The organism is Paenibacillus sp. FSL A5-0031 (assembly GCF_001956295.1).
In the GTDB taxonomy this organism is placed as follows: domain Bacteria; phylum Bacillota; class Bacilli; order Paenibacillales; family Paenibacillaceae; genus Pristimantibacillus.
Genome location: NZ_MRTD01000001.1, coordinates 1 through 57,671 on the forward strand (window position 1 = coordinate 1; position 57,671 = coordinate 57,671).

General features: G+C 42.4%; 44 protein-coding genes and 4 pseudogenes (1 of these 48 running past the window's edge). 40 read left to right on the forward strand and 8 right to left on the reverse strand.

Translation table 11 applies throughout. The features are described from left to right. The 6 genes and pseudogenes from BK120_RS35710 to BK120_RS00030 form a co-directional block, all read left to right on the forward strand. A pseudogene (locus BK120_RS35710) lies at nt 1-181 on the forward strand (hypothetical protein); the annotation flags it as partial. Nucleotides 182-419: 238 nt separating this feature from the next. Then, complete coding sequence (locus BK120_RS00010; RefSeq protein WP_144376658.1) at nt 420-965, forward strand: hypothetical protein; 546 nt, start codon at nt 420-422, stop codon at nt 963-965. A 109-nt stretch (nt 966-1,074) separates the two neighbouring features. After that, nucleotides 1,075-1,407, forward strand: a complete 333-nt coding sequence (locus BK120_RS00015; RefSeq protein ID WP_076265442.1) for a hypothetical protein — start codon at nt 1,075-1,077, stop codon at nt 1,405-1,407. A 293-nt stretch (nt 1,408-1,700) separates the two neighbouring features. Then, nucleotides 1,701-2,195, forward strand: coding sequence for an RNA polymerase sigma factor (locus BK120_RS00020; protein WP_076265443.1), 495 nt, complete (start codon nt 1,701-1,703; stop codon nt 2,193-2,195). Next, nucleotides 2,185-3,186 carry an anti sigma factor C-terminal domain-containing protein gene (locus BK120_RS00025; RefSeq protein ID WP_179089708.1) on the forward strand — a complete coding sequence of 334 codons (1,002 nt, stop codon included), beginning with the start codon at nt 2,185-2,187 and terminating at the stop codon, nt 3,184-3,186. Before BK120_RS00020 ends, BK120_RS00025 begins: the two co-directional genes overlap by 11 nt. Nucleotides 3,187-3,365: 179 nt before the next feature. Beyond that, nucleotides 3,366-3,872, forward strand: coding sequence for a P-loop NTPase family protein (locus BK120_RS00030; protein WP_083681435.1), 507 nt, complete (start codon nt 3,366-3,368; stop codon nt 3,870-3,872). 483 nt (nt 3,873-4,355) lie between these two features. On the opposite strand, the pseudogene BK120_RS36500 reads toward BK120_RS00030, so the two are convergent. Continuing rightward, nucleotides 4,356-5,593: pseudogene (locus BK120_RS36500) on the reverse strand (IS110 family RNA-guided transposase). A 388-nt stretch (nt 5,594-5,981) separates the two neighbouring features. On the opposite strand from BK120_RS36500, the gene BK120_RS00040 reads away from it, so the two are divergent. After that, a complete protein-coding gene (locus BK120_RS00040; protein WP_256710738.1) occupies nt 5,982-6,602 on the forward strand; it encodes a hypothetical protein in 621 nt (206 codons plus the stop codon). Nucleotides 6,603-6,624: 22 nt separating this feature from the next. On the opposite strand, the pseudogene BK120_RS00045 reads toward BK120_RS00040, so the two are convergent. Beyond that, nucleotides 6,625-7,539 (reverse strand): annotated as a pseudogene (locus tag BK120_RS00045) (helix-turn-helix transcriptional regulator). A 99-nt stretch (nt 7,540-7,638) separates the two neighbouring features. Here BK120_RS00045 and BK120_RS35800 point away from each other — a divergent pair. From BK120_RS35800 to BK120_RS00095, 11 genes are all read left to right on the forward strand, one after another. Beyond that, nucleotides 7,639-7,779, forward strand: coding sequence for an alpha/beta fold hydrolase (locus BK120_RS35800; RefSeq protein ID WP_256710739.1), 141 nt, complete (start codon nt 7,639-7,641; stop codon nt 7,777-7,779). A 9-nt stretch (nt 7,780-7,788) separates the two neighbouring features. Beyond that, nucleotides 7,789-8,580, forward strand: a complete 792-nt coding sequence (locus BK120_RS00050) for an alpha/beta fold hydrolase (RefSeq protein WP_256710740.1) — start codon at nt 7,789-7,791, stop codon at nt 8,578-8,580. Continuing rightward, entirely contained in the window at nt 8,556-9,143 is a 588-nt protein-coding gene (locus BK120_RS00055) for a YdeI/OmpD-associated family protein (protein ID WP_256710741.1), read from the forward strand. The genes BK120_RS00050 and BK120_RS00055 overlap by 25 nt, the downstream gene beginning before the upstream one ends. 1,551 nt (nt 9,144-10,694) lie before the next feature. Beyond that, nucleotides 10,695-12,464 (forward strand): sensor histidine kinase, encoded by a 1,770-nt coding sequence (locus tag BK120_RS00060; RefSeq protein WP_076265445.1) that lies wholly within the window; start codon nt 10,695-10,697, stop codon nt 12,462-12,464. Between the two features lie 4 nt (nt 12,465-12,468). Then, nucleotides 12,469-13,260, forward strand: coding sequence for a response regulator transcription factor (locus BK120_RS00065; protein ID WP_076265446.1), 792 nt, complete (start codon nt 12,469-12,471; stop codon nt 13,258-13,260). Nucleotides 13,261-13,368: 108 nt separating this feature from the next. Further along, the gene (locus tag BK120_RS00070) at nt 13,369-14,697 is read left to right on the forward strand and encodes an ABC transporter substrate-binding protein (protein ID WP_076265447.1); all 1,329 of its coding nucleotides are present in this window, start codon (nt 13,369-13,371) and stop codon (nt 14,695-14,697) included. A 65-nt stretch (nt 14,698-14,762) separates the two neighbouring features. Continuing rightward, on the forward strand, nt 14,763-15,650 hold the full coding sequence (locus BK120_RS00075) for a carbohydrate ABC transporter permease (protein WP_076265448.1): 888 nt from the start codon (nt 14,763-14,765) through the stop codon (nt 15,648-15,650). A 65-nt stretch (nt 15,651-15,715) separates the two neighbouring features. Continuing rightward, on the forward strand, nt 15,716-16,549 hold the full coding sequence (locus BK120_RS00080; RefSeq protein ID WP_076266067.1) for a carbohydrate ABC transporter permease: 834 nt from the start codon (nt 15,716-15,718) through the stop codon (nt 16,547-16,549). A gap of 46 nt (nt 16,550-16,595) precedes the next feature. Continuing rightward, on the forward strand, nt 16,596-18,893 hold the full coding sequence (locus tag BK120_RS00085; RefSeq protein ID WP_076265449.1) for a glycoside hydrolase family 95 protein: 2,298 nt from the start codon (nt 16,596-16,598) through the stop codon (nt 18,891-18,893). 284 nt (nt 18,894-19,177) lie between these two features. After that, nucleotides 19,178-22,714, forward strand: a complete 3,537-nt coding sequence (locus tag BK120_RS00090; RefSeq protein WP_076265450.1) for an S-layer homology domain-containing protein — start codon at nt 19,178-19,180, stop codon at nt 22,712-22,714. 103 nt (nt 22,715-22,817) lie between these two features. Beyond that, nucleotides 22,818-23,849, forward strand: coding sequence for a peptidylprolyl isomerase (locus tag BK120_RS00095; RefSeq protein WP_076265451.1), 1,032 nt, complete (start codon nt 22,818-22,820; stop codon nt 23,847-23,849). 442 nt (nt 23,850-24,291) lie between these two features. Here the strand turns inward: BK120_RS00095 and BK120_RS00100 are convergent, their stop codons facing one another. The 3 genes from BK120_RS00100 to BK120_RS00110 form a co-directional block, all read right to left on the reverse strand. Then, nucleotides 24,292-25,026 carry an IclR family transcriptional regulator gene (locus tag BK120_RS00100; RefSeq protein WP_076265452.1) on the reverse strand — a complete coding sequence of 245 codons (735 nt, stop codon included), beginning with the start codon at nt 25,024-25,026 and terminating at the stop codon, nt 24,292-24,294. Nucleotides 25,027-25,348: 322 nt separating this feature from the next. Beyond that, nucleotides 25,349-25,801, reverse strand: a complete 453-nt coding sequence (locus tag BK120_RS00105) for a heme-binding protein (RefSeq protein ID WP_179089709.1) — start codon at nt 25,799-25,801, stop codon at nt 25,349-25,351. 6 nt (nt 25,802-25,807) lie between these two features. After that, complete coding sequence (locus tag BK120_RS00110) at nt 25,808-27,001, reverse strand: MFS transporter (RefSeq protein WP_076265454.1); 1,194 nt, start codon at nt 26,999-27,001, stop codon at nt 25,808-25,810. Between the two features lie 920 nt (nt 27,002-27,921). Here BK120_RS00110 and BK120_RS00120 point away from each other — a divergent pair. From BK120_RS00120 to BK120_RS00135, 4 genes and pseudogenes are all read left to right on the forward strand, one after another. Continuing rightward, nucleotides 27,922-28,186 (forward strand): annotated as a pseudogene (locus BK120_RS00120) (alpha/beta hydrolase); the annotation flags it as partial. A 157-nt stretch (nt 28,187-28,343) separates the two neighbouring features. Continuing rightward, nucleotides 28,344-29,798 (forward strand): alpha/beta hydrolase family protein, encoded by a 1,455-nt coding sequence (locus BK120_RS00125; RefSeq protein WP_076265455.1) that lies wholly within the window; start codon nt 28,344-28,346, stop codon nt 29,796-29,798. Nucleotides 29,799-30,277: 479 nt separating this feature from the next. Beyond that, on the forward strand, nt 30,278-30,877 hold the full coding sequence (locus BK120_RS00130) for a chloramphenicol phosphotransferase CPT family protein (protein ID WP_076265456.1): 600 nt from the start codon (nt 30,278-30,280) through the stop codon (nt 30,875-30,877). A 46-nt stretch (nt 30,878-30,923) separates the two neighbouring features. Beyond that, entirely contained in the window at nt 30,924-31,544 is a 621-nt protein-coding gene (locus BK120_RS00135) for a chloramphenicol phosphotransferase CPT family protein (RefSeq protein WP_076265457.1), read from the forward strand. Between the two features lie 377 nt (nt 31,545-31,921). On the opposite strand, the gene BK120_RS35095 is transcribed toward BK120_RS00135, so the two are convergent. Beyond that, nucleotides 31,922-32,092, reverse strand: a complete 171-nt coding sequence (locus BK120_RS35095) for a hypothetical protein (RefSeq protein WP_179089710.1) — start codon at nt 32,090-32,092, stop codon at nt 31,922-31,924. 254 nt (nt 32,093-32,346) lie between these two features. Between BK120_RS35095 and BK120_RS00140 the strand changes: the two genes are divergently transcribed. From BK120_RS00140 to BK120_RS00190, 11 genes are all read left to right on the forward strand, one after another. Next, on the forward strand, nt 32,347-34,119 hold the full coding sequence (locus BK120_RS00140) for a cache domain-containing sensor histidine kinase (RefSeq protein ID WP_076265458.1): 1,773 nt from the start codon (nt 32,347-32,349) through the stop codon (nt 34,117-34,119). Further along, entirely contained in the window at nt 34,097-35,656 is a 1,560-nt protein-coding gene (locus tag BK120_RS00145; protein ID WP_076265459.1) for a response regulator transcription factor, read from the forward strand. Before BK120_RS00140 ends, BK120_RS00145 begins: the two co-directional genes overlap by 23 nt. Nucleotides 35,657-35,794: 138 nt before the next feature. Next, entirely contained in the window at nt 35,795-37,135 is a 1,341-nt protein-coding gene (locus BK120_RS00150; RefSeq protein WP_076265460.1) for an ABC transporter substrate-binding protein, read from the forward strand. 166 nt (nt 37,136-37,301) lie between these two features. Beyond that, complete coding sequence (locus tag BK120_RS00155) at nt 37,302-38,180, forward strand: carbohydrate ABC transporter permease (RefSeq protein ID WP_076266068.1); 879 nt, start codon at nt 37,302-37,304, stop codon at nt 38,178-38,180. A 24-nt stretch (nt 38,181-38,204) separates the two neighbouring features. Then, entirely contained in the window at nt 38,205-39,038 is an 834-nt protein-coding gene (locus BK120_RS00160) for a carbohydrate ABC transporter permease (RefSeq protein WP_076265461.1), read from the forward strand. A 329-nt stretch (nt 39,039-39,367) separates the two neighbouring features. Beyond that, nucleotides 39,368-40,276, forward strand: a complete 909-nt coding sequence (locus BK120_RS00165) for an AraC family transcriptional regulator (RefSeq protein ID WP_076265462.1) — start codon at nt 39,368-39,370, stop codon at nt 40,274-40,276. Nucleotides 40,277-40,369: 93 nt separating this feature from the next. Then, nucleotides 40,370-41,368, forward strand: coding sequence for a phytanoyl-CoA dioxygenase family protein (locus tag BK120_RS00170; RefSeq protein WP_076265463.1), 999 nt, complete (start codon nt 40,370-40,372; stop codon nt 41,366-41,368). Between the two features lie 449 nt (nt 41,369-41,817). Then, entirely contained in the window at nt 41,818-42,456 is a 639-nt protein-coding gene (locus tag BK120_RS00175) for an HD domain-containing protein (RefSeq protein ID WP_076265464.1), read from the forward strand. A gap of 173 nt (nt 42,457-42,629) precedes the next feature. Next, nucleotides 42,630-43,523: a LysR family transcriptional regulator gene (locus BK120_RS00180; protein WP_076265465.1), complete on the forward strand. Its 894-nt coding sequence runs from the start codon at nt 42,630-42,632 to the stop codon at nt 43,521-43,523. Between the two features lie 298 nt (nt 43,524-43,821). Further along, nucleotides 43,822-45,120: an MFS transporter gene (locus BK120_RS00185; RefSeq protein WP_256710742.1), complete on the forward strand. Its 1,299-nt coding sequence runs from the start codon at nt 43,822-43,824 to the stop codon at nt 45,118-45,120. Nucleotides 45,121-45,819: 699 nt separating this feature from the next. Further along, on the forward strand, nt 45,820-46,425 hold the full coding sequence (locus tag BK120_RS00190) for a DUF1349 domain-containing protein (RefSeq protein WP_076265467.1): 606 nt from the start codon (nt 45,820-45,822) through the stop codon (nt 46,423-46,425). Between the two features lie 220 nt (nt 46,426-46,645). Here the strand turns inward: BK120_RS00190 and BK120_RS00195 are convergent, their stop codons facing one another. Next, complete coding sequence (locus BK120_RS00195; protein ID WP_076265468.1) at nt 46,646-46,855, reverse strand: hypothetical protein; 210 nt, start codon at nt 46,853-46,855, stop codon at nt 46,646-46,648. A 108-nt stretch (nt 46,856-46,963) separates the two neighbouring features. Here BK120_RS00195 and BK120_RS00200 point away from each other — a divergent pair, with 108 nt between their 5' ends. The 5 genes from BK120_RS00200 (at nt 46,964) to BK120_RS00220 (ending at nt 53,968) form a co-directional block, all read left to right on the forward strand. After that, complete coding sequence (locus BK120_RS00200; protein WP_076265469.1) at nt 46,964-48,085, forward strand: GerAB/ArcD/ProY family transporter; 1,122 nt, start codon at nt 46,964-46,966, stop codon at nt 48,083-48,085. Continuing rightward, nucleotides 48,069-49,517, forward strand: coding sequence for a spore germination protein (locus BK120_RS00205; RefSeq protein ID WP_083681441.1), 1,449 nt, complete (start codon nt 48,069-48,071; stop codon nt 49,515-49,517). The genes BK120_RS00200 and BK120_RS00205 overlap by 17 nt, the downstream gene beginning before the upstream one ends. Continuing rightward, nucleotides 49,514-50,653, forward strand: coding sequence for a Ger(x)C family spore germination protein (locus tag BK120_RS00210; RefSeq protein WP_076265470.1), 1,140 nt, complete (start codon nt 49,514-49,516; stop codon nt 50,651-50,653). Before BK120_RS00205 ends, BK120_RS00210 begins: the two co-directional genes overlap by 4 nt. 826 nt (nt 50,654-51,479) lie before the next feature. Then, complete coding sequence (locus tag BK120_RS00215; protein ID WP_076265471.1) at nt 51,480-52,688, forward strand: substrate-binding domain-containing protein; 1,209 nt, start codon at nt 51,480-51,482, stop codon at nt 52,686-52,688. A gap of 71 nt (nt 52,689-52,759) precedes the next feature. Next, the gene (locus tag BK120_RS00220; RefSeq protein WP_076265472.1) at nt 52,760-53,968 is read left to right on the forward strand and encodes a levoglucosan dehydrogenase; all 1,209 of its coding nucleotides are present in this window, start codon (nt 52,760-52,762) and stop codon (nt 53,966-53,968) included. Nucleotides 53,969-54,066: 98 nt separating this feature from the next. Here the strand turns inward: BK120_RS00220 and BK120_RS00225 are convergent, their stop codons facing one another. After that, a complete protein-coding gene (locus BK120_RS00225; protein ID WP_076265473.1) occupies nt 54,067-55,884 on the reverse strand; it encodes a cache domain-containing sensor histidine kinase in 1,818 nt (605 codons plus the stop codon). Nucleotides 55,885-55,961: 77 nt separating this feature from the next. Here BK120_RS00225 and BK120_RS00230 point away from each other — a divergent pair, with 77 nt between their 5' ends. Both BK120_RS00230 and BK120_RS00235 read left to right on the forward strand, forming a co-directional pair. Continuing rightward, entirely contained in the window at nt 55,962-57,389 is a 1,428-nt protein-coding gene (locus BK120_RS00230; protein WP_076265474.1) for a response regulator, read from the forward strand. A 23-nt stretch (nt 57,390-57,412) separates the two neighbouring features. Next, on the forward strand, nt 57,413-57,671 hold the 5' portion of the coding sequence (locus BK120_RS00235) for an ABC transporter substrate-binding protein (RefSeq protein ID WP_076265475.1). The gene runs 1,163 nt beyond the window's last position; only the first 259 of its 1,422 coding nucleotides appear in the window; the start codon lies at nt 57,413-57,415; its stop codon lies off the right edge, out of view.

Below are 57,671 nucleotides of genomic sequence, written 5' to 3' on the forward strand. Positions count from 1 at the left end.
TGTTTATCATAGTAATGCGAATAGTAACTTTTCTATGGAATGGAAAGATGAGAATACTCTATATATTGTAAATGAAGAACCACAGTTCCCCAATTCAAATAGAAGTGTTAATTTGGAAGTTGAAAAAGAGACTTATTTCGATGGAGGATTGGTTTGGAGGATAATCAACAATCAACATTAACAGAGCCAAAGTGAAAAAGAGATATTGATGCGCTTCTTTTATGAGCCGAGTAAAGAAGTTTAGAGAGAAATCAGCTATCGATAAGGGTTGATTTCAGGAGGTGGTAAATCCAATTGCTTAACAAAAAAAGACTTTTTGGTTCCGTATTACTGTTATTAATACTGTTTTGTATAATCGTCTTACAACAAAAAAAATAAATTCGATGGGTGTGCAGTTAGTTAAAAAAAATAGTAAAATAATGGAAAAAGAACAAACAGCCAGCACATACAAAAATGAAATATTCATTAAAGAGAAGGATTTCTTAAAACTAAAAGCTGACTTTGAGTTGGAGAAGAATAAATTGAATGAAAATTTAGCTGATCTTCAATTGGAAAATACAAACCTTGTATCTGAACTAAAAAGAGTGAATTCATTTATGCTTGAAGCACTCTTGGATGGAAGTGGAAGAACACCTATTGTTGACAGTTCCATATCGCCCGATATTCTATCAACAATTTTTAAACTGTATGATGCAATGAATAGGAATGATATCAAAGATTTTCATAAAATTGATGTGAAAGGAGTTCTAACTGGTTTATACGAAAATCGAGATAATATTGAGAAAATACTATGGATTCGTCACGACCCGGATAATAGAGCAAAGGCCATCCAAAACGAATTCGGAGTAGAATCTAAAGTAGAACTATTGGTAGTGATTTTTTTAGATAAGGGCGGTTCAATATTTGACCCTAATTTCGCGATGGTAAAAGAGCATGATAAATGGATTATATTAAGAGAGGATTAATTAGTATCAATAACATGGATTATCCTAGGGAATGAGTCTGATGTTGTCATTGAACTATCTGGGAACGATAGTTCAATAATAATGCCCCTCATTGCGAAGGCCTTCGTATATGAATGGGAATAATATTGGGGGCGTGGAAGTGAGCGATGATCTAGTAAAAAACAGAGTAGTTCGGATCCTCAATGACATGCTTAATGGGAAAATAAATATTATATTTGGATGCCTTGAACTGGATGGGTTATGGTATCAAGGCCATACCTTTATTGGAATAGATTTTGGAGAGCATTATCACAATTTGGCTCATATACCCTTACCTGCGCAATATCATTTGTGGAATCAAGAAGCGTTAAAGGAACGCATAAAAGAACTAGATGCATACAAGCCAAATATCTTATATTCAGCGAGATTATTGTTAGACGAAATGAATATAGAACGTCGTTAAGCTAAAGGGAAACGACAGTAGATTGCAATTCGGAAATCCCTCATTTGTTTATTGCTGTAACAGGTATTTTTCATGCGGAACTTTTTTGGCGTTCACCTGAATTGAGAAAGCGAATCTGTTTAAGTAAGCTAACGAAACACAATAGAAATGCTGAAGGGCTGCCCCATGGCGGCCCTTCGCTATGCTTAAAAAGGGCAGTGTTGTTTAACAAATATGAAGTCCCAACATTTTTGAGGGGCAAGTGTATACATAAAGGAAGCTCATTCGTTATATAGCATGAAGGGAGGTTCAAGGTGGACAATGAGCTGATGTATCGACTTATAAATCTGAAAATGAAACAAATCCAGCGATATTTGATCCGTCTAGGAGCCGACCGAGACGTCGCTGAGGATATCGTTCAGGAAACCATTTACAAAGGGCTGTTATACATAGATTCCATTCATGAGGACAAATTTTCGGCATGGATGTTCAAAGTTGCCCTAAATCATTATTACGATCTGTGCCGAAAGAAAAAACGGATGGAAATTCCGATTGAGGATGTCGCAGCTGAAGGTAATGAAGCCCCGGAAGAACTTTTCCTCCAAAAGGAAAGACGGGAAGAGATCGAACGCGTATTGGAAGATCTAACCCCCATCTATAAGCAGTTACTGATCATGAAATATGAATTGGATTTGAGCTATCAAGAAATATCCGGTTTGCTAGGTATACGCATGGAAATGGTAAAAACATATTTGTATCGAGCTCGAAAACAATTTCAAAAAAAATATGGAGGCCTGCATGATGAATGATAAAGAATTTAACCCAGATGAAGATGGAGGATTATCAAAACTGATAAAAAAAGCGAAGCGAAGATCGATGTGGCGGATCGTGGGGGTATCTCTGGGTATTTCCCTACTCGTTCTAGCTTGTGCGTATCTTGTAAACCTGCAACTGCTATATAAAAAAGCGGACCATGCTCTGCGTGATATTTCGATGTTCAAAGAAATTAGTGGTCCAAATCAGTACGGAGCAGGCTACCGACAAAACTTCGGTTTTCTTGAGGGGGCTCTAGAATTTCAGACATATAAGCTAGTAGAGGGTATTCCCGTTGTTTGGAATAAAGAAACCTATGAGTTCAATGCAGTGGGTAACTTCTCCAGGTCTCTTGGAGACTATTCTTCTCTATCGCTACCTGACTTCTCCATGAGCAATGAAAAGTTTGACTATCTAAGACCTTACAATCCTTACAATGGTGAAAGAGAGATGTTGTTTTACCTTCCTGATGTCTCTTACCCGAAGGTTCTGAATGAAACTTCGCAGCTTGATGACATGGATAGCAGGAAATTGGTCGAGCTAGGAATCTCATTTAATACACACTATACCGTGGAGCAGATCAATGAGATGTTGCCGCCAAGTATACATCCCGTGTGGTATTGGGTGGACACCTATTCAAATAAAAAGCCATACCTAGCTAAGAAAATGCCTGACGGTACTATTGATAACCCGTCGCCCGACCCAGCACGAAGAGTGTATGGATTCGGAGTTCACCCCGATTACGAGGATGTAACCGAAAAAGATTTCCTATCAGCTGTACAGAACGGAATAAACGTCAAGGGAAAATACTATAGCGAATACAAACGCATCTTTGATTATTTGAGGCAAGAAAAAGAGAAACCGGCTCAAAGTGATGTCCGTATACTCGGCGTTGTCGTGACGGGAACAGTGGAACATTTAAAAGCACTAAAGGGGCAGAGATATGTGAAAGCAGCCGTATTGGGAGCAATTGTTGATAAATACTAAACATCAATACTTGTAGGAGACTTTTGAACTAACGGGGAACAATAGTTGAACAAACAAGGAGTAGCTTGCTACGGCAGCCGCTCCTTTTCTTTGTTAAGCTAACGGGCAGGATAGTTTAAACAATAGGACGAAATACTCTCAACATAGGTAGTTCCACGAATAGAATCTGGAAGAAAGAGGTGTTTGCAATCCGAATCCATATCATCGGCGGCTCAGGAAGCGGTAAATCCTATATCGCGGCGTTATTGAGCGATAAGCTCCGGATCCCGCATTATGATCTAGACGATATTTTCTGGGATCATCAATCCAACGAATATGGCGTAAAGGCACCGGAGGATGAGCGTGACCGCCGGCTCAGAGAAATCATCGGTCTCGATTCGTGGATCGCAGAAGGCGTATACAGGTTCTGGGTAGAGCCGAGTTTTGCCGCTGCAGATAAGATCGTCGTACTTATGACGCCGTTGTCCGTTCAGGAGGAACGAATCTGGAAGCGTTATGAAGAGCGCATTGCGGGTATCGTCCCAAGCAAGAAGCGTGAGACGCTCGAAGGCATCCACAACTTGTTGGCATGGAATAAAGACTACAATCTGACGAAGCTGCCTAACATGATCGACCATTGGGACTATAAGGACAAAATGATCCTCGTTCGCGATAATTTGGATCTTCTTGAACTTCAATTGATGTGACTTGGTTTTTCTTGTTAAGCTAATGGGACACGATAGTTGAATAATACACATGAATGAGCAGGCTCTGCGATGGTCTGCTCATTTTATTAAGCTCCCTCGAAATGATTCAGTTTCCTCACTCTGACTCATGAATTCGCAGGATTTCATCCTTTAGTTCGTATTAAGAATAGGATGAAGGTGGGGCCGGTAGCTGAGAGATGAGGAGATGGGCAGGCGGAAATAAGGGTGAATACTCATCACCCATATTGTTCCATATGTGCACGTCTCCACTCTACCCTAGCGATTCTCGCTCCCATGTCTCAACGGGTCATAGCCCTTTCATTCCTTCGTCACATCTAAACTAAGGGGTGGAGGTCGGTCTTTCTAACGGAACGGGTCCGAGCCCTTTTGCGTAACATCTCCCGATACTCCGTGCTTCTTGTCATCCTGCGAATGCTTGAGCTGGTGAGGCCTGACTGATCTTAGGCTGCTTGTGGGAAAACTCTAGTTGAATCGTAAGTTCCTTTTTGCCAGGCTGACCAGTAGCCGCGCTACTTTACTACATAGTTTCATGATGGATTTCATTTTCTTCAGGTTCTTTATTTCCACATTGTAACGGTGCAAAGCCCGAATTTCCGGGTTCGTCATGACCATACACATCGTCATGAGATAGAGAAAATGACGCAGACGTGGCCGACCTCGTTTGCTAAGCACCATCTTTCCTCTCCACTTCCCGGAACTGGCCTCAGCTAGATACAACCCAGCGTGCCGCAGTAGAGCATTTCCATGCGAATAGCCACTTAGATCACCTGCCTCACCGAGTATACCAGCTAGACTCGTAGCACTGACACCTCGTATTTCAAGCAGCTTCTGTGCGTATGGAATGCGTTCAAGAATGAGATGGAGCTCGCGCTCAATCTGTTCAAGTTGGCACTGGGCTAGGTCATATTCTTCAAGCAATTGCCCCAGATGAAGCTTGTAAGCCTTGAGTGCTTGGGTAGTACCAACACTTGATTTTGCTAGTGATATGAGGAGCTCAGCGCGTTTAACTCCAGCATGACGCTTTACATATTTCTTCCAACCGTCGAGGACCTGGTCCGTGCTTAACCGACTGAGTTCGCTTGGCAAAGGGAAGAGTCTGAGTGTTGCAATTGCACTGGTGCTGGTAAGGATTTTAAAGACCTGACGTAGCTCAGGAAAAACAATGTCTACCAGCGATGAATCTGATTGACCGCACTGTTGTGGCGCTTGGTAACCGTCTCTCGATTTGCCATGAGAATGCGTAGTTCCTCATATGCTTCCGGATGAAAACGAACAGGGGAGTAGTACCCGTTCTTGATCATATCTGCAATGACAAGGGCGTCCTTACGATCGCTTTTAGACGGTGAATTGTCCCGGTTTTCTTTGTTCTTTTTGACGAGATGAGGATTAACCAGAACAGCTTCAATGCCTTGAGTGGCAAGCCAACGTGCAAGGCTGAACTAGTAGTGGCCGATTGGTTCCATTCCAACAATGACGCTACTCAGCTTGTAGGATTTGAGCAGATCTTGAATCCTACGTTCAAATAGTTTGAACCCTTCACGATCGTTACCAAACTCAAGCGGAGTACCCAGAGCAATGCCGCGAAAGCTGACAGAGCGGGCCACATGAACTTCCTGGGCGATATCTACGCCGACGACTAGGTGAGAAACGGTAATGTTTTCAATGAGTTGATTTTGCTTGTCCTGTGATATAAACTTCATAGAAGAGCGACCTCCTGATGGGCTTTTTGAGGCTTTTGACCTCGTGCGTAACTCCATCGTACAGAGGCGCTCGTTTTTATTCAAACTCCAAATTATTCGTTTTACAGGAATTCTAACGGGTAACGATAGTTGAAGCACTGACAACCAGGCTGCCGATTACTTCGGTGGCCTTTTGTGCTTGTCATGAAAGCTTGGTCATAGCTTTTGAATCGGGTATAAAATGTTGGCAATTATGCACCGCGGCGCATTTTTCGCCGATAGCCCCGTTAAGCCGTGAAGTACCCTAAGTGACATTGAAGAGTTAGGATGTTGGGCACTGGTTCCAGTTTTTTATGTGATACAATAAGTAGAAAGGATAGAAATTGGCAATTAGGAACGGAGGGAAAGCTTGCTTAAGTGGAATAGCGATGTATGGGGAAAGCTAGATGGGCCGTACGGTTCTGCAGAGAACGTACCTGTGTTATTGCAGCAGCTAATGCGACAATATAATCAGGAGGTTTTTGACGAACTCTTTCAGGAGTATTTGTTCCATCAAAATACGATATATACGGCTACATACGCGGCGATGCCGTATTTGGCACAGCTAGCATGCTTCACATCGGATGCGGAAGTGCGTAAAGAACTGTTTCTCAATTGCGGTATCATCGAGACAAGCTCCGATGGGCGAGATGAGGCGCCATTCCCAGCATCTTGGGCTGAACTAGCTGAGGATGTAGGCAGCTCCGTTTGTACGGAATTGTATCGTGAATATGTAGAAGCAATTGGCAAGCTCAGGGCGCTTACAAAGGAAGTATTTTCCTATACAGCCCAACATTCCATAGATGGGATGGAGAAGCGTTACATTCTTGTTGCGGACGCTGCTTATCGGGGCTCATATATCACTGCCAACATGTTGTTGACGTTTAGTAACGGTGATGAGTATGTGGCCGTGTGTTCGGCCTGCGAGGAAGATGTGTTCATATGGCCTAAGCTGAACCTTACCATAAGTGACGGCGAAAAGTTGAGTTGAAGTTGAAGCTTTAATGCTAAATCTACCAGGAATAGTTCTCCATCATTTGATATAAATAATTTCGAAAGTCTTCAATATAGGTTTTGGGCTCTACAACTTTTAGATGAGTGCCGAAGCTTGCTAAAAGTTGAAATCCCATACGATTTTGTGGGACATAAATGGTTGCTAATAAAAATCCAGAACTATGGTCTTCAATACTTCTTCGACCATACCTTTCGATGATTTGATCTTTTATGCTAGGCGATATCCATGCCTTAATCGTGACGAATTCAGGTAGATAATTTGCTTCGTGTACTTGCTCTGACCAATCGTCTCTAGGATGAAACGCGCGTTCATCCATAGTAATATGATCGATCCGAGATAACTTGAAAGTTCGATTTCCCTGTCGATGTAAACAGAATCCTTTCAAATACCAACTCGATTCGCTAAAATGCAGCTCATAGGGCTCGACCATTCTATTCGTTACAGCCCCGTCCTTATCTGTATAATCAAACGAAACCAGCCTCTTTTTTGAAATGGATTCTTGACATGTCTTTAAGGTTTCAAGAATCTCGGATCGACCTTCCCAATCATAAAACGACAGTTGAATGGAACGATTTAGAGACAATGGACTAACCATTGCCTCTATTTTTTTTATCGTTCTTTCAACTTCTTCAGTACGGAGGATTTGTTCCAATCCACCGAGCGCAGTTAATATATTCTGTAAATCGGAGCTGCTTAAAAGGCGTTTATCAACCTTGTATTAATCCATTATGCCGTAGCCCCCTTTGACCCCATTGACAGAGTAGATCGGGATGTTCGATAAGCTCAATGTTTCCATATCGCGAAGGATCGTTCTTTTGGAGACATTGAATAGTTGTGAGAATTCCGTTGTAGAAACAACCTCTTTTTTCAGCAATATCATGATAATCGAAATGAGTCTCTCCACTTTGTCCATAATTGCCCTCTTTTTTTACATGATTTCAGAATGGTGACACCTTGATGTCACCTTTTATCCATTATACTACAAGTATCACAAGAAGGAGGTTTTAATTCAATGTTTAATCCAACCGATTTTCCCAAGCCCACCCTTATTTCAGCCAACGGTGTGGAACTCGAAGTGTTTGAAGCAGGCCGAGAAAACGCAGGAAAACCTATTGTACTCTGCCACGGCTGGCCAGAGCATGCCTTTTCTTAGCGCCATCAGATGGACGCACTTGCCGCAGCGGGCTACCATGTCATCGTCCCCAACCAGCGGGGTTACGGCAACTCATCCCGTCCGACCGAAGTAACAGACTATGACATTGAACACTTGTCGGGTGATCTCATCGCGCTTCTCGATCACTATGGATACGAGGACGCTACCTTTGTCGGTCATGACTGGGGTGCATTCGTCGTTTGGGGACTGACCTTGTTGCATCCAAACCGCGTCAATAAAGTGATAAATCTGAGCTTGCCTTACCAAGAGCGCGGAGAAAAACCCTGGATCGAGTTCATGGAAGAAATACTTGGCGGCGATTTCTATTTCGTCCACTTCAATCGACAGCCAGGCGTCGCGGACGCCGTATTTGAAGACAATACATACAGGTTCCTTCGCAACCTGTACCGAAAGAACGAGCCTCTCAGAGCACCTGAGCCAGGTATGGCGTTGATCAATCTCGCCAGAGCAGAAACACCGCTCGGTGAGCCCGTATTGAGCGAAAGCGAGCTGGCCGTTTACGTCTCCGCTTTTGAAACATCAGGGTTCACGGGCAGCATAAATTGGTACAGGAACCTTGACCGCAACTGGCGCTTATTGGCGAAAGTGAACCCAATCATCCAGCAGCCGACCCTCATGATCCACGGCGACCGGGATGTGGTTGCGAAGTCTGAAAACCTGACAAAGTTCGTGCCCAATGTGGAAGTGGTCAATCTGGATTGCGGTCATTGGATCCAGGAAGAAAAGCCGGAAGAAACAAACCAAGCGATTTTAAAATGGCTGGAACAATGGGAGATGTAGTTTTTTTCAACAACCAAGAAGAGTTTAACGATTGGTTAGAAGAACATCATGCTGAAGCTAGTGAAATTTGGGTGGGCTATTTTGGGATAAGTACAGGGCGTGCAAGTCTTACTTGGTCTGCATCAGTAGATGCCGCTCTTTGTTTTGGGTGGATTGACGGTATACGAAAAACCATTGATAAACAAAGCTATAAGATTCGCTTTACTCCGCGCAAAGTAAATAGTGTATGGAGTGCTGTGAACGTAAAGAAGGTAAAAGCACTAATACAGCTTGGAAAGATGAGACCAGAAGGAATGCACGTCTTTAACAACAGAACCGATTCACAAGGCTATTCCTCTGAACAAAGAAACGTGGAACTTGCCAAAGAATATGAAGAACAAATCAAGGCAAATCAAACAGCCTGGCTATTCTTCACTAATTTATCACCATCCTATAAAAGAGATTCTATCTGGTGGGTAATGAGCGCCAAGAAAGAAGAAACACGATTAAGAAGGCTTGGAATATTGATCGCTTCATCTGAAGAAGGGCTAAAATTTCAACATTTCAAAAATATTACAGAATAAGGAAATATAAATAACAAAAGAATCGTTAAAAGGATTTTTGGTACTGCATAAATCTGGGTCTATTGTTTCCCTGATCTTTAAGAGAGAGGAGCTACTGTATTTCTCAATCATTTAGGGTTTAATTCTCATTAAAAGTCAGAACGTTTTAAATGCGAGGCATTAATCAAATCGCTAAATGAAGAAGGGATGAAACAGCTCATCCAAAATCGCAACCCCCTTCATTTTTATGGTACAGCCGACTCTCATGATCTATGGTGATCGGGATACGGTCCAGAAGTCTGAAAACCTGACAAAGTTCGTGCCTAATGCGGAAGTGGTCAATCTGGATTGCGGTCATTGAATCCAGCAAGAAAAGCCGGAACTATTATGATGAAGAAATAGTGGTTTTGAATGCAGTTGAAAGCGGCACGGTTGGCATCAGGCACGGTATGAAAGTACGATACTCTAAAAGCTACAGGTTCAGGACAGAACTCTCCACTCCTATCTATACTTTTGTGCTCATATTGAGTGCGAGCCACCTTTCAAGGTGGCTATTTTTTATTGCTCATTAAGTGACCTATTTGCAAAATGCTAAAGTTTAAGGATCCATATTGCTGAACCATATTACGAATGGGCAGTTTATCGTAACAAGCCATTCTTTTGTTTTATTTGTCAAAGGGGTGTTTAATATCTCGGACACTTATAAAGTGATTATAGATGGGGTGTAAGAATGAGCGACTGGGCTTCATTAGAAGATAAAGAGTTAGTCATAGTGTAGGCAAGAATATATAAGGACTCTCATTTTAAACCCAGCACTAAAGTATTTCCTTCGTACAGTACGCCTAACCCGTACATTAAATACGAAGCCTCCATGAATAATCCCTAGCGATATCTGCATTAATCATGGTGACAGTCAGATTGATGCTGGCAGCCATCGTTGCTATTAAAGCTGACAGTCCTCCTCGAAGTCTCTAATTAGTTCTGCGACTGGACTACGAATTCCGATCATTTGTTGATCAACTGTTCAGCAGCATATCATTATAAAGACATTCATATTTGAATCATCTATCGTGACTATTATTTTTTGGAAGATGTTACGCTGAAAACCAAAGACAAATCATCCTAATCTGTAAGCTGTACCTAAAACAGTACTAACTATAAAGATCAAGTTAAAGCTTTTACCTCAAAAATTTTTGATGTAAAAGGCTACTGAAAAAATCGAAATCCCATGGTATAGATTCATATACGAATGGGATTTCTTTTTTTTTTTGCACATTTAAATATTTTTATATGGACGAAAGAAGAAGCTCGGCAGTACGGTAAGGTGAAAAGAAAATGCTAACATGGGAGTCTTTTATTGAGTTGAATCTGTTAAATATCTCCCAAAAAATATGCTACATTTGCCGTAAAATAATTATATACATTATAAACATAATACTTTATGGTTCAAAGGTGGGATGCGGCGAGAGCTCGAAATAAGATGCACATAGGACTTTTGTGTTGGCTATAGACTATTGTTGGCGTTGATAACTTGTTTCAATCTACTAAAAGGATAATTTAGGAGGGAATTCATTGGCTAGATATTCATTAAAGCAGGTATTAAAGAAAATAATCCCTTCATCATTAAAATACAAGCTTTTTGTTGCTTATTTGGTATTGCTTGTGATTCCTCTTTCATCCATAAACCTGTATAACTTCTATGCCGCAGAAGAAAAAATGTGGTTGAAAAACAGCGAACAAAGCCAGAATTCATTGGAATTGATGCGCCAAGAATTAGAAGATTATATGAGTATTGCAGCAAAATCGATGATTTTAATTGAACAAAATCCAACTGTAGAAGAAAAATTGAAGCATCCTGATCAATATAGTTTTCTTGAAAGGAGGAACGAAATCGAAGCCCTTCTAAATGGATTAACAGTTAGCTTATTTCTTTCGGCTCCTCCGGTATTTTACTCGATCTACAATTTAAAGGAGGATGTTTTTTTAACGTATAGTCCATTGAAGAACGATAATCAAGCAACAACAATGAAGATGATGTACTCGAAAATGCTATCCAATCATGAAACTCACAGATGGTTAAGAGAGACTGCTTATATGAGTCGGGATTATACGACAAGTTCTGATGTTTTGTCCCTATACGGCATTATTAAGGACGAATTATTAAAACCCTATGCTTTTGTACGAATCAGCATAGATTACTTGAAATGGATGGAAAAAACGAAGAAAAGGTCGTCAAAAAACGAAAATTATATGATTTTGGACAATAACGGGGAGATTATATCAACGACCGGAAGCACAGACAAAGTCAGTGGAGAACAGTTAATTAAACAAATAATCAGTAAAAGCTCTACAAGCATTTCGGATAATCATTTTGCTTATTATTACAGCTATGTTCCTACACTGGAATGGTATTTAGTTCGTATCGTACCACTCGATATATTGTTCGCTGAAACTAATCAATTAAAAAGCTCATTTTTCTGGACGTTCTCAATATTGACCGTATTGTTTAGTTTGGTTACTTTCATTATTTCATCCAATATAAGCCGGCCGCTGCGGGAATTACAGGCGAAGATGAGGGTGTTAACGAAAACGAATCTTAAAGCTCGTCTCGATGAAAGGCGATTTGACGGAGAGATACTAACCCTAGCGCGAACTTTTAACTCTATGGGAGCGGATATAGAAGGTTTGATTTCCAAACTGAAGACGGAGGAAAGGCAGAAGGAAGCAGTCCGATTCCAAGTACTTCTTTCACAGATGAATCCTCACTTCTTGTTAAACACTCTAAATACAATTAAAAGTATGTCTGTTATTCCTGAGGAGAGGCATAAGGTTCATGAGGTTTGCATCGCTTTGGGAAGAATTCTCGAGACAAGCCTGAATACCGATGTCGACATGATTCACTTAGAATTAGAAATGCATATGATTCGAGCATATCTTATGATTCATCAGCAACGATTTGAGAGCCGCATTGAAGTTAAGTATAAATTTGATTCCAATCTCAACCATACTCTTGTACCGAAATTTAGCATCCAACCGCTTGTGGAAAATGCAATAACTCATGCTTTTCATTCTGTTCCAAACCCAGTTATTATCATACAGGCCAGAAAACAGGACCATAATCTAGTAATAGAAGTAACCGATAACGGAATTGGCTTGAAGAAGGCCAAAACATTCCAATCATTAACGCGGCGTAAAGGGATTAGTCTCAACAATATAAAAGAACGATTGCAGCTTTTATTTAAGGAGCAAGCCAAATTATCTATATTATCTTCAGAGCAGGGCACGACCGTTCAATTGACAATTCCTTTTTTGTTATCAGAACCTTATCAAAAAGGAGACTAACGCCATGTGGAAAACACTACTTGTTGAAGATGAGAAACATTCTTTAAGTTATTTGAGAAACATTATTTCATGGGAAGAAGAGGGGTTTGTGATTGTCGGAGAATGCAAGAATGGATTAAGCGCATTAGAGTTTATAAAAGAGCATCAACCTGATTTAATTGTGTGCGATATTATGATGCCGGAAATGGATGGAATAACACTTTTGAAAACGGTCCGAAATGCGGGTTACGAAAGTCGATTTATCATGCTTACCTGCGTTAATGAATTCGAGTACGCGCAACAAGCAATTGAGCATGGGGCGTCGGGGTATATTTTGAAGTTATCACTAGAGCGTGAGAAGATGCAATCTATTTTAAAAAAAATGAATAAAGAGCTGCAGCAGATGAGGAAATTGACAATGATCGAGAAGCTGTTACCCGAAATCAAAAACAATAGTACCGATCATAATTATACCGATCACCCTGAAATCAATAAAATCATGAGCTATATATATAGAAATTATAAAGAGCAAATAACGCTAAAAGAAATGTCTGCCTACATTAATATGAATCAGAGTTATGTAAGTGAATTGTTTAGTAAAAAGACAGGACATTCACTTATTTCATTTGTCCAAAGGGTGAGAATAGAAAAGTCGATATCCTATTTAAGTGAAACCGATTTGCCTATTTCACATATATCGGAGGCATGCGGTTTTATAACTGTTAACTACTATATTCGTATTTTCAAAAGAATGATGGGTATAACCCCAAGCGAATTTCGCAAATCCACAATTATTCCTTTTAGATCAAATAATTAATTCACAAAATATGTGCAATAGTTAACGAAATCTGTTTCTATTAACCCAATTTCTCCGATGATATGCTTGAATTGTAAAAAGAATAAACGAAAAAACGGAGGGGTTTGTATGAAAAAAAAGAAATTTCAAATGGCAACAATCTTGTTGCTCGCTACCGCCCTAGTGCTATCTGCATGTGGGAAATCTGGAGATTCTAGTAATGGCAACAATGCTAGTGAAAGTACGCCAAAGACGTCGAATAGTACTGGCTCAAAGGAGCCGGTAAAGCTTACTATATGGGGTGCCATTCCTGAAGAGGCAGGCCCTCAAGAAGCAATAGAAGCCTGGAATGTAGAAAATCCGCTAATCCAAGTGGAGTATATGAGGTATGTAAATGACGATAGTGGAAATTTAAAACTGGATACTGCATTGGTAACGGGCCAAGGAGTAGATCTTTATGTGAATTATAACAAACAGTATCTGGAAAAACGTGTTGCGAGTAACGCGGCTCTTGACCTTAGTTCATTTACTGACTACAACATTATAGACGCTATTGGCCCAGATGCGAAATCATGGCAAATAGAAGATAAATTTTATGGCATTCCATCGAGTAAAGGTAAAAACTTTATTTTCCTTAATAAAAATGCGCTGGATGCGGCAAATCTGCCGATTCCCCCGCTAAATTGGTCTCAGAACGATTTGCGTAAATACGCAAAGACTTTAAAAAACAATTTTGAATATGGATATGCGCAATTTGATTGGTACTACTTTATGCAAATGGATGGCACACTTCAAAATGCAATAGCTGATAACAAAACTTCCAAATTTGATGCCCCAGAGATAAAGGAAAGTTTGCAAAGCTGGTATTCCATGATGCATGAGGATAAATCGATTCCTACTTATGGTGCTCAAACCGCTTCCAAGATGGCCGTTGATTCAATGTTCTTAACTGGAAAAACAGCTATGCTAGGTGCCGGCGGATGGATATTCAGATCGACAAATAATTTAAAGGATTTCCCACGGGATTTCAAAATTGCCTTTGCTAGTTTGCCAAGTGCGGTAGACAATCAATCGAATTTCATGATTGAAGGCGGTTTAGGCGATGTCGTATCCATTAATGCTAAATCACCAAATAAAGAAGAAGCATGGGCATTTCTGAAATGGTATTTGGATGTAGGTACTCAATATTTGGCAAAAGGCGGAAGAATTCCATCTTCCAAGCATGTGGATTTGGAACGTACTGTTCAGTTGATGACAGGGGACAATGCTGATCTATATGACATGGAATCGCTCAGAGCAGTTGTCTTAAACGATACGCCTACCTTTACAAACAGTATGGAACGCCAAGTGTCAGATATGCGAAAAGAAGAAGTAGAGCGTTATTTCTTAAAAGAAAAAAGCTTGGATGAAACGATCGGAAATATCGTTAAACGACATAATCAAATATTAGCCAAATAACGAAGGATAGATTTTTGGAGGAAGCGTTTTTGGAACCTTCCTCCTTTTAATTGGAGGGTATTTCTATGAAGCTGAACTATAATTCAAAACAGAAACTAGCAGGATACCTGTTTATAACCCCTAGCATGATAGGGGTCATCCTATTTTTTCTCTTGCCAGCATTGTTCTCTTTTTACCTTATGTTTACGGATTGGACATTCATGAGCGGGAAATCGCCAGTATTTATAGGTATAGATAATTTCAAACGATTGTTTAATGATGAGTCTTTCTATCGATCGATTAAAAATACGTTTGTGTTCGTTCTTAGCGTACCCCTATCAATGATAATTGCTTTCTTTATTGCTTTTTTTTTAAACGGGAAAGTCTATTTACAAAAAATGCTCAGATCTATGTACTTCTTGCCTTATGTCATGAATGGAGTGGCGATTGCCTTTGTGTGGATGTTATTATTTGAAGCGCAAAATGGGCCGATTAATGGTGCGCTGAGAGCCATTGGCTTGTCTAATCCACCTGGTTGGTTATCTACAACGAACACCTCAATCTATGCTGTATTGATCATTCAAGTCTGGATTATGATTGGATACAATATGATCATTTACCTCGCAGCATTACAGGAAGTGTCACCTGAGCTAATGGAAGCTGCAAAAATTGATGGCGCAAAATGGTTTCAAATTATTAGACATATCACCTTGCCTTTAATTAGTCCATCGTCTTTTCTACTGCTTGTCACCGGTTTTATAGGCGCAATTAAATCCTTTGGAATTATACAGGCGATTACGGGCGGAGGTCCCGGAGATAGCACAACAGTCTTGTCACTCTATATTTATAAATCAGCCTTTCGATATTATGAGATGGGTTTCGCCTCAGCGGCTTCATGGGTGCTCTTTGCCACGGTTCTCATCCTTATGCTTTTCAATTGGTATGGACAAAAAAAATGGGTGCATTACGGGTAATGGGAGGCTAGTCTATGAAAGCAACAGACACAAAACAAACTCAATGGAAAGAAGCATCGGTTAACATGCGAACAAGTCCAATAAAAGTTATAAAACTAATCTCTACTATTATTGCCCTATTTTTTGGCGTTCTTATGATTTTACCTCTATTATGGATGCTTAGTACATCTGTTAAAACACCAGTGGAAGTGTTTGAATATCCGATCAAATGGATTCCAGATCAATTTCAATGGAGTCATCATTACAAGGTTTGGTTTGGCGAGCAAAGCATTTCTCAATATTATATCAATTCATTAAAGATAGCCGTAGTTTCGATGGTTGGCGCAGTATTCATCTCATGTCTGGCAGCATATGGTTTTGCCAGAATAGAATTTAAGGGCAGAGATTCAATGTTTCTGCTGTACTTGTCCATGATGCTTATCCCTCCACAAATATTATTTGTGCCAAAGTTTATTATGTTTAACTGGATGGGGATTTTTAATACGTATTGGGCATTGATTCTACCAGGCTTTTTCACTATTTTTGGAGTGTTTCTGCTGCGACAATTTTTTATTGGTATTCCAAAGGAAATAACGGAAGCGGGATTAATAGATGGGGCTGGACATTTTCGGATATTTATTCAATTAATTGTGCCTCTAGCGAAACCTGCTATTGCAACACTTGCCATTCTGGACTTCTCTTGGCATTGGAATGATTATGAGAATGCATTGATATTCCTTATTGACAAAGACCTCTATACAATACCTCTTGGACTGCAAAATTTCATATTAGAAAATTCAATTGATTATAACGGTATGATGGCGGCTGCTTCAGCAGCGATTCTGCCTATGATTATAGTATTTGTCGTTTTTCAGAAGTACATTATTCAAGGTGTTGCTAATGCTGCGGTGAAAGGTTGATTGAAATACCTATCATTAAGTACTACTTACAGGCGGGGGTATCACAATGATTAAGGAAAAGTTTACTAATCATTCGAAACGAATCTGGTTTAACAAGCCTGCACAAGATTGGAATGAAGCTCTGCCAATCGGAAACGGCCGGATAGGAGGAATGGTTTTCGGTGGCATTCGTGAGGAAAGGATCGCACTAAATGAGGACAGCGTCTGGTCTGGTCAACCCCATGAGAACGAAAACTTGTTGACTCGTCGTTCATTAGAACAAGTTCGGAACTTGCTTTTCCAAAGAAAACACAAGGAGGCACACGAGCTAGCCCATGAAACGATGCGGATGCCCAATAATCCTAATTATGGAAATTATCAGCCGCTTGGCGATCTGTTGCTCAAATTCGAATTGCCAGAGGGAGAGCCGTATGATTATGAGCGGGAATTGAATTTGAATTCAGCTATTGCAACCACTTCGTATCAGCTCGGGAAAACACATTTTATTAATCGTGTGTTCTCCAGTTATCCTGATCAAGTGCTTGTCGTTAGGTTAGAGCAGAAAGGTGAGCAGCTAAGTGAATACGCTTGCACAGTTAGACTGGATCGGGGGCAGTCAATTAACGTAAGCTTCGATGATAACGATACGCTCAGAATGAGCGGCATGTGCGAGTACGGCGGGGTCACATTCGAAGCACAGCTTCGCGTTGTACTTGAAGGAGGCCGTATTTACCCAGTTGATAATGGCTTGCGACTCGAGGGCTTTCATACGGCAACTATTTTTGTTGCAGCTCAAACTTCTTATCGGGAGAGGCGCCCAGCAATTGCATGCAAGAAAGATTTACTTATGGCTGTAAATAAAGGCTACGAAGCGTTAAAAATCTCTCACGAATTGGATCATATGGCGTTTTTCGGAAGAGTTCAGCTGCATTTAGATGAAGGCGAAAAGGAAAACATGCCCACGGATGTTCGACTTGAAGCAGTTCGCCACGGAGCTAATGATCCCGGTTTGATAGCACTACATTTTCATTTTGGCCGATACTTGCTTATTGCCAGCTCAAGGCCGGGGACGCTTCCCGCCAATCTTCAAGGAATATGGAACGAGAGCTTTGCGCCACCATGGTTTTCTGACTATACGATTAATATTAACCTTCAAATGAACTATTGGCTTGCAGAAACTTGTAATTTAACTGAGCTGACAGATCCGCTATTCCGTTTTCTGGAGTCATTATGTACAGAAGGAAAACGAACGGCTAATGAGCGTTACGGCAGTAATGGAATCGCTCTCGGCACCCGTACAAATCCTTGGCACACGACCACGCTACGAAATTACGTGAATTTGCTGTGGCATGAAGGAGCAGCATGGCTGGTTTCGCATATGTGGGAGCATTATTTATTTGGTGGGGATCTCGATTTCCTGAGACAGAGGGCTTATCCGTTAATAAAAGAAGCGGCACTTTTTTATCTCGATTTTATGGTGGAGCATCCACATACAGGATATCTAGTGTCAGGACCGACAACTTCACCTGAGAACCTATATCTTGCACCTGACGGCTCCACCGGAAGCCTTGATATGAGTCCCGCAGCTACGATACAAATTATCGACGAGCTTTTTGAACAATGCTTAAAAGCTGGCTCTATAGTGGGAGAAAAAGAGGACTTTTTGAAAAAGGTTGAGAGCGCTAAGGCGCAGCTGCCTCCTTTGCGCATAGGTAAGAAAGGACAACTTATGGAGTGGTCTGAGGATTATGAGGAAATAGAACCAGGTCATCGCCATATGAGCCATCTCTATGGTCTCTATCCGGGAACAAGCATTCACGCATCAGGAAAAATAGATCTGCGCGAGGCCGCGAGACGTACCATTGAGCTGCGATTGGCAAATGGCGGCGGTCATACTGGCTGGAGCTGCGCTTGGCTGATTTGTCTATTCGCTCGATTAGAGGACGGAAATCAAGCGGAAGTTATGATTGAGACGCTGCTACGGCACTCTACACAATCCAATCTCTTTGATGTGTGTCCGCCATTTCAAATTGATGGTAATTTTGGCGCATCAGCGGGAGTAGCTGAAATGCTGCTCCAGAGTAATTACGATGAACTGTTCCTTCTGCCTGCGCTCCCCAATTCGTGGGCCGAAGGTTTCGTATCAGGTTTGCGCGCACGTGGCGGGTTCGAGGTTTCTATAAGCTGGGAAAATAGTTCGCTAGTTGAGGCGAAAATTGTTGCTTCCCGAGATAATGAATGTATTATTCGTTCTTCACAGCATTTTTCTAGTTATGGAAAACTTGCTTCTGTAAAACAACTTGCTCCGAATCGCGTTTATGCCAAAATGAATACCGGGGACAGCATTATCATCCGCGCTAATTAATCAAATAAGTAGAGCCCCTATATTATTCTAAACTGAAGATATAGTAGAAAGAACAATAAGATCACTTCACGCTTGTGATCTTTTTTGTTCTTTCAAAAGTGACTACCATTTAAAGGTGAAGTGATTATTTATTTTTGTTTTTTTGAAAGCGCTAACAAGAAAGCTGTGAATTTCACTTATTAAGGAGGTGAGAATAAGTTTCACATTAGAAAACTTGCATAGTTAAACTACGATGTATGTGTAAAATGCAGTAATTTAATGAATGGAAGGGAGTTTTAGCTATTATGTTGAAAAAAATAGTATTTCAACTAATGATGTGCACCGTTTTACTTTTTACATTTGCCATGGTTAGTTTCGCTGCAGAAATTGTGATTGATAACGGGGACCCGGGCTACTCTGAGACAGGAACATGGGTTAACAGCAACGTATCAGGATATAAAGGTACGCCTACAAGATATTCCAATGTTGGCGAGAGAACGGTAAAATGGACGCCAACGATAACAGAGGCCGGGGAATATGAAGTCTTTATATTTAAAATTGCTAACAGCACCGCCAGTGACAAAGATGTTGATATTGAAATCGTATACGAGGGAGGTACCATTTCTACAGAACAAGATTGGACGACGGGCTCATCAGGTTGGGTTAGTTTAGGCAAGTATCCGTTTGCTGCAGGGACATCGGGTTATGTCATGATTAATGGTGAACTAAGCGGGACAGCGACTTACACTCGTGCCGATGCGGTTAAATTCGTCTATGATACGCCTCCGATTTTAGAGCCTATAAATTACGCGCCTGTAGGTGTTTATTATGTCGATTCCATCGATGGAAATGATTCAAATAACGGAACGAATGAAAGCTCTGCTTGGAAAACGCTTGATAAAGTTAACTCTTTCACATATCAACCCGGTTCGAAGATCTTGCTGAAGTCGGGAAGCTATTGGATAGGGCAGCTTAAGCCAAAGGGATCCGGCAGTGATGGCAATCCGATTATAATTGATATCTATGGTTCGGGTAATAAACCGATTATTGATGGAAATGGAATAACAAATACAGGTGTCGTACACCTGTATAATCAGCAATATTGGGAAATTAACAATTTAGAAATTATGAATGATGCACTTGACGTTGCGACAAGATTTGGGATTTACATTGAGCTTTCAGATTACGGAACAGCGAATCATATTTATGTAAAAGATTGTTACGTTCATAATATAAAAGGCGACAATTCCCATCCACACAAAGGGGTCGGTATCTTTTACTTCGTTTCAAGTACAGACACCTCCAAATTCAACGATATTCTGATCGAAAATAATACCATAAAAACCGTTGATCGATCAGGCATTATTCTCAGAAACCCGAACGATACATTTAGTACGGGTGTAGTGATCAGGAATAATTTTGTCGAAGATATAGGTGGAGACGGAATCGTAGCCAAAACAAGTAAGGCACCATTGATGGAATACAACATCGCTAAGGACACCTCAGCTAGAGCTAATAGTGCAAACGCAGCGATTTGGACATGGTATACCGACGATGCTATCGTTCAATACAATGAATCCTATAACACGGTGCGTCTTCCGAATAACCTCGATGCAAACGGTTTTGACAGCGATTTCAATAACAATAGAAGCATCTTCCAATACAATTATAGTCATGATAATGGCGGTGGATTTATTCTGATAATTGATTCGGGGGCCGCTTCCTTTAATGATGGTACAATCATCAGATACAATATCAGTCAAAATGACAAAGAAAAAGTAATTAATTTATTGGGAGATATTACGAATACTCAATTTTACAATAACACCTTTTATTTGGACAGTACTTCGACTGCCAAAATGATTGAGGTAAGAAACTTCTTCGGTATTCCTAAGACAACAAGTTTTTATAATAACATCTTTTATAATTTAGGCAGCGGCGGATTCGACCTCCGAAAAGTAGAAAGCTTTTTGTTTGACACCAATATTTTTTACGGAGCGGCGGCGCCTGTTTCAACAGTGGACGCGGACGTTGCGGTTGTCCATTCGATTGCAGTTGATCCCAAGCTGGTTGCCCCGGGTTCCGGCGGAGCAAACATTGATTTCAATGCTCCTACCCGACTTAGCGGCTATATGCTGCAATCGGATTCGCCAGCTATTAACGCAGGCTTAGTTATTGAGAACAATGGCGGCAAAGATTTCTGGGGTAATCCATTGTATCAAGGGAAACCGGATATTGGCGCGTATGAAGCTACTATAGTACCTGTCCAAACGATCGATTTAATAGGGGCGTCGACGCTGATTGACACGAAAGGTGGTAGCCTGCAATTGCATGCTGAGGTGCTGCCTGCCAATGCGTCCAACAAAGACGTGACCTGGTCTGTATATGAAGTAGACGGCACGGCAACAGGAAAGGCGACAATCGATGTTAACGGTTTGTTGACAGCATTGAAGGATGGAAAGGTGAAGGTGGTCGCAACTGCAACGGACGGTTCTGCTGTTATGGGGACAAAAGCTTTTACAATAACCGGGCAAAATGAGACTGGTAATCCTGATCCGGGAACTAATCCTGGTGCAAATTCAGGAACTGTAGTGAACGATAAACCATCCCAATATGTACTAAATGAAAATGAAATACGTATTGATCCTGCACAAAATGGGCAAACAGCCGTAACTGTGGTCATAAACGAAAAACGACTGGTTCAGCAATTAGAGGATCTTCAGAAAACAGAACATAAGCCTATCCTTCAGATTGTGCTTCCGGGAAAACATTCGTTAAATGCCATCGAGCTGCCACTTTCAGCTTTGTACAATCGCAAGGAAGAAAATAAGGAAACCGTCTTGCGTATACAAAGCCACCTAGGCTCCTATGATCTTCCGTTGTCTATTCTGAGCCTTGATGGCATTGAAAGTGCAGCTAGGCTGGATGGCGTAAAATTGATTATTCGAATGAATAGAGGAACAACAAAGGATGGAGAGCAATTTGGTGAATTCATTACTGAGCGGGGCCTGAATCGAATAGGCGATCTGATCGACTACAAATTGATTATCAAAACGAAGGACAAAGAAGAAGAGCTTCGTAGCTTAGGTCGTATATTTGTTAAACGTGTAATGAATATTGATCATGTAATTCAAGACACTTCGTCTGCAACCGCGGTTGTGATTAACCCAAATACGGGAGTGCTTGAATTTGTGCCATCCCTGTTCAAAGTGAAAAATGGCATGACAGAAGTAACGATTGTTCACAATACGAACAGCTTGTATGGCGTCGTTCAAAACAAGATAACGTTTGAAGATATGATCGGACATTGGGCGAAAAAAGAAGTGGAAGCTCTTGCATCGAAAATGATTATTAAAGGAACAACTGACCGCACGTTCACACCGAATAATAAAGTGACTAGAGCTCAGTTTGCTGCACTGATTGTAAGAGGGCTGGGGCTGTCTACGGAAAATGTGACGAATGTATTTACAGACGTTTCTGCAGCAAGTTGGTATGCATTGGAAGTGAATACCGCCGCCAAGTTCGGTTTAGTCCAAGGTGTAGGCAACGGCACTTTTAACCCTGAACAGCTGATTACAAGAGAACAAATGGTTGTCATGATCATGAACGCTGTTAGTCTTATTCAGGGAACTTCGATGATGGGAAATACAACGAATAATCCATTTGCTGACCAAGAGCAAGTATCGTCATATGCTCATCAAGCGGTAGTAGATGCGGTTAACAATGGTTTGATTACGGGGAAAACAGCTACAACATTTGCTCCACAAGATGCAGCTACACGCGCTCAGGCTGCAGTCATTATAAATAGAGCTTTGCAATATCTGAATTTGATTAATCTATAGTTGTAAAGAGAAATTAGAGGCTGATTCGAAATCAGCCTCTAATTTCAAGATTCCAAAAAAGGATTAATGAGACATTAATCCTTTACAGTAGGGAGTGTTACCTTTGACAAAGAAAGGAATACTTTTAAGTTCAGTCATAATCGTACTGACTTTAATATTTTTAACAGCGCTTTTTTTCGACCATCCTCTTGATAATAATGATCAAACCGTAGCGACGATTAATGGCGAACCGATTCAAGCATCCGAATTTATGCTCATTTTGAAAAATAATTATGTTGCTAAAACGTATAACTATTTTTCAAACAAGTATGGGATATATGATTTTAAGGATTTTTGGTTCAATGTTTACGGTGATGAAAAACCAATCGAATATGCTAAAAAAATGGCCTTGAAAGAAATGGTGAAAATTAAATCAGAACAAATGCTGACGAGGCAATATGGAGTTATTAACGATATTTCCTACGCTGCGTTGTTGAAAGAGTTAGAGAAAGAAAATAAAAGAAGAAAAACTGCTGTTGAAAATAACCAGGTTATTTACGGTCCAAAGCAATATAGCGAATATCAATACTTTTCTCATGTATTTACGAACAATGTTTTAGAGCTTAAGAAAATACTTGGCCAAAAAAAGTTTAATATGAAAGAAAGTGACTTATTGGATGAATATGAGAATTTAAAAGAAAAGTATTTTATGGGGGCATATCAGATTAAAGTTGAGAAGTTTACTATGAACAAAAACGAGCATGCACACACGTTTATGAAAAAATTGGAATTAGGTTTACAAAATGGCGATTCCTTGGAGAAGCTAAAAAACATCAATAAGGTTATCAAGATTGAAACTCAAACGTTTAATGAAATTACCGCCAAAACGGACTATGATTTAAATCCGCAATTACTTAGTGAAGCCCAAAAATTAAGTGTTGGTGAAATAAGTAATATTATTGATGAAAATAATACTCTCACGATAATAAAATGTATGGAGAATAAAGAAAGAGGTTTTCAAGATTTTAACGAAGTTAAGGCACAAGTTAAAAAAATTTTTTTAGAACAGAAATATGAAGAGTTGGTTCAAAATGTTATTGAAGAGGCGGATGTGAAAATTGTTGAAAAAATTTATAATAATTTAAATGTTGAGTAATATATGAAACAGTGCTTAGGAATCAACCCGCGAGCGATTTGGTTTGCAGGTTACGTATGTAACACTAAAAACTACAGGTTCAGGACAGGACTCTCCACTCCTATCCAAATCCTATAGTGCTCATTATGAGTACGGACCACCCTTCGGGGTGGTTTTTTTTTGAGAAAAATAAAACCTTATTATTCTTCTAGGATGATTTTGTGTAGATAATCTCTTGTTTTTCATCCCATCTAAAGTAAATTTGTATGGTTCTGTTTGGAATATAATAAGTTCTGTTATGATACGTTTATCTCGTGGGTCTAGATCAAGTTCAAATGCGATTGCAAGTTCACTAAGAAGGTCACCAAAATTCCCATACAAATTATTAATTTTGGTATTAGCATTTTTATAAGCTTTTTATTATTTTCTTTTTGGGTTTATATTCTTTTCGAAGTTGATGGGATCAAAGTAGTCCGGAAATCTGTGCACTGCATTCCTTCAATTTTTTACTTACCGCACGGTCTCTCTTTCGGCTTAATCGTGCAGCAGGGCCGGATATAGCCAATGCTGCGATTACTTTACCATTATAAAATATTGGTGCAGCTACGCAGCGTAAACCTACTTCTGTTTCTTCATCATCAATGGCGTATCCTTGTTGACGGATTACATTTAGATGCTCTTTTAATAAATGGTTGTCGTCAAAAGTATGCTTTGTTGCTTTGTGCTGGGTAAGATGTGTAAGCATTTTTTTTTGTTGTTCATCGCTTAGGTGTGCCAGAATAACTTTCCCAAAGGCACTTAGATGGGCATAAGCGGAATCACCTACGCGTGTGTGGCTACGGATGGCATGATTACCCTCCACCACTTGTACTGTCATGACATTCATCCCATCTAAAACTCCGATATATGCGGTTTCGCCTAGTTCCAGTGCTAATTGATGCAAGGATGGAACAACTAACCAATTAAGTCGAGTGTTTGCAGATGATGAATGGTGCTCCTTTAATTCAGAAGCTTTGTACGTGAGACCATCTTTTTGAATAAAACCTGTCATTTCCAGCGTATAGAGCAGACGAAAAGTTGTAGACTTGTTAAGGTTAAACCGGTGCATAATCTCAGTCAGTCTCATGGGTGCACCTTTCTGCAATGCGTCTAGAATTAGTAGTCCTTTTTTTAGGGTTGCAACCTCATATTGTTTCATTGTTTCACCTCTAAGCCTCTTTATATATTGTCTTCATGACTATCAATGCAGTTTCAGATTTACTGAATGTGGGAAATTTTAGTATTTATTTTGGAACTATTAATATTAATATTGATTCTGATTTGTCAGATCCCTTAATTCACTGCAACACAGGTCCCCGTATTTTTGTGAAATGGTGAGCACACATGCTCACATATGCACGATAGGGATGAATAGGTTACATAGAAAGTAGCTTTTGATGAACTGATTATGAATGAAAAAGAGAGGGAAAGAGCTTTACGCCCAACCCTCTCATCATTAAAGTGGCCATAACCATGACCACTTATTCTCCTTTTAAAAACAGGCGAATGCCCTCAACTGCGTAAGCATGATCTAAGTCGCCCGTCAAGCCTCCGACCGTTACAGACCCGGCTACGCCAACACCTTTGACACGGATGGGAATAGAACCGCCAACTGCTTGATACTCTGCATTGGATAACAGAGAGTGTTCTTCATGAGATGCACCGCTTTGGATAAAGCGCTGGTTGATGTAGGCAGAACTGCGATTATAGTGATCGACGATCCGTTTTTTACGAAATAACCATACGTAATTCTCTTCCGAAGTACCATCCATTAGATGCGTAAACACAGGAACTCGGTTACGTTCAATATGCACGGCCACCGCTACGTTGTTTTCTTGGGCATACTGCACAATCCGATTGCCAATGGCGAGCGCATCTTTATGGCTAAAACTTGTAAATTCCAATTCTTTCTCTAATAGGTCTAATGATTTCAAGTTCATTTATCCTCTCTCCTCAACAAAAAGATTCTGTTTCTTATCCATTCTGTAGTTTATAGCTGCGAGTAAAAATGCGAATCCAGCCATAATTGCACCGATCCAAGCCGTATCCATAATATGCTTATGGTCTACAGCAAGCCCACCCAAAGTAGAACCAGCAGCTATCCCAATATTAAATGCAGAGATGTTTAATGCAGAAGCGACATCCTTAGCAGAAGGTACCAGCTTTTCTGCAAGCATTAGAATGTAGGCCTGTACGCCGGGAGACATCATAAAGGCGAAGAAACCCATTAATATAAGGGACAAAATAGTGAGCGTCTTGTTGGGCAGTAGCCATATTTGCAGCAGCAGGGCAATGCCTTGAAATAGAAATACGAATCGAAGCGCCTTGACAGGATGCCCATTTGCTAATTTCCCCCCGATAATATTCCCAATTGCCACTGCAACACCGTAAACCAACAGCAGCCATGAAATAGACGAGGCTGAGTATCCGCTAATCTCTTTAAGGATAGGAGAGATATACGTAAATAAGGCGAAGGTTCCGCCGAAACCCAGTACCGTCATTAGCAGTGCAGTGATGATCCGAGGATTGAAAATCAAACTTCCAACATCTCTAAGGCTCGGTGAGTGCTTTGAACGCGGGACTTTTTCTACGGCTATAATACTGACCAACAAAGCGATTAGCCCTAATACAGCGACCACGGCAAATGACATCCGCCAACCAAATTCCTGTCCGATATATGTTCCAAGGGGAACACCTAGAATGGTAGCAACGGTTAACCCCGTGAACATGATGGAAATGGCGGTGCCTTTTTGGTTAGCAGGAACCATATCTGCGGCCACTGTAGCTGCAACAGCGAAAAATACACCGTGAGCAACAGCAGTAATTATCCTTGATAAGAGCAACATGGAATAGGTAGAAGCTATTGCTGCCAGAGCATTCCCTGCAGTGAACACGATCATGAGGAACACCAGATATCCTTTTTTAGGCAGTTTCCCGGTAATAACTACGACGATCGGGGTTCCAATAGCAAGGGCAACTGCATACCCAGACACCAGTGTCCCAGCTTGGGTTACTGATATGCCAAGATCTGTGGCTACCTCTTGCAGAATACCGACAATAACAAATTCTGTCGTTCCAATGGCAAAAGCACTTAACGCAAGTGACATTAGTGCTATAAGGATTTTTGAATTCATACTTTCACCTCCTTTACGTAGGCCAATATTAAGTGAGAACTTAAATAAGTTCAAATAAAGAGAAAGAGTTTCTATAAAAGAAACTTTTTCTCGGTAGATAAATGATAATACCATTACGAAAATCGAATGATATTAACTTAAACGAAAACAACGTACTTTCATGTGCTTTGATCTTATAATTCAATGTTTTCCAAATGATAAACTTCCGTGGTAGCAATTATAGTTTTTGTATTTTTGAGGTATGTTTGGTAATGATCGGTATTTACATGTGCGATTATGGCATCTTCGTCAGCCCAAAACTCAGGGAGGGTAGGTAGGGCTATTTTGATGTCATCATCAATTATCCGTTTTTATCAACAGCCAGTTGAACATCTCGTTTACTCTTCCTGCGATGTGATAAGTGAAAAAGGTGTATTCCAGAATGACATTGTTCTCTTACCAAATGTTCAATAGTTCATAATGCATCACTCCTAAAGAGATAATGTTCAGTTGCTAAAATATCAGAAAAACACATGCAGCTTGGCCTAATCATAGGTAAATCATAGAGGTTTTTCAAAAAATGTTTGAAAGTTTCTAATAAAGAAACAACATTATTAAGCTACCTGAGAAATAGTCATTCAATTATGTGACAAGCAGCAAGTCCGTGAGAAACTTAGGAACGAGGATGAATACGCGTTGTTGGTTCGAAGAATGATTGAATCGGAAAGTGTGAGTTATTTTCTTTATCCAAGCGAATCGCCCGGCAACGGACAGATGGATTCCCGAGCACGAGAAGCTAATACAGGATTCAATTATTAATTTATTTGCTTGTTCATATTCAGTTCATATTGACGTCACGGGGAATACATATTCATTGGTTAAGATTTCATTAGCATCAAAGAAGCAAATCCAACAAACAGTTCAAGACAGGGGAGATGAGAGTGACACAACCAGAGGAAAAGAAGACGTAGAATGGATCGAGGGCCAAGAAAGTACGAAACATTATACTTAAAATACTAGGAGCAATCGTAATCGCCATTGTTCTGTTTCTAGGTATTTTTTATATCACGAATGTGATCAGTAGCAATTCGGAGGCGAAAAAGATAGAGCCCTACGGCCAGCACGTATCTGTAGACGGGAAACGTACATCTTCCAAGTTATGGAACAGCTGCACCATCGCTTGAATTTAAGCTGCTCATTGATGAAACTATCTCCATAATACAATGTTGTGGCGATTGACTTAACATTAACAAATAATCACATTATTTATACCATACCAAATTTAAAGAAATAGCTGAGCGCATTCATGAACGAAGCGAAGTAAATAACCTGTAAAAGTCCGTGATGAAAGAGAGGAATTCAAATGAGATTATTTGAGATACTTTTAGTTCTATCCTGTTTCGCTTTACTCGTAGATCTATTGTTAATGAAAAGAGGTGCAAAGAAAACAGGACATGTTTTGTGTATAGGAAGTGGCGTTATATTTGTAGTTCAATTGTTTGTCGAGGGATACAGATGGCAGTTGCTTTTGGTATATATTATGACGGCTCTTTTCATACTCATCGTTTTACTCAGGCAATCAGAAAAGATGGTGAACCTAAAAATAGGGAAGCCATTGAAATATAGTTTATCTTCCCTAATCGTCATTCTACTTGTTGTATCTACCAGCTTGTCTGTATACTTGCCTGTCTTTCATTTGCCTAAGCTTGATGGTCCAGAGAAAGTGGGTACTCAAACTTTTCATTTTACAGATCAGAACAGAGATGAAGTCTTAACTGAAGATCAAAGCGATAAGAGGGAACTAATGGTTCAAGTTTGGTACCCTACTGAAAAGGGCAATAACAACAAGAGAGAAGCTCTTTTTCCAAAAGATAAAGAAATGTTCAAAAAGTATATTCAGACATACTCTAATTCTTTAAACCTTCCCGATTTTGTGTTCGATTACTGGAAGTATAGTAAAACCAACTCTTATGATAATGTAGAAATATTACCTTCTACAAGCCCTTATCCCTTGGTACTGCTATCTCACGGAATGGGAACCAGTAGAGTTCTACATGCATCACAAGCCGAGAATCTGGCCAGTCATGGGTATATCGTGGTCACAATCGATCATACGTATAGCACCTTTGCTACCATTTTTCCGGATGGCCGTGTAACGGACTATAAAACAAAGATGACAACAATAGATGAACGCAGAAGAATTGGAAATATATGGACACAAGATGTAGAGTTTGTAATCAACCAAATTGAAAAGCTTAATTCAGGTGCAATCGAAAGTCAATTTAAAGGGATAATAGATTTAAATAACATAGGCGTGATGGGGCATTCTTTTGGGGGAGCAACGGCGTTTAATACAACTTATTTAGATCATAGAATCAAGGCTGGGATTAATATGGACGGGTCACTATTTGAATTGGAAAATAGAGATGTTATAAACAAACCTTTTATGTTTATTAGATCGGGAATTTTTAAAGACTGGTTAGTAGATTTTAAAAATGATAAAAGTTCGGATAACGAAATAAATAAACAACTTTCAGATGAGCTGCACATTATTAAAAATGTTATCAATCAGGGGGGAAGTGCGATTTATGTAGAAGGTACCCAACACTTCAATTTCACGGACCTTCAATTCTATTCTGAGTTGATTAAACTGACTGGAATAACAGGAGATATAAATGGTAAAAGAGGAACAAGCATCGTAAATCAATATGTACTCGATTTCTTTAATAAGCAATTGAAAGGAGCAGGTGGAAATCTGATTCAGGGTCCGAACGACATGTATCCAGAGGTGAAATTTATTAAGCCGGAAGACCTTTAAACGAAAATGTCCGAAGGCGTAGAGTGTAGCTGTAAGTGAACAGCAGTTAACAAAATGGATTAAAATAAAATATTATGCAATAACATGGTATTAAACTAACAGGTAACTTTAGCTTAACAATAACCAAGACGAGACTGCAGGCATGTAATGGCAGCCTCACTGCGCTAATGAGCAGCATTCTAATATGAAGAAATATTCATCATGAGTACGGACCACCCTTCGGGGTGGTTTTTTTTTTGCTTATTAAGTGACCTATCTGACAATGGCTGCGGCATAAGGATCTATTTAGTTGAACCATAATATGAACGGGCAGAATAGCACAACAAGATATGATTATGTTCTTATTCAATTTTACGCCTTATTATATTAAAATTACAGACTATTCCATTAGCCATATAGTTGCTACAATCTATATTGTAACTTCCAATGATGGAAAAACATTTACAGTATGAACGAAATCATTGAATGGAGGGAAACGTATGTCACAAGAACATAAACTCGGACAAATAGTCATTCTGAACGGCAATCCGCGGGCTGGGAAGTCAAGCATTGCCATCGCGATCCAGAATATGTTTGAGGGTGTATGGATGAACGTTGGGGGCAGTCAGTTCAAGAAAATGACCCCAGAACACTACCAGCCTGGGATATCGCTTCGACCAGGTGGGGAACGCCCCGACCTTGAGCCTCTCATTGTGATCCTGTATCAAGCCATGTATGAAGCCATTGCTGCCCACAGCCGTCTGGGACTGAATGTCGTGGTGGATGTCTGGCACCATGATGCTTATTCGATTCCGCGGGGGATTCTTCCGAGCTGTGCCCGGATCCTGAGTGGATTGCCTGTTTTGTTTGTGGGTGTAAGATGCCCATTAGAGGTTGTCATGCAGCGGCGGATCGCTACCTGGAATTCCGGTTACGAAGAGGACGGATCTGTGCCAAAGCCAGTGAGATTATGGCAGCAGGCTGTCCATATGCCTGGCAACTATGACTTGGAGGTTGACACCTCGGTGCTCAGTTCTGAAGAGTGTGCTGCCCTGATCCGCCAGCGCCTCCAAGATGTGGCCGGATTTCCAGCGTCTTGAGGTTTAGACCAGGAACTTTTATTCATTACAATCAAGGGGGAAGCAAATGTTACAGGTAGATGAGCCCGGACAGATTATTATTTTAAACGGGACTCCGCGGTCAGGGAAGTCCAGTATTGCCACTGTGATTCAGAATACGTTCGAGGGTGTATGGATGAACATGGGAGTCGACCGGTTCATGCAGATGACCCCTGAACGCTACCGGCCAGGGATTGGGCTTCGGCCAGGTGGGGAACGCCCCGACCTTGAGCCACTCATTGTGACCCTTTATCAAGCCATGTATGAGTCTATTGCTGCGCACAGCCGCTTGGGGCTGAATGTTGTAGTTGATGTCGGTCACCACGATGCTTATTCGATCCCGCGGGGGATTCTTCCCAGCTGTGCCCGGACTCTGAGTGGACTGCCGGTTTTGTTTGTGGGTGTGCGGTGTCCATTAGAGGTTGTTATGCAGCGGAGGATCGCTACTTGGAATTCCGGCTACGAAGAGGACGGATCTGTGCCAAAGCCGGTGAGATTGTGGCAGCAGGCTGTCCATATGCCTGGTATCTATGATCTGGAGGTTGACACCTCGGTGCTTAGTTCCGAAGAGTGTGCCGCTCTGATCCGCCAGCGCCTCGAAGAGGAGTCGCCGCCCTCAGCTTTCCAGCGTCTTAAGGACATGACGTAGGTGGTGGAGTGTACACTCTGAAACGACTCTGAAAGCGCAACAGTCACATTATCTACTAGGTAGGGCTTGGGTCAGATTACGTATGATATTAAGCCTCAACCCCCGTTACTATTCAATCATCGAATAACGATAGTTGAAAAACATACATGTATGAGCAGGCACTACAGTGGCATGCTCATTTTATTAAGTTAACGGGTACGATAGTGGAGGAACATGCTTCGCCCTTCGGGGTGTTTTTTTTTGAAAAGCCTCATTATTCCTATGCAAGGACTTAATAAAATGAATCACCGCTAATCCCCCATTTGAAATGTATCTCTGTAATTTTTTAGGAATTATTTTTCGATTATGAGTTCTGTCATTATTCTTTTGTCCAGAGGTTAAAACCCAATTTCAAATGCGATTGCCAGTTCGTTAAGAAGATCGTCAGAACTGCCATCAGCGGAAAGATGAAGCTTGTAGCCGAACCACTTGTTGCGGAAGGATTCGATGTTCTCAAGCGGTGCTTGCAGTTTGTTAAAGAAAAATAGGCTTTCTTGGAGAATATACAAGTGACTTCACTTGCTTGGCTCGTTTTCGGGTTGGTTACTTGAAAACTTCTCCAAGTCAGGGTGGAGTCTCTTTATTATGCTCAGAAAACCTTATGGTGCGGGGGCTTTGATTATTGCAAAATGCACCTTTATAAAAAAAGAGAAAGAGTAGAAGATAATCTATTTATTTTAATATGAACTATTGTAAGCGCTGTTATAGTTTGAGTAATATAGAGGTTCAGCAAACTAATGTTGAATATAAAGGAGGAACGACTATGCGTTTCCGTCATTTTCATTCCATTGTAGCCCAACTCTTTTGGTTCTGCTTTATTGGCATGACGCTTCCCGTTCTGGTCATGGGTTTTTTGTCTTATCATAAATCGTCCTCTATCGTAGAGGAACAAGTCAGTAAGGTAGCCTCTCTTACGATTACACAGGTGAGTGACAAGCTGAACCTTTATTTCAAAAAGCTTGATGATTCGTCCATGATGCTGTTAAACAGTAAGGTCATCCACAATATTTTGAAGGAACAATCGAAAGAGAAGTTATATGAAACCACGCTCAAGATTCAAGATGGACAAGACATCCTAACATCCATCATGATCAATTCGTCAGAAATCCTCGATATCTATATATTCGATGTGAACCGCAACAATTCGGTATTAAGCTCGGACTCCTTGGTGTCTCTGGATCAATGGGATTCCGACTGGTATAAAGCAATATTGGAAGCGAATGGTAATAGCGTATGGTTCGGACTCTCTCAAAACTCTTATTTAAAGAAAACGGAAATGGGGTTTCCTGTATTCGGCCTTGGCCGCGCCATACGAAGCTGGGAAACCGGCGACATTATCGGCGTGATGTTCTTTGAGATCATGGGCCAGGTTCTGATCGATGAGCTTGACCGCGTTCAATTTGGGGATACGGGTTACATCTACGTCACCAATGACAAGAACCGTTATTTCTATCATCCGGATTCCAAGCAGTATGGAAAAGAGTCCAACCTCATCCTTCCGTCGCAAGCGACGGAATATAACAAAGACAACAAAAGCACGCTGGTGATTCCTGAACGCCTGTATAACGGCTGGGATGTGGTTGGGGTTGTACCTCTCGAGGAACTGACAGCCGATTCAGCTAGTATCCGGAAATTCACGATGTGGATTGCACTTTGCTGCATCCTTTCGGCAATAGGCATGGGGTATTTCGTTACCCGAAAAATCGGTAATCCGTTAGTTAATCTGAGCCGATTAATGCGTAAAGGCGAGAACGGCGACCTGAGCGTCCGGAGCAAAAGCGTCGGCCGGAACGAGATTGGGCAGCTGGGCCGCAGCTTTAATAAAATGATCAAACAGATCGATCTGTTAATCGCTCGAATTGCCAAGGAGGAATCAGAGAAAAAAAAGGCGGAGGTTCGAGCGCTCCGCTATCAGATTAACCCTCACTTTCTTTATAATACGTTGAACTCGATAAGATGGATGGCTAAATTAAACCGGACCAATGATGTCGACAACGCCGTCACTACGCTGGTTCAATTATTGGAAGGCAGTCTTGAACGGAATGGCGTTTTCATTCCGCTCGGGGAGGAGCTTGAATTGCTCCAGAAATATATGATCATTCAGGAATACCGTTATGATAACAAAATCAGCTTAAATATCCATTGCCGGGAGGAGCTCAAAAAAATTCAAATTCCTCGAATGCTGCTTCAGCCCATCGTCGAGAACGCCATTTTCCATGGGATCGCTCCAAAGGATGCAGATGGATCGATTGAAATCGAAGTCGAACAAATCGGACAAAATATCGTGGTCAAAATAACCGACGACGGTATCGGAATAGATGAGGGAAGGCTTCATCAACTGCAGATGAACGATAAAGAGCGCAGCAATAAAGGGATGACCAATATCGGGCTGAATCATGTTCATCAGACCATTCAGTTATATTACGGAAGTACATACGGGCTCAGCATCTCAAGCATCAAAAACGAAGGGACACGGGTGCTTATTACGATTGCCGATTCTAAGGAGGAAACCTATGTACAGAGTGCTATTGGTTGATGACGAGAAGATAGCGCGAATCGGGCTTCGTACCACTTTTGATTGGGAGAGGCACGGATTTACATTGGTTGGTGAAGCGTCAAACGGGCAAAACGCAATGAAATGGATTCAGAATCAAGAGATTGATATATTGATCACCGACATTGCTATGCCTGTGATGGATGGACTCGAGCTCACGCGCAAGACTAAAGAATTATGTCCTTGGGTCAAGGTGTTGCTGCTCAGCTGTCATAATGATTTCGAATATGTACGGGAAGGAATCCGGTTAGGGGCCAGCGATTATATCTTGAAGCCAACACTTAATTCGGATTCACTCATAACGGTTCTGAATCAAATGAAAAAAAAGCTTCAGGAAGAAAGCGAGAACAGACAAATCGTTCAGCAGTTTGAAGACCAACAGCTCGTTAATAAGCAGAAAATGCTGGAGAAGACATTCTGCAAGGCGCTATGCGGCGACCCGGCTGCTATCGAACGAATAAAGACAGAATGCCCGGAAGTAAGCTACCGCATTGCCGCTTTGGGGATCAACGTATTTGGAAAAACGGATGCTGAAAGGAATGATCTCCTAACAGAGCTGGGAGAAGTGCTCAAACAGGCACTCTATCAAGCATTTGGTTCCTTTGTGTCGGTCATGCTTCGTCCGGACTTGCTTTTGGCTGCTCTTCCTGTACACCACCCAAACCCGCATGTCACGTTTTATGAGCTTATCGAGCAATTTTCGCAGCATACGGAGTCGAACCTATTGGACGTATCCATAGGACTCAGCATCGTTTATGAGAATTATCTTGACCTTCAGAATGCCTCCATGGAGGCGAAAAAAATGCTCGCGGTCGGTTTCTTCCACGGACCGTGTCGCTTGCTTGCTGCGGAGGAGCAAATGGATTCCATTTCGGCATCGCCCTATCCTTTTGCGGCAGCCTTACACGAACTCAAAGAGTCGTTAACGATGGGCTTTCATTCCAGATCAGAACAAATGATAAATGAAATTATGAAGCATTGGTTACCGCAATATCGATCGAAAGAGGAAGTGCTGCAGGAGGCAGAGGAATTGCTTAGCCTGTTTGCCGTATTCAAAGACGCTGATTCTTCCATCATCCGGAAAATCCGGGAGCTCGGCAGGCTGGGTTATGTCACTGAGGTCATTCAACATGTAAAAGATGGCTACCAAACAATCGTGGGTGGTGAAGACTCTTCGCGGCCGGATAAAACATTGCACCAAAGGATCGTAATGGAGGCCGCTGACTATATCAAGAGCCATTATAGGGAATCGATCTCCCTGCAGGAAGTGGCTGATGCGGTAAATGTAAGCAGGAATTATTTCAGCGAAATGTTCAAACGTGTGACAGGAGAGAACTTCATCGACCACCTGATCGCCTTGCGCGTAAAGAAAGCGAAGGAGCTGCTGCAAGGATCATCGCTCAAGGTGTATGAGGTAGCCGAGCAGTCTGGTTTTAACGACGTAAAATATTTTAGCAAGCAATTTAAAAAGATCGTAGGTGTATCTCCAGCTGAATTTCAAGGTTTGTTGCGAAAATAAAATAACGCTAATTGCGGAAAACAAGACACTCTTTCGGAACATAAACCGTTCAAACCCACTTTGACAATGAACTATAATTAAAGCGCTTACAAAATATTTTTGAATGAAAATTAGATATTTTGAGGGAGGAAAAAGAGAATGAAAAAGCTCAAATGGTCTCTACTCATCATGATTATTGCTGTGTCTGCTTTGATTCAAGCCTGCGGTACGAGCGGTGGTGGCAACAACGGAGTGTCTAATGGAGAAGAAGCCGGAACAAACAGTCCAAAAGAGGGGAAAGTAAAAATCAAGTGGGCTACATGGGGGAATCCGGGAGAATTAACAAGGTTTCAAGATTTCACAAACGATTTTAATAAGAAGCATCCTGAAATTGAAGCGGAGTTAATCCCGATCCCTGGGGAGTACGATCAAAAAATCTTAACGCAATTGAGTGGCGGAACGGCCCCTGACATTTTTTATGCCGGTGACGCTTTTATTGTTAAACTGATTGAAAACGGCAGCATAGAGGAACTCACGCCGTTAATGGATGATGCAAGAAGCGCGGTTAAGAAAGAGGATTTCTTCCCGGGCCTATGGGGAGCCGCTGAGCGCGACGGTAAAATATACGGGGCAACGGTAGACAATAACCCGATGGTGCTTTGGTATAACAAGAAGGTTTTAAAGGACGCAGGCATTACTGAAATGCCCGCCGATTTGCAGATAAATGGTCAGTGGAACTGGGACGCTTTTAAGGAAATGACCGACAAAATCCGTGAAAGCGGCAAATATGGTTATGTACTTGATAATGCATGGAACAGCACACACAGTTGGGTAACCTCTAACGGCGGAAAGGTTTATGACGACAATGGCAAATATATCGGCTACACGGATCCAAAAGCGGTCGAAGCATTCCGATTCTTATATGATAACGTCAAGAGTAAAAACATTACATTTGCCGGCACGCTTCCAAAAGGACAAGGCGGCGATGCGATGTTTATGTCCAATCAGGTTGGTTTTGTCGGCGCAGGGCGCTGGTACCTGCCGCTGTTCAAGAAAAACGATAGCCTCGAGTACGATATCGTCACTTGGCCGACAAATACCGGCAACAAAATCGAGCCCGCAGGTATCCCGACAGCCTATATGGTACTGAATAAGACTACCAAGCATAAAGAGGCGGCGTACACCTTCTTATCGGAATTCGTCAATAAGGAAGGTCAAACCTATCGTCTTCAAGGAGGCGGCAATGCCGTTCCTTCGGTATCGGGAGCAGACGAAGTGGTGCTTGAAGGGAACCTTCCCGAGCATGCGCAGTTTTTCCTGGATGCTCGTGAAATCGGTTATGCATTAACTCCGTTTGAAGCGGGTATTCCCGGTCTAAGTAATGATATTAATTCCCGTTTTGAGGCGCTATGGCTGAAAAACGAGGATTTGGATACAGCAATGAAGGAAATCGAGGCATTGGCGAACAAGAAGATTGAGGAATACAAAGGAAAAAAATAAGCAGCCAGCAGTCCTTTCACAAGGAAATGGAAGGGGCCTTTCGAACATTCGGAAATCCCTTCCTTCTTACTATAATAGAAGAAAGGTGGCTTACATCGATATGAAAACGGCCGTTAATAATGGGCCCTCTCCGTCAATAGACCAAACAGATTCGAAACGTCACTTCATGAGGACGAAGACGGTGGACAGCCTCTGGGGATATTTTTTCATCTTTCCGCAAATGGTCGGTTTAGTTATCTTTTCGTTGATTCCGCTAATATTGGCTTTCGCCATCAGTCTAATGAGCTGGGACGGCTTCGGTGAACGGACCTTTGTCGGACTGGACAATTTCGTGGGGCAGTTTAAAGATCCCGATTTCAGAATCGCGCTAGTTAACACGCTGTATTATACCGTTCTCACCGTACCGACCGGCATTATTCTGGCGATGCTTGTTGCTATTGGCTTAAATAAAGTAAAAGGAAAGATCCTTTACCGGCTTATTTATTTTATGCCTAACATTACGATGTCCGTAGCGGTAGCAGTCGTTTTCATGTGGCTCTTTAACGCGGATTTCGGGCTGATTAATTTATACTTAAAAGATTGGTTCGGCATTGAAGGTCCCCGTTGGCTGACAGACACGCGGTTCGTAATGCCTTCCATTGCGCTGCTTAGCATATGGATGGGACTTGGAGGGAGTATGGTGCTTTTCCTTGCGGGATTACAGGGAATATCCGCGACATATTACGAGGCTGCACAAATTGACGGCGCCAGCAAATGGCAGCAGCTGCGGCATATTACGGTTCCTTTGTTGTCATCGACTACATTTTTTGTCACCATCATGTCAGTGATCGGATCCTTTCAGGTGTTTGATCAATCCTTTGTCATGACCTCGGGTGGACCGGCAAAAGCCAGTTATACACTTGTATACCATATATATGACTCGGCATTTGTTGATTTTACCTTCGGAACAAGCACATCGGCCGCTGTCACGCTATTTGCGATGATATTGACGCTGACCTTGCTGCAGATGAAAATATCCAAACGTTGGGTTCATTACGAAGAATAAGGATGACCGGGAAGGAGAAAACTCATGAATTCGAAAAAGCTTCAACCCTCAACGATGGTGCTTCATGTCGTGCTGATCATTGGGGCCTGCGTCATGGGGCTGCCTTTCCTATGGATGATACTCAGTGCACTAAAAGATTTGTCCCAAGTATTCGTCGTTCCGCCTAAATGGATTCCAGAACCGTTCGTATGGTCCAATTTCAAAACTTCGTTGACGGCCTTGCCTTTCGGGCGAGCTTACTTTAACAGCTTTTATATTAATGTCATCGTCGTATTCGCGCAGCTGATAACATGCTCAATGGCTGCATACGCTTTCGCCAAAATCCGGTTCCCATTCCGGGAACCGCTGTTCATATTGTTTCTAGCAACGATGATGGTGCCCGGACAAGTGACAATCATCCCGCTGTACTTGATGATGAAAAATTTCGGTTGGCTCGATACGCATCAGTCGATCATCGTGCCTGCTGCCTTATTAAATGCCTTTGGCGTTTTTCTGCTCCGCCAATTTTTCAGAGGCATCCCGAAGGAAATGGAAGAAGCAGCCATTGTGGATGGTGCCAATCGCTTTACGATCTATACGCGCATCATGCTTCCGCTTGTCAAGCCTGCGCTTTCAGCACTCGGAATATTTACGTTTCTGGGCATGTGGAACAATTTCTTTTATCCGCTTATCTTTCTCAACAGCCCGGAGCAATTTACGGTACCTATGATGCTGAATCTATACCGCGGCATGTATGCGACGGACTGGACTCTGATGATGGCTGGTGCTTCAATCGCTCTGCTCCCGGTATTGGTCGTTTACATGATCGGACAGCGTTATATTATTGAAGGGGTAACACTGTCCGGCATAAAAGGATAAACCGAACATAAAAAACGGGTTGAGACCTAAGAGACCTCCATCCGTTTCCTTATCGTATAGCGATGCCAGCGAGCCCCGTATTTCTCCTACGTTGTCGAACCTATAATTCTTAGTATTTTTATATATTGTTACATAATACATGTGGGCATCCGTTTCTTAGGAACGAAGATGTCCATTTTTTTATGAAGATGAAGTTGAATAGAGGGAAAAATATGGTTTCGTTTTTTCATACATACTGTTCGGAGGGGAAATATGATATCTTCAAGCGAAGGGACAAATAAAATAATTCCTTTGACTGCACATATTGGATATAGAGGGAGTTGATGAATATGAGTGAACATGAGCAAGAGACCTTTCACTTGCCCTTAGTCCATAACGCAGGAGACTTTGTCATCCAAGCTGGGTTTGTGCTGGGGCCCAGGCAAATTGATGATTTCGAATTAGTCTACTTTCCCGATGGTACCCAAACGGAATATGAGATAGGCGGAAGCCTATTTGTTCTTAATGAGCCATGCTTCATATTCACACGCCCAGGTGAATGGCATACCTACCGGTTCGCGCCGGAAAAAAACGTACGGCATTTGTTTGTGCATTTTGATTATGCCTCACTGCGGAAAGCGGACGAACGATTCGTGTCCTTGCTCCGAGAGGGGCATATGTTCCTGGCAGGGCGCCATATGCTCGTAACTGGCTTAATGGAGAAAATACTTTGGATTGCGAATCACCAGCCTGCGTATTGGCGGAGAAGGCTTGCCGTTTTGATTTCCGCCTCTCTAGAAGAACTATCGTCCTTTTCCTCACAAGTTGCGGAAGGGGAAGCGATTCCCTTGCCTGTTCCTATTCAACACGCGATTAACTATATGGAAGAGCATTTGACCGATTCCGTAAAGATTGAAGAAATCGCAGCGATATCGGGCTGGTCACATGAATACTTCACACGAATGTTTGTCGCTACCACGGGCATGTCCCCCAAACGGATGCTGCTCGAATTACGGTTTCGGCGTGCTGAGATATTGATGATGAGGGGCACCGGCACAGTGAAACAGATTGCCTATTCGGTAGGCTTCGGTGATGAACACCATTTCTCAAAAATGTATAAAAAAGTTCGTGGAATAACGGCATCGGATTACATAAAAAGGTGCCAGGATCCCTTATTTCGCCATACGGTTTCCGTATTGGACCCGTACACGCCTTATCCATTAAATCGAAATATTTTGGTGAATTCCTTGGTCAAATAAACACATCATTTGCCGGTTTTAGACTATGGAGAGTGCTGCCTCATCACGCTAAAATTAGGGGGTAGGCATATAAATCGAGGGAGTGAACTGGTTATGGGGAAGTTTTATATACCTAAATCACGTGCGAGGGATAACCGCTATTTAGTAAGCGTGAAGGATTATTCCCAATATCACAGAGAAGGCTACTTAATTGTCAGAAACTTATTGTCAAAAGAAGACATCGACGAGCTATATGAATTAGCAGAGCAATCAAGGCTTAATAGCCTTCAGCTGGATAATCAGGCAGATCGTGATAGCAAGGACCCTCTCAAAGAGGAATTTGCAAAGGCGACACGAATTCACATGATGTCTCGTTTCAGCGGAGCTGCGGAGAGGGGCATGCTTAACCCTCGAATAGTCGATGTTACAGAGGCGTTGGTCGGGCCGGATGTATACGCTCTTCAGTCCATGCTTTTCTTAAATCCTCCTGGAAAAGGCGGTCAAGGCTGGCATCAGGATGCATGCTATATTAAGACGCATCCGGATACGTTAATCGGAGCGTGGATCGCTTTAGAGGAAGCAGATGAAGAAAATGGCTGCTTATGGGTTGTACCCGGTTCGAACCACGAACCCATATATCCTCCCGATGGTGTTGGAGGAGGAAATGTGCACGCGGTGGATGCATTCGAGGATTTGAATGGTGTGCAGAATGTGAGCCATTTGGACGATAATGTGAATACGCTTTCTAAGGTTGTCGCAAACTATCCTCCAGCCATACCCGTTCGGCTAAGTCCTGGAGATGTTTTATTTTTCCATTCGCATCTACTTCATCGCTCCTATCCGAATCGTACTCAGGATCGCTACCGACGCTCATTCGTTTGCCATTATTGCAATGCACGTTCTTGGGTTCCATGGGACCATGACGGATTCGAAGGTCATTCAGGGAATTATCGTCAAATTCTCGTCCGCGGAAACACAAACCTCCCTTATTCTGAGCCAGCATTTGGAACTGAGGTTTATTTGGCAGACGGAGAAGAAGAATCGAGCAGCGTTACAATGATGGGGATGGATAATGGTATGATGATGCCGATTGGAATGGAAAAAGGCGAATAAGCAGTATGGATATATGGATTGTATACTGCTAAATAATTCGCCCTATACAGTGAAAGTGTTTGTTCTGGATCAGGTTGACCGTGAATTGACCGATTTTGTTAGCTTGACGGTTCCAACCATATTCAAACAAATAAAATCCAGTCGCCTCAAGCGGGTTCATAGCTTGGGGCGACTGCTTTGTGTAAACATCTATACATATCAAGTGCACTTCAAGTGGATGTGGATCTTTTTTTATCTCAAAGAAATCATTATATTCTACTGATAGCCGTCTACTTCCTGTTGTCTCGTCTGGGGTGAGAGTATGACGATTCCAAACTATGTATCTATAAAATCATGCGTTATATCTATGATAATGATAGAAACAATAATATTGATCAATGATTATTGAAAACATACAATTAACTTCATAAACACCCCTAATTAAACAAACTTATAAGGAGGATCTGTTCATGTCAAATTTTGTTGCAGATATTCAAATACCAGACAGCTCGCTGGCTAAAGCAGCCGCAGAGATACTTCGAGAGTATGGAAACGACTTATTATGGAATCATTCCCACCGGGTGTATCTATTTGGTGCACTGATGGGAAAAAGAAATAATGTTAAGTATGATTCAGAGCTGCTGTATATCAGCGCTTTGTTCCACGACCTAGGACTTACCAAGCGCTACAGCAGTCCAGATAAACGTTTTGAGGTGGACGGAGCTAATGCAGCACGTAACTTTTTACGAAGTTATGGGGTACCGGAAGAATCTGCACGGCTCGTATGGGATGCCATCGCCTTGCATACAACCATTGGAGTGGCCCAGTATAAAGAATCGGAAGTCGCCTTGATTTACTCTGGCGTTGGCTATGATGTGATGGGAGAAAACTTTGATGCACTTACCGAAGAGATGCGAAACCAAGTAACATCGGCTTATCCGCGTGATGGATTTAAGAACAAAATTTTACCGGCATTTCTTGAGGGGTTTGCTCATAAACCGGAAACGACCTTTGGCAATATCAAGGCAGATGTATGTGCCCGGTTGCTCCCCGGATTCAAACGAATCGACTTTTGCGATTGTGTACTTCATTCGCCATGGCATGAGTAAGTTTTTTTAGCGAAAGTGATTCTTTAAAGGCTGCTCTTTTAATAATCCCCGTCGGACAGCAGTCGGGGATTGTTTTGTTTATCTAAAATTATCTATAATGCAAGCTGACTATGACTCTAAATCGTTGATTATAATATGATTCTATAAAGAGTTCAGGAAATTGGGGGTACAGGATGGAAATCCGGCAATTGGAATATTTCATGGAAATTTGTCACGAGCTGCATTTTACAAGAGCATCCGAGAAGTTAGGTGTCACGCAGCCTACACTTAGCCACCAGATAAAAGCACTTGAGGACGAATTGGGTTTACCTTTATTCGATCGGATAGGAAAGAAGATAGCCATTACTGAGGCAGGATTTATTTTGCTAAAACATTGCCAAACCGTATTTCACAGCCTTGAAAGCGTACGGGAAGAAATTCAGGAACTGCAAGAAATCAAACGAGGGCGTCTAGCCGTGGGGGTTTTGCCTGGCGAATTAAATTCGCTTGTTTGCCGGCTACTGCCGGATTTTCATGATGCCTATTCAGAAGTGCAGGTTAGAATCATTACCGCGGATAATGTTGCGGAACGCTTGCTTCATAACGAGATCGACCTTGCGCTTACTATTACTCCTGTCCATGATGAACGAATCGATTCTCAGCCCCTTTACGACGATGTGCTTTATTTAGTAGTCAATGCTGATCATCCCCTAGCGGAGAGAACCCAAGTAAGCTTAGGGGATCTTAAGGACATCTCCCTTGTTTTGTTTCCGGAGAATTATCAGTGTCGGCAGCAGATTGATGCCATCTGCAGCCTCAGGAATATTCATATACGACCTGCCATCGAAACCGATTCAATTGAAACAATTATCAGCCTTATTGAAGCAGGAGTAGGGGGCTCCATCCTTTCAGAAACCTTGATTAAGCAGTGGAATAGGCCTGGAATAAGAACATTGAGTATTGAGGAAGCCCCATTTAGTCGGCAAGTTGGACTAATTTATCACAAGGAAAAATATAGGGGGCAAACAGTTCTAAAATTTACCGAGCTTCTTCAAGAACAAATAAGAAAACTTGGACTATCTAATTAAATCTGTCCAAAAATTTTGACCTGGCATGAAAAGATAGCGTGCTGAATCGACCGTAAGCCATTCTTTAAAAGTGCAAACAGTACTATCACATTTTGAGTATCCATATCCAAAGGAATGCATTGAGTGTTGGACATCGTGGATATCACAAAAAGGGATCGAAGTCCTCACATGCCAGTACACATCCTTTGTAGAAGTTCGAAACGATTAACAATCGAATGGGATCCCTCAGTGCATATAAAACTGTTGTTTTATTATTCAAATATACAAGAACAAAATAAACACAAACTGGACCGAGCTTTTGCCTTGGCAGTTGCTTGATTATCATTGTAATATGAAACACTGCAAAGTGTGGGAGGTGATTTGTTTTATTTTAAAGAAAGAAGGGGTCGGAGTGGGTAGATTATGGAGTCGGGATTTTGTAACGATTTGTTTAAGTCATTTTTTTATCTTCTTGACCTTTTATATGTTAGCCGTTACCTTACCGCAATTTGTACTCGATGAGCTGCATGGGAGTAGGGAAGGCATCGGACTTGTTATCACGTTTTTTGTTATTACTGCGGTCATTTCAAGACCTTTAACCGGAAAGTGGTTAAACGAGATAAGTAAACGAAAAATTTTAGTTATTACTTTAATTATTTCTACGATATGTAGTTTGTCGTACACATGGATTGACAACTATTCGACCCTGCTCGTATTGCGTGTTATTCATGGTTTTGCTTTTGGGATGGTGACTACATCCTCTTCAATCATTGTTTTGGACATTATCCCTGAACATCGGAAAGGAGAAGGAGTTGGGTATTTTAGTTTGTTTATGAGTCTCGCAATGGTAATTGGGCCATTTATAGGCTTATGGATAACAACGCAAATTAACTATAGTGTTATGTTCATTGCGGTTGCTGTCTTTTCACTGCTTTCCTTATTGTGCGGGGTTATTACAAGGTTCCCAAGTCACGTGAATGCAACCTCAATGGTATTTGTTAAAGGGTTTCGCCGTTACTTTGAGCCGCTGGCGATGCCTATTTCCATAGTTGGTTTTTTACTTGCGTTTTCTTATGGTGCCTTATCTACATTTATCTCAGTATATGCCAAAACGCTTGGGCTGGAGAGTATTGCAAGCTATTTCTTTGTGGTTTTGGCATTAATGATCCTACTAACTCGACCTTTTACCGGGCGATTATTCGATCGAAAAGGAGAGCATATCCTTGCTTATTCAGGAATGCTCTTATTCATTTTCGGGATGGTCTGGTTAAGCCAAGCTTATTCGGCATCTGTATTTCTTATTGCAGCAGGAATTATTGGACTCGGATATGGTGCTGTTTTTCCTACCTTTATGACCATTGCGGTTAAAGCTTCACCTAGTCATCGCAGGGGAGTTGCTATGAGTACGTTTTTAGTGTTTTTTGACTCAGGATATGGAATAGGATCCTATTTGCTCGGTTTTCTTGCAGCAATGACAAGCTATCACATGATGTACCTGATCGGTGGACTAATCATGTTATTTACACTTATCATTTATTACTTTTTCCATCATCGGAGGCAGAAAATTGAACTTAATCGTGAAGCGGAAGTAACTACTCTGCTCGAGAAGAGCAATTAATAAGCCAATTTCCGCATTAAAATCTGAATATTATAAAAACATATCAAAATTATTGTTATGAAGCACTGTAGGTGCACACGTTGCGGAATACCTGCTTCAGCGTGAGTTTAAAGTAGATAAGCTTAACCAAAAGTGGGTAAGAGATTAGGGAGATAACAATTATGAAGGAAACGGTGCTCAAGATTGAATTTAATATGTATGACTATGATGAAGGAGGATTTACAACATCTACTTTTTTCATTGGTTGAGCAATCATGAATTGCTGAAGCACTTTTCTTAGTGTTACGTCGATTCCAGATACGTGTCCGTCATAATGATTTTTATATCGCAATGACTCTTGGGTGTTTTGGGCTTAGCAGGTGATCTACAAAGGTAGGAGCAGAAATTGAAGGTCCGCTTGAATAGTTATAGTATTCAAATGATGTAATGCCCCTTAGGAGTCTATTATCGGTCATATAAATGATCATTTTTATTGAGAAAAATGTAAAAGTTTGAAATAATTAAAAAGAGAGATAGACCGCTATTTTCATTATTACAATCTCTTACAATCAACACAGATATCAGTTGGGACTTCCTGCCTCGATGAATCTAGGTTAATATATCGTTGTTTCAGCTTAAAATGGTACTATGTATTTAAGCAATCTGCTACTTAAACTAGTAATTTGCATCATACTTTATCTAAACAAAGGAGAATCTCAAATGGGAAATTCAATATTTAACAATTTTAAGTGGATTAATGAAAGCAAGGCAACCTATGAAAATGACAAACTGATTATTGAAGCCCCTGCAGAAAGTGATTTCTTCTGCAATAATGGAGCCGTTTCCGAAACAGGAATTACACCGGAAAATCTTTGCAATGCACCATTTTATTACACAGATGTTACTGGCGATTTTGTGATGCGTGTTCAGGTTTCTCATGATTTCAGGGATACTTACGATGCGGCGACCATTATGGTTATGCAAGATCTTCAGGTGTGGGCTAAAGCATGCTTCGAACAGACAGATTTTGGTACACACGCTGTAGTAAGTGTTGTCACAAATCATAATTCGGATGACGCTAACGGGTGTAACATTAACGGAAATCATGTATGGTTACAGGTTGCAAGAGTTGATAACTCATTTTCATTCCATTATTCGTTGGATGGGGTTAAGTTTGATATGATGCGATTCTTTAGCTTGCCAGTCGATAAGACAATCAAGGTGGGACTTGTTGCGCAAGCGCCAATAGGAAAAGGTGGAGAACGAGTCTTTCAAAACTTTTCATTGACAAATACAAGGGTTAACAATATTCGGTATGGTGTATAACTTGATTCGAATGTGTTTGTTAACAGATATAAAGAGGTTTTTTCCAAGGTATAAGAAACTGATTAAGCTGCGATAACCCCAAATAAGTGTGGGATTATCCCAGCTTTTTTATTTTAATACACCGGTATTCCTGTGGCGAACTGACCGAACTCGAATACTTCTTAATATCTTCATTGGCATTATTCGTATAAAGAGATAACGAAGAACGCATAAAGTCAATTTATTGCGAATCTACCGATTTCTCGACAGGCTGAAGCCGATCAGCAATAAAAAAACATAGCAGTACGGGAATCAGCGTAATGGCATTCACAAGTATAAATCCCCATGTTCCAGCAGCAATCCTTTGGTACCAATAGTAGTCAGATAAAAACATATACACCATAACAATCCAGACGGCTGAAAAAGTAGATACGATGATATAAGCTTTCATAATAATATCTCACCTCTGAGCTATTATTCCTTATGCGCATCCCAATTATGCCACGAATAAATTACCAATTACAGCGCATAATGAATCAATCGGTAAGGGAGGTTCAATATGGAACGTCGTATCACGACAATAAGCAACTTTCAAATGATGACCCTAATCGTCATTTCAACGATCGGAACCTCGAGTCTTTACGCCCCTGCAACATTTGCCGAATATGCGGAACGAAACTCTTGGTACTTGGCAGTGGCTGGAGGAATAATGGGTCTCATAAATTTGTTCGTTTTTTTGAAGCTCAATCAACTTTACCCGAATAAAAATATCATTTCTATTTGTACGCATCTGCTCGGTTCTTGGATCGGAAGCGCTATGGCCTTTTTATTTATCTGCTATTTTATTGACGTAACGTCTTGGGTTTTACGCGAGTTTTCCCAGTTTTTTATTATCGTATTAAATCCGCTCATTCCGCAGATCTGGTATTTGTCTGCCGGTGCTATCATGTGTGCGTATGCGGCTTATCATGGCCTTGAAGTGTTTGCGCGTGTTTCGGAAATAATATTCTTTGTTACGGTAACCACCTTCTTGTTGATCTACTTGCTGCTGATCAACCAATATCACCCCGAATATTTGCTTCCAATACTGGAAAACGGTCTGGCTCAGCCGCTCAGGGGGCTTTTGCTTTCCATGTCCTGGTTTGGTGATTTGATGTTTATATCAATGGTCCTGCAGCATGTTCGTAAGACGAAGCACACGACTGCTTATGCCATGAGTGCCGTGGGCATTACATTGCTGCTGCTTTTGATGTCGATCTTATCGTGCACGATGCTGTTTGGCGGCAAGACGATGGCAACCTTTACTTACCCGAGCATTAGTCTCATTCAAAATATAAAGCTGTTCAACAACATAGAACGTTTTGATGCCGCGCTCGTTGTTGTTTGGGTGATGAGCTCGTTTATCAAAATAACGGTATACTTCTGGTCCGCGCACCAAGGTCTTTCACAATTGCTGCGGCTCCGCAAGCCTCACATGTTCATTATTCCGTTGGCCATTGGTTTTGTTATCGTCTCCAAGTTCAAAGTATGGGGATTAATCGAGTTATCTGCCTTTTATGACAGCCAGTCTTGGTATTTTGTTATGTTTCAGCTATTCATTCCAGCCTTGCTGCTGTTTATTGCTTTGATCAAAGAGAATATGAAAAAAAAAGCAGGTGAATGCTGTGGGCAACAACAGTAATAACAAAACAAAGCTCACGAGCAACGTTTGCGATAACAAACGATTGCTAAAGGAATACATGCAAGCGACGGATGATCTGGTTATGGTTCATTCCACCTTTAGCCAGGGCCAGTCTGCTACGGTATGTTATCTAAATGAAATGACTGATACGAGGAAGCTTGATCTTATGCTGATTCGATATAAAGAAGATGAAAACCTGCTGACTTATTTCCGAATGGACGAGAAGGTCTACACCATCGAGGATGCCGCAGACTCTCTTGCGGCTGGCCTATCGGTACTACTTTTTGATGAAAAAGAATATGCGATATCCATCAATACGCTCGGAATCCAACTGCGAAGCGTGGATGAACCGGTAACTGAAGCGGTAGTGAAAGGTCCAAGAAGCGGATTTACGGAGTCCTTGACCAATAATCTAGCTTTGGTCCGTTATCATTTTCCGTCACCCATCTTAAAGGTTGAATACCGCAAGGTAGGTCACTTGAGTAAAACAAACCTCATCATTCTGTCAGTTGGAGGAATAACGAATCCGGAAATTTTAAAGGAAGTCCACTTAAGAATCAGTGAAATTCCAGCGGATACGATACTGGAAGGCAATTACGTGGAGGAGTGGATCACCGATAACCGCGGGACCTTATTTCCGTTAATTGAATCGACAGAGAGGCCTGATCGAGTTATCGGCGCATTGCTTGATGGCAGAATTGCGGTCATTGTGCAAGGAACGCCTTTTGTAATGCTTCTGCCGTTTGTTTTTTTGCAAGCATTCCAAGTGAGCGAGGACTACGCCTGGAACTACTATATCGGCTCTGTGATGCGCCTAATTCGATTTTTCAGTGCAATGATCGGAATGCTGCTTCCTGCCTTTTACGTAGCTACGGTTACGTTTCACCATGAGCTGGTACCGACGACGTTACTGCAGAGCATAGCATCGGCGAAAGAGCCTGTTCCTTTTCCGGCGGTGGTGGAAAGCTTTATGATGATGATTGCTTTCGAAATTATGCGCGAAGCGGGCATCCGCATGCCGAAACAGGTCGGACAAGCTGTCAGCATCGTAGGCGCTCTCATATTGGGGCAAGCTGCTGTAGCAGCTGGAATCGTATCCCCCATTATGGTTATCGTCGCTGCTCTAACCGGAATTTGCACGTTTACGTTGCCTCCTACCGCTATTAACTATGTCATTCGTATGCTTCAGTTCGGAATGACGCTGCTTGCTTCTTTGCTAGGATATGTCGGAGTGATGGTTGGGATTATTATGCTCTTGACGTACCTCGCTTCGCTTCGCTCTTTCGGCATTCCTTATTTGGGACCTGCTTCACCATTTAAGTTCGAAGAATTAACGGACATTATCGTTCGTAGGCCGCATTCAATGAACAATAAACGGCCCGGATTGTTTCGTTCGATTCAAAACAGGCGATTCTCGGGTAAGCAAAGATGAAAGCAAGAAAATGGTTTGCTGTCGCGGTAATTGTTGTTTGTTTTATTAATACGGGCTGCAAGGGCAGTATGGAGCTTAACGAGCTCCATATCGTACATTCCATTGCCATTGACAAAGGGGAGAACGGAGCGGTTAGATTAACGGCTGAAATTGCGAGGCTGACGACTGGCGGACAACAGCCGAAGGGGATGCAGGAGCGAACGTTCTTTCTATCCACGGAGGGTAGAAGCTTATTTGAGGCTGCCCGTCTCATGAGATCGAAATCGGACCGAACGCTGCTTTGGGGCCATACGTCGGCCATTATATTTAGTGCGGACCTTGCCAGGAGCGGAATTGATAAGATGTTAGAGGATATCCGACGGTTAAGACAATTTCGGAATTCAACTTTAGTATACGTAAAGGAAGGTACTGCTTTTGAAGCGTTAAAAGTATCTATGCCGAACGTATCCATTTCTTCTCAAGCACTAAAGGGTTTATCCGAGGGAGGGAACACGACGGCCTTAACCCATAAAACTACTTTCATTGATGTCTATCAAGAATTAATTAACCAGTACAAAGACATAAGCATTCCGTCGATAGAGATTGTTAGTGACCAGGTAGATAAAAAACTTCAATTGTTACAGACGAAGGGACTTTTTGCTTTTAAAGGCGATCATCTCGTCGGTTTCTTGCATGTACAGGAAACAAAAGGTTTCCTTCGTGCTTCAGGCCAGATGAACGGTTCTTCCGAAACGATAGGGTGCGGGCGAAAGAGGGAGATGCTGACATTTGAAAACATTAATAACCGCAGCGCCATACATCCTAATGTGGATCAGCAGCTCAAAGCAATTGTCAAAATAGAAATTTATGCGGATCTGAATTTAACTAGTCAACAATGCACAAATACGAAGATCGATTCGGAAGAGGTAGCCGCTTGGGAGAGAGCGCTAAATGAAAGCATTACCAAAGAGATCGATCGGTTTATCCTATTTTCCAAGAAAAATAAGGTTGATATGCTTGGGATAGGAGAAATGATTCATCGTAAGCAGCCAAAATATTGGCGTAAAATGAAGGATAATTGGAAGGAGTACTATCCGTTAGTGAAATTTGACATACAGGTGCATACGAGAATAGATCATACGAATTTTACTTCTTGAGTCATAAAGGCTGGTAGTCACATTAAGGTGATTCCGGCCTTTTATGCGTTAAAAGCAATGCTAGTTATTCGTTAAAAGCTGTTTCTAATTTGGTTCTTGGGGCTGTTGAATTAGGTTGTACAGATCATCTTTACGAACTGCCCTAGAGGATCGAGTTTCTTATTCAATAATGATTCGGTTTGAATAAGAATGTCATATCAGCTAAAGTAAATAAAGATTTTGAAGGCTTAGCTAATGATATAGACGATCTGGATTCGGAAAAGGTCATGTAGATGATTCGGAAATTTATTCATGTACTCACCATCAACGAATATTTAAATCCTAATACATAGATAAGCATATATTGATATTACTTTTTTTTGCATTCGCAGCAGCAATTTCAATAATAATATGGAGAGCTAAATTTCGTTTTAAAAAATAATGTTCACTAAACTAATAGGTAAATTCAATCTAATGAACAAGGGGCGGCATCAGCTGCTCCTTGTTTTTTATTAAAACCAAAGGAGCTTTCCTTCGGTGATGATAATAATGATGAGATGGATAATTAAATGTATACACGTTTAAAACCCAAAGTCGTGAAGGCTAAAAAATTCTCACTTTATGTTAAATTATTCTGCAGTTTTCCCGGCTTGAACCTTCTATACTTTTAATGGACACGCTTACAGTTTCAGTTGTCAGCAAAGACAAGCAGGGGTCCGAAATTATTTGAACTTGCAGAGGAGGGTTGAGTCACTTTAACGGCGTCCGATCTATGAATGCGTCGGAGTATCGAAGACCGAAGGCTTGAATTGATTTGGCATTCAGCATCAAAATGGGGGAATTGGCCATGAGAAAATGTAATTCTGTAATGGTAGCATTTATGCTTGTTTGCAGCTTGGCTCTGGCAGGCTGCGGTACGAACAACGGAAGCACCAGCGGCGCTTCGAATGCAGCTGCCGAAGCTAACGGTGCGGCAAGTAACACGACAGCAACTGACGGGGCATCATCTGCAGAAGCCAGCGGACCGCTCACAATTAATCAAGCCCTGCCGGATAAAGAAATTCTAAGCAAAGGGCCGGACGGTGAGAGTGCCGTTTCCGCCAAAACGCTGCAATTGACGGAAGAAGAGCTGAAAAAGATAAAGTCCGGTAACTACACGGCAGCTATCTCGATGCATTATGCTGGTAACGACTGGTCCAAGGCGCAGTTGAATGGTCTAAGGGATACGTTCGCCAAGATGAATATCAAAATCGTTGCCACGACAGATGCGAACTTCAAAGCAGAAACGCAGGTGGCCAACATTGAAACGATACTCGCCAAAAAGCCGCACATCCTGGTCAGTATTCCGGTCGATGCGGTCTCGACGGCAAGCGTTTTCAAGAAAGCCGCCGATGAAGGCGTAAAGCTCGTGTTCATGGACAACAAGGCAAGTGGACTTCAAGCCGGCAAAGATTACATCAGCGTGGTCTCTGCCGATAACTACGGCAATGGCGTAGAAGCCGCACACATTCTGGCGAAAGCGATCGGCGAGGAAGGTGAGGTCGGCGTGATCTACCATGATGCGGACTTCTTCGTCACGAAGCAAAGAACCGAGGCGTTCGAGAAAACGATCAAAGACGAGTATCCCAACATCAAAATCGTAGACAGAGGCGGAATCGTGGGTCCCAACGACGGCGAGAAAGTCGCTGCGGCAATGCTGACGAAGCATCCGAAGATGAATGGCATGTTCGTTGTGTGGGATGTACCGGCCGAAGGCGCGCTCGCTGCCGCACGATCCGCTGGCCGAAACGATCTGGCGATTTCGACGATCGACCTTGGCACGAACGTGGCATTGGACATTGCCAAGGGCGGCATGATCAAAGGACTTGGCGCCCAGCTGCCATACGATCAAGGTGTTGCGGAAGCGATTCTAGCGGCGTATTCCTTGTTGGGAAAAGAAGCGCCAGCGTACGTAGCGGTGCCGTCGTTGCAGGTAAATAAGGAGAACGTTCTGGCATCCTGGAAAACCGTTTACCATTCGGATGCACCTGCAGCGATTCAAGATATGGCAAAGTAATTCGTCAACTGTTGTAAAAGAACTAGTCTCGGTATTGATCCATTAATCGTATCAGTGAAGGAGAGAATACAATGCGCACATTAAACGTAGGGATGATTGGCGGAGGTTTCATGGGGAAGGCGCATTCGCTGGCTTATGCGGGAATGCCGATGTTTTTCTGGCCCGCGCCTGCCATTCCGTTCCGCAAAACGGTAGTCGATATCAATGAGGAGCTGGCGAGAGAGGCGGCTGCCCGCTACGGCTTCGATTCGTACTCCTCCGATTGGAGAAGGGTGATCGAAGATCCAAGCATCGATATCATCGATATCGTCACGCCGAATCATACGCATGCCGAAATCGCCATCGCCGCGGCCAAAGCAGGGAAGCATATTATCTCCGAAAAGCCGCTTGCCCGGACGACGGAAGAAGCAAAGCAGATGCTGGATGCCGTAAACGAAGCCGGCGTGAAGCATATGGTGGCGTTTAACTATCGACGGACGCCTGCCGTCACGCTTGCGAAGAAATATATTGAGGAAGGTGCGATTGGCAAGATTTTGAACTTCCGGGGCACCTATTTGCAGGACTGGTCGGCGCATCCGGATTCGCCGCTGTCCTGGCGTTTCCGCAAGGACCTAGCCGGTTCGGGCACACTTGGGGATATCGGCACACATGTGATAGATTTCGCCCGTTATTTGGTCGGGGAAATTACCGAAGTGATGGGAACGGCCAACACGTGGATCAAAGAGCGTCCGGTATCCTCCGGCTCTGCGGATAAGCTGGGTACGGTGAAGTCATCCGGTAACGTGCAAAAAGCGGTCGTCGACGTGGACGATGAGATAAGCACCCTGCTTCGATTCGAGAACGGCGCTGTCGGGAGCATCGAAGCGACCCGCAATGCCTGGGGACGAAACAACTTCCTGACCTTCGAAATCCATGGCGACAAAGGTTCCATCGCTTTCAATTACGAACGGCGTGACGAGCTTCAGGTCTGCTTCTCGGATGACCCGGACGACAGACGCGGATTCCGTACGATTTATACCGGTCCTGCCCATCCAAACGGTGCGGAGCTGTGGCCGATTCCGGCTCTCGGAATTGGTTATGGTGAGACGAAAATCATCGAAACACATGATTTCATATCCGCCATTGTCAACGATACGGTCGTCTCTCCGAGCTTCCAAGACGGTTATCGCATCCATATAATTTCCGATGCGATCCTGGAATCCGCAAGCAGCGGCAGATGGGTAAAAACGGTCGAGCCGCAGCAGACAACGGCCGCAGCAGTGACAGTTCAGGACGCGTAATCAAACACGAGGTAGCCTATGGCTACCTCGTGTTGCCTTGTTTCGCTCCCTGAATCTCCGCTTGAACCAGAACAAACCGTACCGCGAACGCGGAACGCCTAAGCCGGACCACGGTTTTGGTGTTCATAGGGAATTTGAAATTCAAACTTGGTGCCTCGCTCCGGCGTGCTCTCGACATGAAATCGAACCTGTTCCCCATAGACCAGAATGAATCTGCGGAACGTGTTGAAAATGCCGGTATGCTTACGGAAATAAGGATCTTTGGTTGCCCCTTTTTCTTGAATCAACTGCCTAAGCCTGTCCAGCACGTCCGCGGATATCCCGGTTCCCGTATCGTATATCACAATCGTCATTGCGTCCGCTTGGGCACGAACCTTGACGGTGAGCTGAAACTCATCGGTGCCCATATACGGACTCCAACCATATTTGATCGCATTCTCGATATAGGGCTGAATGCTGAGCTTCATGACCGGAAAATCGAGAAGCTCGGGAGCGATCTCGAAATGGGCGTGAACGTCTTTGCCGTTACGATAGTAATGGATCTTCAGGAAATTGCGGATGTACGCCATTTCCTCTTTCAGCGTGGCCCATCCATCGTCGCTGCGAATGGTGTATCGCATCATGCGGGAGACGGACTGCACCATATCACCGACGGCCTCGCCATTGTTCCTGACCGCGTAGGATTCGATTGTCTCAAGCGTATTGAACAGAAAGTGAGGATTGATCTGGGCCTGCAGCTGCAGCAGCTCGCGTTCCTTCTCCTTCATGTTGGCCTGATACACTTCGCGCTCCATGAACTGAAGCTTGTCGAGCGTTTGATTGTAGCTATGGATTAAGAATCCGATTTCATCATAGTGGTGCTTCATCGGTACCGGGACGTAGACGCCGCGCCCTAAGCTTTGCATCCCTTTCTTCAGCCTGTACAAGGGCCTAAGTATCCCGCTCATTACAGGAAAGGCGATAATCAAGGCGATTACCAGGCTAAGGGCAGCGATCAGAAGCGTCAGCTGATAGGTTTGCCGAACCCCTTTGTTAATGCTGCTAAGCGGAGCCATCCATACGATCTTCCACTTGCTGCCGGGCAGATCGTCATAGATCGCCTGGTATTCCCGCCCGCCGGATGTGAAAAGAAGCTGCTTGCTCGCCCCGGATCCTTCGAGACTAGCTTGTTGAAAATCTTGCATCAGACCAGTTGTTAATGGCGTTTCGGACACAGTCGTATCGTCTTGCTCGCGGTACAGAATGACTTGCCCTTCCTTGTCCTTCTGATTGCTGCTCAGCATGCTCTTGATTTTCTCTTCATGAATTTCTATGATGAACAAGGCCTCTGTTCGGCCTGTGTCCGTATCCAGAATCGGTCTGATGTAAGAGAATACATTCGCTTTGCTATACAAAATATAAGGCAATAAATGCGGCGCAGTGAGCTCCGGCTTGCTGCTTGCAAATGAAGCTTTGTAGGGATGGTCGGCTGCGAACGAATATGCGGGGTTCAACTGTTTCTGGTACGAATCGAAATATACTTTCCCAATAAGGTCGACGTATAGAACACCGAGCACCTCGGGGTGAAATTGCAGTGAGTTCCGGACTAATGGCCGAAAACGCATCATCTCATTGGCCTGCTCGGTTAATTGGTCGGCAGGGGTATCAAGGAAGTTATGGAAGCTTGCATTAATAAAGAGACCATCGAAAGACTCGTTCAAGGTTTGCAAATAATCAGACAGCTCTTTGGAGACGAATTCAACATACTGCGATGAAATCGAAGCCGAATACTCCGTGCTAGAGCGAAACATAAAGAACTCTGAACTATAACTAACCAAGGATATGGGGATAATCGAAATCAGAATAAGCAGCACGAATAACTTGAACTTCAGTGATAAGCGTTGTACGATACTCTTCAAAAATATATATAAGGACATATACGAGTTCCCCCCTCGTTCGCTTCATTACCTGTATAAGCTTCGATTTAGGATTGCATGAAGGAGCTGGATTTATTATGAAAATCTGTGTCGTTGACGATGAAAGTGAGGTGCGGGTCAGCATTATTCAAAAGCTGACGGCGCTTTTTCCCCATGATAAAGTGTTTAATACGGAGTTTGGATACGAAGCCCTGAAGCGAATTGAGCTTATACAACCCGATCTAGTTTTTCTCGACATTCGAATGCCGGAGCTTGACGGACTGCAGATTCTTCAGCGATTACGTGAGAAATACCCCGCTATTTCTGTGGTCATTATATCAGGGTATGACGATTTTGAATATGCAAGGAGATCGCTCACGCTCGGAGCCAGCGGCTTTTTGCTCAAGCCGGCGGATCGCGGAGAACTGTCGGATATCGTCCTCAAGGTGAAAGGAAAGATGGAGCAGGCCTTTATGAAGGAACTAGGCCAGCTTCTGAACGTCTCGCCGATTCCGCATGTTTCCTTGGAGCAGGTGCAGCCTTTTAATGTCAGCCTGTGGTTTGACGAGCGGGAATGGAAGCATATCGAGCTCGGGGATCGCTCAGTGCTATTGGATCATTATAACTCTCCTCAAGATATTCTTCTAATAGTTACACTGGATTCCGACCTGGTAGGCATCGTCGTGAGAGTGGATTGGGAGCATACGAAGAGCGGCTTCAGAGAGCGGAAACTCTTTTTACCCGTACTGCATTCGCAAATCCGTAATATGAAGGAGCTCCGATTTTTTCAGATGAACGATTCTCCTCTTTCCGGCATTCGTGCCAATCAGAAGGAGTGGGCAAAACAAGCCGCGAAGCATAGTCAGCAAATCGTCCATCAAGCGCTAACCGGCGAGATTTCGGAGCTGGAGGTCGCTTTGGATGCATGGTTTGAATGTTTGACGAATGTAACTTACGATAATCTTCAGAAGGAATGTGCACATCTGATGGCCGTGCTGGATGAAGGTCTTGGCAGGAGTGATGTGATCCTGGTGGATGAAGACACGCTTTATTATTGGCGCGAATGGGTCGGGCGATATCATACGTGGAACGATTTGAAGGACAGGGTTCGTCATATGCTTCTAAACGGCGTCAGGGCGCTTAAAAACCTCGAGCGGCAAGGACGCGATATACCGCAAGCAAGTGACTGGTTTAAGCAGGCGTTGCAGATAATCGAGAGCTCGAGCGTCATGAACATAAACCTAGAGGTCGTGTCGGAAGCGGTAAATGTCCATCCGGTTACGCTAAGCCGCATGTTCAAACAGCAAATGGGCATCACCTTCGTGCGGTTTCTGACTCGCAGAAAAATGCAGCAAGCAAGCGCACTCTTGCTAAACACCAGCAAAAAAGTAAATGAAATATCGGAAGATATCGGGTATGCCGACTACGCGTACTTTAGAAGTCTGTTCAAGAAGGAGTTCGGTTATTCGCCGTCGGAGTTTAGGAAGAAGAATGGTATCTTAACCATACCGGACGAAAGTGAGTAAGAAAGGAAGAGAGGAGAGCCGCGATGGTTAGACCAAGGATTTATATGTTTATCCTATTCATGTTCGCGATTGGCTGCACTGGATGTTCGAGAGAGAGCTCTTATCGTTCAGAGCAGCCGGTCGAATCTTCCGCCACTATGCTGAAGGTTTTATATGCAACGGTAGAAGCGGGCTCCGAGGCGGTCATTAACGCTGCCGAGAATTACGAGCAGCAGACGGGGATCGACGTCGAAGTAAGTACGTTTCCGTATAACAGTCTGCAGGAGAAGGTGTTTACGGAAT

Bases quoted from the DNA above. Each gene is read 5' to 3' on its own strand.
- BK120_RS00195 (WP_076265468.1), bottom strand. From the start codon at position 46,855: ATGAAAGCTTATATCATCGTATCTACTTTTTCAGCCGTCTGGATTGTT.
- BK120_RS00230 (WP_076265474.1), top strand. From the start codon at position 55,962: ATGAAAATCTGTGTCGTTGACGATGAAAGTGAGGTGCGGGTCAGCATT.
- BK120_RS00160 (WP_076265461.1), top strand. From the start codon at position 38,205: ATGAATTCGAAAAAGCTTCAACCCTCAACGATGGTGCTTCATGTCGTG.
- BK120_RS00010 (WP_144376658.1), top strand. From the start codon at position 420: ATGGAAAAAGAACAAACAGCCAGCACATACAAAAATGAAATATTCATT.
- BK120_RS00065 (WP_076265446.1), top strand. From the start codon at position 12,469: ATGTGGAAAACACTACTTGTTGAAGATGAGAAACATTCTTTAAGTTAT.
- BK120_RS00055 (WP_256710741.1), top strand. From the start codon at position 8,556: ATGGCTGGAACAATGGGAGATGTAGTTTTTTTCAACAACCAAGAAGAG.
- BK120_RS00150 (WP_076265460.1), top strand. From the start codon at position 35,795: ATGAAAAAGCTCAAATGGTCTCTACTCATCATGATTATTGCTGTGTCT.
- BK120_RS00135 (WP_076265457.1), top strand. From the start codon at position 30,924: ATGTTACAGGTAGATGAGCCCGGACAGATTATTATTTTAAACGGGACT.
- BK120_RS00170 (WP_076265463.1), top strand. From the start codon at position 40,370: ATGGGGAAGTTTTATATACCTAAATCACGTGCGAGGGATAACCGCTAT.
- BK120_RS00090 (WP_076265450.1), top strand. From the start codon at position 19,178: ATGTTGAAAAAAATAGTATTTCAACTAATGATGTGCACCGTTTTACTT.
- BK120_RS00155 (WP_076266068.1), top strand. From the start codon at position 37,302: ATGAGGACGAAGACGGTGGACAGCCTCTGGGGATATTTTTTCATCTTT.
- BK120_RS00085 (WP_076265449.1), top strand. From the start codon at position 16,596: ATGATTAAGGAAAAGTTTACTAATCATTCGAAACGAATCTGGTTTAAC.
- BK120_RS00015 (WP_076265442.1), top strand. From the start codon at position 1,075: ATGAATGGGAATAATATTGGGGGCGTGGAAGTGAGCGATGATCTAGTA.
- BK120_RS00165 (WP_076265462.1), top strand. From the start codon at position 39,368: ATGAGTGAACATGAGCAAGAGACCTTTCACTTGCCCTTAGTCCATAAC.
- BK120_RS00180 (WP_076265465.1), top strand. From the start codon at position 42,630: ATGGAAATCCGGCAATTGGAATATTTCATGGAAATTTGTCACGAGCTG.
- BK120_RS00080 (WP_076266067.1), top strand. From the start codon at position 15,716: ATGCGAACAAGTCCAATAAAAGTTATAAAACTAATCTCTACTATTATT.
- BK120_RS00220 (WP_076265472.1), top strand. From the start codon at position 52,760: ATGCGCACATTAAACGTAGGGATGATTGGCGGAGGTTTCATGGGGAAG.
- BK120_RS00215 (WP_076265471.1), top strand. From the start codon at position 51,480: ATGAGAAAATGTAATTCTGTAATGGTAGCATTTATGCTTGTTTGCAGC.
- BK120_RS00175 (WP_076265464.1), top strand. From the start codon at position 41,818: ATGTCAAATTTTGTTGCAGATATTCAAATACCAGACAGCTCGCTGGCT.
- BK120_RS00110 (WP_076265454.1), bottom strand. From the start codon at position 27,001: ATGAATTCAAAAATCCTTATAGCACTAATGTCACTTGCGTTAAGTGCT.
- BK120_RS00200 (WP_076265469.1), top strand. From the start codon at position 46,964: ATGGAACGTCGTATCACGACAATAAGCAACTTTCAAATGATGACCCTA.
- BK120_RS00225 (WP_076265473.1), bottom strand. From the start codon at position 55,884: ATGTCCTTATATATATTTTTGAAGAGTATCGTACAACGCTTATCACTG.
- BK120_RS00100 (WP_076265452.1), bottom strand. From the start codon at position 25,026: ATGAAACAATATGAGGTTGCAACCCTAAAAAAAGGACTACTAATTCTA.
- BK120_RS35800 (WP_256710739.1), top strand. From the start codon at position 7,639: ATGTTTAATCCAACCGATTTTCCCAAGCCCACCCTTATTTCAGCCAAC.
- BK120_RS00130 (WP_076265456.1), top strand. From the start codon at position 30,278: ATGTCACAAGAACATAAACTCGGACAAATAGTCATTCTGAACGGCAAT.
- BK120_RS00210 (WP_076265470.1), top strand. From the start codon at position 49,514: ATGAAAGCAAGAAAATGGTTTGCTGTCGCGGTAATTGTTGTTTGTTTT.
- BK120_RS00140 (WP_076265458.1), top strand. From the start codon at position 32,347: ATGCGTTTCCGTCATTTTCATTCCATTGTAGCCCAACTCTTTTGGTTC.
- BK120_RS00125 (WP_076265455.1), top strand. From the start codon at position 28,344: ATGAGATTATTTGAGATACTTTTAGTTCTATCCTGTTTCGCTTTACTC.
- BK120_RS00070 (WP_076265447.1), top strand. From the start codon at position 13,369: ATGAAAAAAAAGAAATTTCAAATGGCAACAATCTTGTTGCTCGCTACC.
- BK120_RS00190 (WP_076265467.1), top strand. From the start codon at position 45,820: ATGGGAAATTCAATATTTAACAATTTTAAGTGGATTAATGAAAGCAAG.
- BK120_RS00145 (WP_076265459.1), top strand. From the start codon at position 34,097: ATGTACAGAGTGCTATTGGTTGATGACGAGAAGATAGCGCGAATCGGG.
- BK120_RS00075 (WP_076265448.1), top strand. From the start codon at position 14,763: ATGAAGCTGAACTATAATTCAAAACAGAAACTAGCAGGATACCTGTTT.
- BK120_RS00050 (WP_256710740.1), top strand. From the start codon at position 7,789: ATGGACGCACTTGCCGCAGCGGGCTACCATGTCATCGTCCCCAACCAG.
- BK120_RS00025 (WP_179089708.1), top strand. From the start codon at position 2,185: ATGATGAATGATAAAGAATTTAACCCAGATGAAGATGGAGGATTATCA.